Origin of the sequence: Pseudomonas sp. HPB0071 (assembly GCF_000478505.2) — a bacterium.
Lineage (GTDB): Bacteria > Pseudomonadota > Gammaproteobacteria > Pseudomonadales > Pseudomonadaceae > Chryseomonas > Chryseomonas luteola.
Genome location: NZ_KI517367.1, coordinates 168,940 through 223,888 on the forward strand (window position 1 = coordinate 168,940; position 54,949 = coordinate 223,888).

Here is a 54,949-nt window from a genome sequence, read left to right on the forward strand (position 1 = left end):
AAGAACGGCACTGTTCGTGACAGTGCGCCTGTTCCAATGCCGCTCCCCATGGGTGTTCCAGCATTGGGTGGGGCTTTCATGACATCCAGCGGCCTGGCCTTCCTGAGCGGTACGCTAGACCAGTACCTGCGTGCCTACGATGTTCGTAACGGTAAGCAGCTGTGGGAAGGTCGCCTGCCTGCAGGTGGCCAGACAACCCCCATGACCTACACCGGCAAGGATGGACGTCAGTACATCCTGGTTTATGCGGGTGGGCATGGCTCTCTAGGTACTCGTCAGGGCGACTATGTAATCGCCTTTGCACTGCCTCAGAAGTAAAAGCCTGATAGCAGGCGGGGCTTATCTGTAGCCCCGCCTGCCTTCACCCTTCAAGCTGACATCTCTTCAAACTGCCCCGCCTTACGCCCTTCTCTTCCAACTGTCGTTTCGCTGTACCAGACGTCACATTTTCAAAAAAAAATAGATCACTGTACTTTTCTTTGAATTTTTAGCCAGTTCAAGGAAATAAATACGTTTTTTAGTGGTCTATATCGCTGACCGGACAGCCTGCAATCATGGGTTTGATCATTAGATGAACTTTTGGTCTTTTCAAATGCTCATATATGATCGTAATATGATCCTGCTGTGCCCGTGCATTACTGTGAATCGCAACATGGTGTTTAGATACAGATCCAACATCGTTACGACTCCGTTACACTCAGTGCTCAGTCTCGGTCAAGACTTCCCTTTACCGAAACTTAATTTTTGAAAAGGTAAAAAACACCATGGCTAATCGCGAAACCGGTACTGTTAAGTGGTTCAACGATGAGAAAGGTTTTGGCTTCATCACCCCGTCCTCCGGCGGTGCTGATCTGTTCGTTCACTTCCGCCAGATCAAGGCTGCTGGCTTCAAGAGCCTGAAAGAAGGTCAGGCTGTATCTTTCGTGGCTGCCAAAGGCCAGAAAGGTATGGAAGCACAAGAGGTTGAAGTGGTTTAATCCACTTCCCTTGAAAAAGCCCCGTCCATGACGGGGCTTTTTTTATGCCTGAATCAAATGCAAAGGCTTAGTCAAAAAGGGGTTGGCTATCTGCGCTAATACCTGTCATTTTCTGCAGGATCTCATCCGCCGCACGCTCGGCCTCCATAAGGTCCGTAAAGGTACGGTCTGTCGCTACTCGGTGCAGAGCTTCCTCTTCCTTTCCATGCCCTTGTATGGCAATAAAGGCTTCGATGCCTGTTTCGCTTTCTACCGCACTTGCCCAGGCGCGATGATCGCCAAAGATTCGCAATCCCATTAATCTCTCCTCTCGTCTAATCCGTGTTCATAAGATAGACACAGGCCAAAGCCATCCTATCCACAACGAGAGTAGATTGATCGATTCAGAGTAGACTCAGGCAGACCAACCTGATCAGAGGCATCAGTGTTGGCCCGCCCTCGGATGTATCAGCCACAACGAGCCGTCTTGATCACAAGCGCCTCATCAGTGGTAACCGTCAGGCGCTCCGAGTTGAAATCCATCGTCATGGCATCATCCGGACGCACAAGACGTGTAATCCTTGCACCAGAGCGCTCTTGAAGCTGCTTGAAGAGTTCAGGAGTAGCCGTCTTACCTACCGCATATTGTGCAGCATCGGAATTACAACCACTTCCAAGTGCGGATGATGATGCAGTCGCATCACTGCTTCGGGTACGTTCGTTACTGCCAGACTCTGGAGAGCTGCTACAGGCACTTACAAGAACCAAGGAAGAAATTAACGCTGCCAGGGAACTCAACTTCCAAGTCATTACACTGCCTTATCGTTTACATAAAGCTCTACCATACGGACTCGAAGCACCCGGCAACAAGGGCTACTTTGTAAATATGGCTTACCGTCTTCAAGAGGGAGCGTGCGTGCTCCACCGTACCAGAAAGAAACCGACCAGTAGCAAGAAGCCAACAACCAAGGTATTAAGCTCGAAAAGACTTTGAATACCTAGACGGGAAGCAATGCGGCGAGCTATGAAATAGCGCCATGTCATTTGAGGGCCAAACATGGCCATCAGAAGACAGACAAAGAGAATCCCTTGAACTACCCATCGGCATGTATACATGCAGCATTAAACCCTCTCCTAAATTAGGGCGAGATTTTCAGTGCGCCTATCAATGCTCACAATTCACATCAGTCGAAAGTGTGACGTACTTACCTTAGCAAAATGCAAAACCCATGCGTTTACGCCTGGAAGCCATTCAGGCTGCCTTTGTAAGGAATGAATTCATTATTAGCCCGTCAAAAGAGATGGCTTCATCGAATTACACCACTAAGGGAGTACGATCATGAGCAATGCAGGCAACCTGGTTATTACCTATGAAGAGGCAGGAGAACCAAGAGAACTGGCAATAGCCGACGCGCCGGCTGATGTCGATGAAGGCACTGTCCTTTTATACGTACTGAAACAGCATGGAGGCGAAAGTCTGGAACTGGATTTCCCCCCCTATAGTGACGAACTCAACAAGCGTCGTCTGCGTGCACAAAAGCTCAACCTGCTTAACATCGACTGGGCTTATCGCTAGGCATCCGCCTGCCCTGCTAGATGGGCCTTGCTACGCTTGACAGCCTGTCCTGCTTTTTCGAATCATGCACGACTCATTTATAAATCAGTTCGTTATAAATGAGTCGGCAACGTCTGGTTATTTGTTCTCTGCCTCCTCATCAGACTCCAGAGGAACAGGAGCCTCTTTAGGGTTAGGCTGAATCTCAGGGTCGACGTCGATCTGGTCAGGATTTATATGATCAGTTTCAGGCATGTTGGCATCTCCAAGAAGTAAGCAGCAATATTTTGGGCATTCATACCGGGTATTGGTTCTTACCTTTCTCTGCCCTTAAGCGCGTTATAATGAGAATAGAGGCAAGCCAATACGCATCGAGTCATGTCTTTCGTATCGCCTACTGCCGATCAGCATTCATTCGCTTTACCTAGAGAGTCCATATGTTACGCACAGTATTGTTTTTGGCGTTGACTGCATTCATCGCCTGCGCCTTTGGGATGTTACTTCTGGGTAATGCCTACTGGTTTACAACAGGCGGCTGTCCTTCGCATGGCGGTGTTGCTGAAATATGTGATCAAACCAAAGCCAGAATTCAGTTGGGCTTCGGTATTGCAACGATGATTGTGGCCACTATCGCCATGATTGTCTGCATCGTTAGAGACACCAGAAAATAGAGATTCTTAACGGCTTTAACCTGCAAAATAGATATCTTTAACAATTAAAGGCTCAAACAGCGCTTCCTATCGAACTACTGTATAAACTTAATGTCAGTGTGCCATCCTAAATAGTCGTTCTAAGCATACTGACATGCAACCCTCTCGCTACGATGCCGCCCGCTCCAGAATACAAGCTGCCCTGGCACCCTTGGAATGCCATTTCACCAACCGTGATTCTCGCGGTACCTTTGCCTTTAAAGCGATAGATCCTCAGGGAGTTATCCACTTTGAATCCGGGCGTATCCGTACCGCGATCTACTGCAATCCTACTTCCCTACACCACCTTCTGGTCGCCGCCCGTAAAAAACTGCTGGCTCAAAACATTGAGCTGGAGTCCTGGGACGAGCGCCTTACTCTTGAGATGATTGGGCAGTGGGAAAAGGCAGCCAAGCGTACACGTCGCTAATCCTGTCGCTAGCGGGTTACATGACAGTAAGTCGCTAGCAATTACCCTCTCGCCAAATAGCTGTCTATCCATACAGTGAACCATTTCTCATTTTAGTCCTACTGCCTTCCTCAAACCCAACGCTGCCCGTTACCATCCGCGCCGATTTACTTATCGAGCACGGCCATGTTTCGTATTTTTTCTCTGATTTCTTTCTTCTTTTTTATCATTCCGGCTCATGCAGAAGCGCCTCGCACGTTTCGCGAAGCCAAAGTGATAGGCGCCAAAGTCTACAAGCAGCAACCTGTAGATTTTTATTGCGGCTGCCACTACTCCGGCAAGACGGTGGACCTGAAAAGTTGTGGCTATGTGCCCCGCAAAAATGCAACCAGAGCCTCTCGCATCGAGTGGGAGCACATCGTGCCTGCCTGGGTTATCGGCCATCAGCGCCAGTGCTGGCAAAAAGGAGGGAGAAAAAACTGCACTTCAAGCGATCCGGTTTACCAGAAAGCCGAAGCTGATTTGTTCAACCTGGTACCAGTCATTGGTGAAGTGAATGGCGACCGCAGCAATTTTTCGTTCGGCTGGCTGCCACAGAAACCGACCCAGTATGGAGCCTGCCAGATGGTGGTCGACTTCAAGGCCAAAAAAGCCATGCCCCGCCCAGAAATCCGCGGCATGATTGCGCGCACCTACCTATACATGAGCGAACGGTATGACTTGCGCTTATCCAAGCAGGACCAACAGTTGTATTCAGCCTGGAACAAGCAATACCCGGCCGAGCGGTGGGAGCGCCAACGAAACCAGCGCTTGGCGTGCATTATGGGTCACGGCAATAAATACGTTGGAAACGTCGATCTCAAGGCCTGTCGTACCTAAGATCACTGATCATCCTGTAGCGCTGACTGCTAACCAACGCTACAGGACAGGCGACTTGAAAGAGTTCAGGCAGGAGGGGAAGAGGAAAGAATCTGAATAGTCATTGCTACCAGAAGTGTTACGAGACCAAAGAGAAGCAGTACGACCCGCCCCCACCATGTATGGTTATTTTTGACACCCACGATCAGCGCTATTCCCAGAATAGCCAGCGTAGCCGGCAGGTAACGAACCGCCCAGAGCATTACCCAAAAAATCCTTTCCCACACGTAGATCAACACGTCCTGCATTCCTACTTCCCGCGAAGAGTTATTGTCAGGCTTTCATTTTACAGACCGGACACTCATGCACCCAGCCTGAACGCCTACCGATGCCGCGACCATTCATCTGCCATTGCGGCCGCCCTTACCTGCCCACTTCAAGTTTCGCCTGTTACGCCGATATGTCATGTAGCTCAGGCATATTTCCGGCCTTAATGCCCCACTCATCACATAGCGAATTCATGCAGGTAGTCACTCGCGATGATCAGTAAAAAGCCCTTCACGCCCACCGAAAAATTTCTCTACGTTTCCGTCCCGGTCGTTTGGGTCATTTTATTCGGCGCACTTTTCTCATACCTCTAGATGGCTGAGTGCGTGCTCTCGAAACAACCTAAAGGGCACGCTGCTTAACCCGTTAGTCAATGCAATACTTAACCGCCTCGCGAACATCGCTGGGTCGAAGAGGATTGTTAGCCATGCGTTCGTGCAGTGTGATGTGACTGCCACGAGAGCTATCGTCTACATGGATAACCGCAGCAGGAATAGAAGAAACCTTGGATGGCACAATAATTCTTTGCTCGCTAGCTGTTCCTGCCAGCGTTGCAGGCGCCCGACTTTTAGCCAGTCGATCAACCAGGCATTGGGTATAGGCCTGAACGTCCTTACCTGATCTGACATCCATTGAAGGCGGACTTTGCTCCAGATCTTTTACGCTTGCACACCCGGCGAGTAGAAGCACGGCTCCTACACAAAACCATTTCATTACCCACTCCTGGCACCGTGACTCGTCAGTCAGAAGACCTGACGTTATACGTCAATTTGAGAACATTATTGAGCTGTGTTTGAGACGAAATGTTTTAACGACCCAAACAAAAAAGCCGATCCTTTCGGATCGGCTTCTTGCCCCGCCAGCAGTGCGGAAATATTTGGTAGGCACGATTGGACTCGAACCAACGACCCCCACCATGTCAAGGTGGTGCTCTAACCAGCTGAGCTACGTGCCTGCTGTGGGTGCGCATTTTACGGAATCAGACTGGGTCGTCAAGCCTTTTTTCTTCTAAATTACTGAAAAGACGAAAATTTATTGGCATAGCCTGAAATCAGGTAATCCCCCAGTGAGAGAACTGAACCTTAAATGGCTTGGCAACCGGATAGGCTAGATCTTCTCCCTTGCATACCGATAACCTCCGCTCAAACAGCTCCTCAGCCAACTTGATGACTACAGTAACTTTCGCCTACGGAGAAACCTGTTGCCTCTGCCAGAGGCCGCGCAAGTCTGCCATTCCACCATACCCTGGGACGATGGCCTATCACCTCGCGCCCTGCCTTGCGCCCTTCTTCAGCGACTCGCTCAGTCGACCGCGGACTTGTATCTTTCAAAGCCACTACCGGCTCATCTCTACACTTGGCCAACGCATACAAAGTACCTATGCCGTATCGGTCAAGAAGATGCTCGGCAGTGATACAGATGTGGATCAGCGTCATTGTTATCACGAAGCGTACTGAAATCAGGCTCACCAAAGCAGGCGACTGCGGTCGATAGAGGCAGTTGCCCACACTGCAGGCTGAGCGACACAAAAAGGCCGGAATTTTCCGGCCTTTCAATTTAGACGAGACGTCGCGCTGGCCTACGCCGCGGCATGATAAGTACAGCCAATGCCAAGGCGATGGCCTCGATGATCCAGGACAGTAAAAAGGCACAGGCCAGCCCCCAACCGATACATTCAGGCGTCAGGACAACCTGATAACGGTAGCCTTGCCACGTCTCTTCAAGTATTGCTGGGTTAGCCTTGGTAAAGACATGCCAAGCGCGCTCATACCAGCGGCCCTGCAATGCCTGCCATTGCGAATCGAGCATTTGCTCACGGCGCATCAGCATGCCAAAGCTATCGGCATCGCTCTGGAAGACCGGATCATCACTGGCACGATAATGGGCTACCAGACGATCCATATCACCGCCAAAAAACTCGCCTGCCGTTTTGCGATACCCTTCCAACGCCTGATGGGCTTCAAGGCGATGGGCCTCGATACGCTGGCTGTAATCAGTGATAAACCCTGGTATCTGCACACCAACCAGAAGGCCTAGCGCAAACAGGATTAGCCGGATGTAACTACGCAGCATCATAACTCCTTGCGTATTGAATGGCCGGCTTCGCTACAACCGTTTAGACCCGCCCCTGGGTGACGATTTCGCCATCCCACCATAATTTCCACTCACCAGGCTGATGAAGCGCCCAGGTTTCGTTGGCCGTCAAAGGCTCTGTCGCAATCACTGTAACCACATCATCAGGCGTTGTTTCAGCCTTGAAATCTACCGTCAGGTCGGCGTCCTTCAAGTGCGCCGGACCAAACGGGGCCCGTCGCGTAATGTGGGCCAGCTTGGTCGAGCAAAACGTGAACAGCCAGTCACCATCACTCAGCAGGCAGTTGAACACACCAAAGCGGCGAAAGTGATCGCAAGTTCCGACCAGAACAGGCAGGAGCATTTCGACAGGCACCGGATCGGGAAAACGCCGCCTGACCTCATTGAGCAGATAACAGAATGCCGCCTCACTGTCCGTGTCCCCTACTGGCTGGAACAGACCGGGATCCGGTGCGAACTCGTTGAGTTGGCCATTATGGGCAAAACACCAGTAGCGCCCTCCCAGCTCCCGAACGAAAGGGTGTGTATTGGCAAGGTTTACCGAGCCGACGTTGGCATGGCGAATATGCGCGATAACCGTGCGACTCTTGAGCGGATAGCCCTGGATCATGCGAGCCACTTCGGAATCCGCTCCCGGCATGGAATCCTTGAACATGTGCAGTCCGCGTCCTTCGTACAGCGCCACGCCCCAGCCGTCCCGGTGGGGGCCGGTACGTCCTCCTCGCTGCATCAGCCCTGTCAGGCTGAAGGTGATATCGGTAGGAACATTGGCACTCATGCCCAACAATTCACACATATCCTGACCTCATTCGATACGGCACGAGAGATGCTCTAATAGCAGGCCCTCTGCCAGACAATGAGTATGTCCAAGAAACAGTTTCGAATCAGCTGTTTGACGACGATACGGCAATAAAACGGCTACCTGACGGTACTCCCGGCGGCTTCCTATCATTCACTTGTCTTATGAACATACATAGAGATGGACCCAGCCAGACGGAGAACATTCGCCCCAGCCTGCAAACAGACAAGGGCGGCGTGATAGCTACAGGCGCGGCTCGATGCGCGTACGACGCTCTGGGACCCGTGATGGTGGGGATGATGGCGAGGGGTTGTTCGCTGCCGTGGGAGCAGGCTGGTCGGCAGGCGGTGGTGTCTGGTTGGCAGCCTCATCATTGCGTCGGGAGCGTTGAAACAGCCAGCGGATCAGCGCGAAGATGAAATATGCCGCGAATGCGATACACCCATACAGCGCCATTTCCGCCACAGCCCGCCAGGCGCTGTTTCCTACATGGAAGCCGAGATCCATGACGACAATGGCGCTGGAGGGTGCGTAAAAGCTGTGCTCAGGGTCTGCTATCGTCGGAGAGAACAGTATCAGGGCAACAATCAAACGGATGGGTTCTCGCAGCCAACGCCACATCCAGCCGGTCGCTTTGAAACACACCCATAGACAGCCTAGTGCGGCAACACCATAGACAGCCCAGGCAATCAGGTAATCGTGCTCAGTCATTTCGATACATGGCGGGTCTATAAAAAGGATGCCTATGATAGCGACTTTTGCACGGTTGGGCGCCCCTACTCGCGCCCTGCCCATGCACAGACACCTCAAAACCGGTCCACCGACACCTAAGGAGTCACCCATGACACAACCTCCTCTCGCTCAACGTACGCACGGCGCAGATCCCTACGTTTGGCTGGAGAAACGCGATGATCCTGAAGTGCTGGCTTATCTGAAAGCTGAAAATGCTTATCTGGACGAGGTGTTGCAGCCGGAAGCCGCGCTGCGTGAGACACTTTTCCAGGAGATCAAGGGACGCATCCGGGAGACGGACCTGTCACTGCCGGTACCGTACAAAGATTATCTCTACTACCACCGAACCCGCGCCGGTGATGAATATGCGCGCCATTACCGCTGCCCTCGCCCCCGGGACGGCTCGCTGACCATCGATGAGCCCCAGGAGGAATTGCTACTCGACGCCAATGAACTGGCCGGTGGTGGATTTCTGTCAATTGGCCGTTTCACGCTCAGCCCTGATCAGACCAAGCTGGGTTACAGCCTGGACCAGACTGGTGACGAAACCTATCGTCTATTTATAAAAGACCTGGCATCAGGCGACTTGACCGAACTTCCTTTCAATGACTGCGATGGCAGCATGACCTGGGCTGGCGATAGCCAAACCCTGTTTTTCGGAGAGCGTGACGAGGCTCATCGTCCTCACAAGCTCTATCGCTATCGCCTGGGTGACCAAGAGGCGCAAATGGTCTTTCACGAGACGGATGGCCGCTTCTTTATTGGATGCTACCGCTCAAGCTCCGAGCGCAAGCTGATTCTCCTTTCCCACAGCAAGACCACCAGTGAAGCCTGGGTCATGGACGCGGACCGGCCAAGCGAGGCTTTCGTCTGTGTAGCCCCTCGTCAGGAAGGTCATGAGTACTTCCCTGATCATGGAGCTGATGGCTGGATGATTCGAAGCAACCAGGCAGGTATCAACTATGCCCTGTATCAAGCGCCAGATGACATGCCCAGCCGCGAGCACTGGGAGCTGCTGGTTCCACATGATCCCGAGCGCATGCTCGAAGAGGTAAACCTCAATGCCAACGGCTATATCCTGAATCTGCGCGAGTCAGGTCTGCCGGTGCTCGAGGTACGCCCCAAAAACGCACCTGCCTATCGGGTACAGTTACCCGACGAGATTTACAACCTTGGGATGATCGACGTGCTGGAGTTTGACAGCCCGGTCATGCGTTTGCGTTATGAGTCACTCAATCGCCCTGCACAGGTACGCCAACTAGACCTTGCCACCGGCGAACAACAGGTCTTGAAGGAAGTCCCGGTAGAGGGGCCGTTCGACGCCGACGACTATGTCAGTCGACGTTTGTGGGCTACGGCGCCAGATGGCACACAGATCCCGATCAGCCTGGTCATGCGCAAGGATCGGGTGGGCCAGCCTACCCCGTTGTACCTGTATGGTTATGGCGCCTATGGTCACAGCCTCGATCCCTGGTTCTCCCATGCGCGCTTGAGTCTGCTGGACCGTGGCTTCACCTTTGCCATCGCACATGTGCGAGGCGGTGGTGAATTAGGTGAGGCCTGGTATCAGGCGGGCAAGCTGGAAAACAAGCAGAACACGTTCGATGACTTTATTGCCTGCGCCGAACACCTGATCGAGCAGAGCCATACCACCGCCTCGCAGTTGTGCATCAGCGGCGGTAGTGCTGGCGGCCTGTTGATTGGCGCTGTGCTCAATCAGCGGCCTGATCTGTTTGCGGCAGCCATTGCAGAAGTCCCGTTCGTGGATGTGCTTAATACGATGCTCAAGCCCGACCTTCCCCTGACCGTCACCGAGTACGATGAATGGGGCAATCCAGGTGAGGCCGATGTATACGCCCGCATCGCTGCGTATGCGCCTTACGAAAATGTAAAGGCCCAGGCTTATCCAGCCTTGCTGGCCGTAGCAGGCTATCACGACACTCGCGTGCAGTACTGGGAAGCGGCCAAATGGGTAGCCAAGCTCAGAGCCACGCGCACGAATGATGCCTTGCTGCTACTCAAGACCGAGTTTGGCGCAGGTCACGGCGGCATGAGCGGCCGTTATCAGGCGCTACGTGACGTAGCACTTGAGTACGCTTTCCTGCTCAAGGTTCTTGGACTGAGTCACTGATACGCTTCCAGCAGGCAGAGCATCAGACCCTGCCTGCTGGAAACGCTCCGATCTGTTAACCAGCTATCGATCCCACCGGAACAGCTTTGTCTTGGCGCGGTCTTTTTGTAATTGCCTGTCATCAAGGAGCTTGCCATGTTGGGCCGCCGTGCTACCCGGAACAGCCATCTTTCAGACCGCGTGCAAAATGTGGGGGGACTTGAGCGTGTTGCCTCCCTGACAGGGGGTGGCCTGCTATTGATCAAGGGACTACGACAGGGCGGCCTGCTCGGGGTTGCCAGGATGGCGGTCGGGGCGTTGGCACTTTACCGAGGTTATTCAGGGCATTGTGCTGCCAAACAAGCGTTGAGCCATAGTGAGTTTGAACGCCAGCTGATGCGCGACTATCACTGGAAAAATGCCAAGACCGAGTCTTGCTGTGTGGTTATCAATCGACCCAAGGACGAGCTCTATCAGTTTTGGCGCAACTTCAAGAACCTGCCTGCATTCATGGAGCTGATCCAGCGCATCGACATCCTGGACGACAAACGCTCTCACTGGGTGATTCAAGGCCCAACCGGCCCGCTGGAGTGGGATTCAGTCATCACGGAGGACGAGCCTGGCAACTTGATTGGATGGCGCTCCATCGCCGGCGGTGATCTCAATACGATGGGCTGGGTAGCCTTCAATGAGCGTCCTGATGGCAGTACCGAAGTCGAAACCCTGATTGCCTATGATCCGCCAGGCGGCGTACTGGGGCACAGCCTCGCCAAGATCATGAAACGCGATCCGGCGTCACAGGCTTCCCGAGACCTGACTCATCTGAAACGCTTGATGGAAAGTGCGGCCAGCGCCACGCAGACGGTAACCGTTACCGGAAACGCATCGCTGACCGATCCGTCCCCGGTGGGCTGACTCAGCCCGCCCGAAAGATCATATAGTCTTCCCAGTCCTCTTCCGCTACCTGGGTTTCACTCAGCATGCGGCCCGACTGGGAGATTCCGGCATCATGTACGGCGCTTTCGTCTCCCGAGACCAAGGGATGCCAGAGCGGCAGGTCCTTGCCTTCTGACACCAGGCGATAGCCACAGGTGGGCGGCAGCCACTTGAATTCATCAGCCTGTCCTGGGGTGAGCTGAATACAATCAGCCACAAACTGCTTCCGTTCGGCGTAGCGGGTGCACTTGCAGGTTTTCAGGTCCAGTAATTTGCAGGCGATACGCGTGTAATACACGCTGCCATCGTCCTCATCCTCCAGCTTTTGCAGACAGCACAAGCCACAGCCGTCGCATAAGGACTCCCACTCCCCCTGGTCGAGCTGGTCTAGGGTCTTGCGTTTCCAGAAAGGTCGAGTGATATCAGCCATGAACGTAGTCGGTTGCGAAAAGCGCGCAGTCTAGTCCTCATGCACGAATCGGCCAAGCACCGCTCGTGCAGCTTGTCGCCGCAGCCTTCTGGAGGTTAACGTTACAGGGCTTCTCCAGATGCGCAGCTCATGGGCCTGCCTGAGCGTAAAATGTGACGAACCCATGCGCAGGCGAAACAGCATCCGCGGCCAGAATGGCTGAAGTCAGGATGATGGCTTCTGCATGGCGTGCCTCATATCATTTCCTTCAGGCCGAACCAGGGCGACGCGTAACACTTTACCTGCATAGGACGTCACATGACCGCTAGCACTCGTGTTCCGCAGTATGAAGTCGACCCGCAATTCGTCCAACGGTGGTCTCCCCGCGCCTTCAGTGATGCCGCTATAGAAGAAAACCAGTTGATGAGTATCTTCGAGGCCGCTCGCTGGGCGCCCTCGGCCTACAATGCTCAGCCCTGGCGCTTCCTCTATGCTCGCCGTGGCTCTGCGCACTGGGATACCTTTCTCAAGCTGATCAGTGAATATAACCGTAGCTGGGCACAACATGCTGCGGCGTTGGTCATCGTCTTGTCCAAGACCACCTTCGTACCGCCCGGCGGTAGCGATGAGGTTCCGCTGGGTAGCCATAGTTTTGATACCGGCGCAGCCTGGGGCTTCATGTCGCTACAGGCTGGCAAGCTGGGCTTTCATACCCACGGGATGGCAGGTATCGAGTACGACCTAATTCGTCAGGAGCTGAAAGTACCCACCGATCTCAAGATCGAAATGGCAATTGCCATTGGCAAGCTGGGCGACAAGTCGTCTTTGTCTGAGAAATTACAGGCCCGTGAGCTGCCTAGCCCACGTCGGCCAGTCGAAGAGTTGGCTGCCGAAGGCCCTTACACTCTCGGCTAATGCCGCCACAGAGCCGGCTTACGAATAGGCCGGCTCTGCACGCAATCAATACCCTTGCTTGAAATCCACCTGCCCTTTCAATGCCTCTCCATTGCGGTAGCGGCTCAGGTTTTCAAGAAAGAGTCGGGCAATATAAGGGGGCGAAGACACTGCCGCGGTATGGCTGGTAATGATCAGTCCAGGCGCCGACCAGAACGCATGAGTCTTAGGCAGCGGCTCCTCTCGAAAAACATCGAGCACGGCGCCGGCCAGGTATTTCTGCTCCAATGCTGTTACCAGATCGGCATCCACAACGGCAGTGCCACGTCCTGCATTTACGAACAGTGCCGAAGGCTTCAGTTGTTTGAACAGGTCAAGCGTATAGAGATCACGCGTATGCGAAGTGTCAGGTAAAAGGTTGATGAGGTAGTTAGCTTTCGAGGCCTCACGACTCAGGTCCTCAAGACCATGCACGTCAAGAAAGCCGGGCAGTGCGCGCGGGCTTCTGGCAATACCGTAGAGCTCAACTCCAAAAGGCGCTAGAAAGCGTGCTACATCCTGGCCAATGTCACCGGCCCCGACAATCAGAACACGTCGCCCTGCCAGCGAGCCGGGGGTGCAGGCTTCCCAAAGTCGATCCGCCTGTTTTCGAGCGCGCTCCAAGAGACATCGCTCATGGGCAAGCAGATAGCCGAGCACATACTCGCTCATCAGCTGCCCGAACACGCCCACTGCGCGCGTGAGCACATAGTCCTGTGTTAACCCGGAGGCCAGTAGCGGCCGGATGCCCGCCCAGGTGGACTGAACCCATGAGGGCTTGAGCCCCTGATCCAGAAGCTTTGCGACGAGATCTGGCTGCCCTAGCCAGATCTGGCACTCGGCAGCCACGCCTGCCACCTTTTCCGGATCATTACCTCCGACTATTTCCAGAGAGGCGTCCAACCCATGCAACGCGGTGAAATAGTCCTGATAACTGTCTTCCAACAACAAGAAACGCATGATCTGGTCTTTCCTTGACAAGCAATGGTGATGACTGTCGCGTTACATGGGGTCGTTCATACGCAGCAAATGCTCAGGCAGATGCTCAATGTACTCCTCCTGAGGTGGTGGCATCTGCAGGTGATAACCCTGCTTCTCCAAATTTTCCAAAACCTTTGCAGTGTCTTCGCGCTCCAGCTGTCGTTCCGGCGTAAGAACGAATTCAAACGTAAGCTGAGGGGTACCAAAGGCTGCAATCAACCCTTCTGGTACGCGAGCAAGCCCGTCACGCTTGTCGACGTAGAGGTACATTTCGCTTTTGCGCGGGCTTTTGTAAATGGAACAGATTCGTTTCATGGGTACTCCGGATAACATCAGGTTCGCAAGGCAGCTAGGCGATCCAGCAAGGCCTGCCCCATCAACTCGCGGCGCCATCCGCGCAGCGTGTCGGGTAAAACATATTGACCATCCGGCCAGCCACTCTTGATCAAGGCTTCCAGTACTTTCTTTCGCAGCATGAGTTCAGGCGCCATGGTCAGGCGCTCAGCTTCACTCTGGCCAATGAGACGAAGGTCCTTCAGAATCGGCGAGATTTCCGGAGGCAGCGGCTCGGATAACGGCTCAGGCCATTGATCCGGAGACGTCTTGGCGGCCTCGCTGATCAGCTCGATCAGGTGATCGCCGTATTGACGTACAGTACGAGGATGCATGTCATCGATACGGGCCAGCGCGACCTTGTCCTTGGGCTGAAGTCGCGCCAGAGGCCACAGGGAGCGCTCGCGCACAATACGATTGCGAGGCTGGTTACATAACCTTGCCTCCTGCTCGCGCCACGCACAGATGGCCCTTAGCACAGCCAGCTGCTGACGCGACAGGCGCCAGCCCAGCTTGACATCTTTATACGCCTGATAGGGGTCCGACTCCTGCTTAAGGTTGGCTACCAGCTCACGGCCATCTTCCAAGAGCCATCCCCGCTTCGTCTGATCCAGGCGCTCAGACAACGCCAGATACAATTCCGCCAGATGCTCCACGTCAGCCGCGGCATAGCGCTCTTGTAGCTCCGTCAGTGGGCGCTGAAGCCAGTCCGAGCGTGTCTCGTCCTTGGGCAAGGCGATACCTAACAGTTCGTGTACCAGACGCGAATATCCCATCGAATGACCCAACCCCAAATAGGCAGCCGCCAGCTGCGTATCGAATAGCGGCTCGGGGAGGCTTCCGGTCAGCTTGAGCAGAACCTCAAGGTCCTCACTGCAGGCATGAAGGACTTTTGTGACCTGCTTGTCTTCCAACAGCCCAGACAACGGCGCCCAGTCACTGATCGTCAATGGGTCGATCAGAAAAGCGCCCTGCCCGTCGCCGACCTGAAGGAGGCCCGCAATGGGATAGAAGGTATCGACCCGCATGAACTCGGTGTCGAGCACGATGAAGGGCAAGGTGCGCCAGAACGCGCATTGTCGAGCAAGGCTGGCATCGTCTTTGAGCCATTGGATAGCAAGAGCCACGTAAATCCTCCAGTACTGTTACCGGAAGTATATCCATCCTGAAGCATTCAGGCAGATCAAAGGCCCAGATTAAGCCGCTTAATGCTTATCAAGCGTCCCGATTTGCCACATTTGAGGCGCTTCGTTGTCTTAGAACATAGGGCAGGCTGCACGGCATGACCAGACAGGCACCAGCCTGCCGAGGCGACCGCCATCCGAACCTGGCGGCATGAGTCTAACGTGACCAAGCGGAATATGGGCAGGGATGAAAACTTCAAAATCGTCTAAGGGCTTAGGTTTACGTGCGAAACTTAAAGCTAAACTTGAAGTTCAAGGCCTAACGTCAAGAGAAGTCGGGGCTACACGAAAACAACATCAACCGACCAGGCATTCGACTCGAGCGGGTCATTGTCTTAGTGATGAGGTAGCCATGGGAATCGCTGCATGCGAATTGAGTCAGTATGTTATTCGTCCCACCCTGGTCTATCTAGACCGCTATTCCCTGGCAGCAGAGGCCATGCTGCTGGCCACCGCCGCCACGCAGTCTGCGCTAGGCGCCACGCTTGAAACACAGCAATACCACGGTATTTACCGAATTTCCGCCGAACGGCATGCCGCCCTCTGGGATTACTATCTGGCCCGCGACCCTGAGCTGGCCAGCCTTGTCCGAGGCCTCGCCAGTCAACATGCCTTTTTCGGGGCGCCTCATCTGGAGCTGACCGTCAACCTTCGTTATGCCACAGCAATCGCCTGGCTCATGATCGAAGAATCACGCCTGCCCTTACCGGAGCCTGACGACCATCAGGGGCAGGCCCGGTTATGGCGTAAGGTTTTCAATCCTAGAGGCCGTCTTCACGACTTTCACATGGCCTGGCAGCGCTGCAGCGAGACGTGGAACCAGGTAGCCTGAGTATGACCCGGTAGTCTTTTTTGAATAACGGCCAATAGACTGTTAAAACCTTTTTTGAGCGATACGCTCGTCGTGGCTGTTGGTAAAAGGTCACCGTTCTGATAGTTTCCGCCCGCGTCATCTTCTGGAGTTGCGCTAACAATGAAAACAACAGGGTTGAAAACAGCAATTGCGCTGGCTGTCGCCAGTTTTTCTAGCCTTAGCCTTGCCAACGGCATTGCCATCAACGAGCAAAGCGCCAGTGGCATGGGGACTTCCTTTGCCGGTCGTTCGTCCTCTGCATTGGATGCTTCGACCGTTTTTGGTAACCCGGCTGGCATGTCCAAGCTCAAGCGTACTGAAATCAGCGGCGGAGCGGCCGTAATTGATGCCAGTAGCGATTTTAGTAATGTGCGTTCGAATGCGCGTGGCACCAACGAAGGGGATATGGTGCCAACATCCGCCGTTCCGTTCGGCTACGTTGTAACACCACTTAATGATGATTGGCACTTTGGTCTGGGTATCTATGTACCCTACGCGCTGATCAGTGACTATGAAAATAGTTTCCAGGGTCGTTATCACGGATCGTACAGCAAGGTTGAGGTCATTACAGTCCAACCAACGCTGAGCTACAAGATCAATGACCGCGTATCCGTTGGCTTTGGCCCTACGATCAACCGAATAGCAGGCAAGCTGGAAAGCAACTTGTCCCTTGCGCCCTTGGGCGGCGGTGATGCGGAAGTTAAAATCAAGGGCGATGATGTTGCGCTGGGCTACAACATTGGCGTGCTGGCCGATGTAACGGATCAGTTAGCGGTCGGGGTCACCTACCACTCCAAAGTGAAATACAAGTTGGAAGGCCATACCAAGGCCAGTGGCGTGTCCAGTCTATCTCCCGTCGTCAATCGTCTGATCAGCCCGCTGAATGGCAAGTACGATGCCGAGCTGGATATCACTACCCCTGAATCGCTGGATACATCCTTTACTTACAAGCTTGACGATCGCTGGACACTATACGGTGGCGCAACCTGGACCCGCTGGAGCCGTCTGGACAAGCTGGAAGTACAAAACAGTGGAACACCTACAGTACCTACTCTGGGCAATGTCCTTGGCACAGTGGATGAAGAACTCAAATGGCACGACACTTGGTCCTATGCCATCGGCGCTTCCTATCAGCTGAACCCCCAATGGGTACTGCGCACTGGTTTCGCAATCGATCCGTCGCCAACCGACAACGAATACCGCAACGTGCGTATTCCGGTGGGTAATCGCAAGACCGTATCGATTGGTGCAGGCTGGTCTCCTTCGCCTGATCTGACCGTTGATGTTGCCTATGCCTACCTGTGGGAAGACAAGGCCTCAATCAATCGTGAAGCGACTGCTTTGCAGCCGGCCTACAGTGCCAAGGTTGAAAACAGCGCCCATGGCTTGGCCGCTCAGGTCAGCTATCGCTTCTGATAGACACGTATGAAAAACGCCGCCCTTGAGGCGGCGTTTTTATTCAGGTACTCGTCAGGGCTAACGCAACCAGAACACCGCACTCAAGCAACTCGACCAGCGCACCCGCCGTATCGCCAGTAGTCCCGCCCAGGCGTGTCATGAATGCTCGACGAAGCCACAGAAAGAGCAGCACTGCCATCAGCAAAGCGATCAGGCTTTCTCGTATCACGAGCAACATGACGATGACATGGGCGGCCAGTACAAGGCGCAGCAACCGCTTCGGCATGTGATCGACCAGCACCTGACCCAAGCCTCCCGGCCTTGCGTAAGGGGTCACGAGTAGCAGCCCAGGCAGCGCAACTCGCGCAAGCCAGGGAACTAGGAGGACGGCATCCAACTGGTGGTGCTCAAGCAGTACGAAAAGCGCCGCGAACTTGAGCAAGAGCACAATGATCACCGCAACGACCGCCATCGGGCCGGAGCGAGGGTCCTTCATGATTGTCAGGGTGCGTTCACGGTCACCAAAGCCACCGACCCAGGCATCTGCCGTGTCCGCCAGGCCATCCAGATGCAGCGCACCGGTCAGCGCGACCCATACAGCTAGAACAATAGCGGCCTGCAATACCGGAGCCGCTTGCCCGAGCAGGTTGCCAAGCAGCCATAAAATGGTACCCACCAGCACGCCTACCATGGGGTACCACAATAAAGACTCACCGGTTTTCTCGGGTGGAGGCATGCCGGGCAGGCGTACCGGCAGACGAGTCAAGAACTGCAGGGCAATCAGGAAGGGCAGCATGGTGGGTATGTGTCGCTCAAGGCAGACGCCTCAAAAGCATGAAGACTGGCATAAGGAACTTCTACTTGAAGCAGATCCTTGCGAGGTAGTCCCTGCTGCCGTGCCAGTAACAACCGGATAACGCCGCCATGGGTTACCACTAGTGCGCGCGTATCCGCTGTACGTCTGACTATACGCTCCATGGCGCCTAGGACACGCTGTTCGAACGTGGCCACCGGCTCTCCATTGGGCGGCGTAAAACTGTAGGGATCAGCCCAGAACTGGCCTAGGGCATCAGCCTGACCCTCCATCAGTTCGGCAGCGGTACGCCCCTCCCAATCGCCAAAGTCCAACTCGCGCAGGTCAGGCTCAAGTTTGCACTCTACTCCCTGCCTACCTGCCAGCCACTCAGCAAAGGCTCGGCACCGCTCAAGGGGTGAGCTGATAATCAACTCCCATGACGGTAATGCCTGGACCGCGGCCTGCATACTGGACCAGCCCTGCTCCGAAAGCGGATGATCCAGACGCCCCCGAAAACCACCCGGCCCTTGTGTCTCACCATGTCTCAACAGAAACAGGCTCATGCCGGGCGATCCGATACGCTGGCCTCGGCAAAGGTCGCCATTTCGCCATGCAGGCGACACGCCAACTGAAGCAAGGGCACCGCCAATGCTGCACCGCTTCCCTCCCCCAGACGCAGCCCCAGCTCAATCAGCGGCTGAGCGTTGAGTGCTTCAAGCACAAGTGCATGGCCCGGCTCGGCTCCGCTGTGAGCAAACAGCAGCCACTCCCGCCCGGTGGGGCTCATTCGTACGGCGCACAAGGCGGAAACAGAGCTGATGAACCCATCGACCAACGCCGGAACCCCCTCCTGCATGCAGGCAAGGTAAGCGCCGGTCAACGCGGCAATCTCGAAGCCACCCAGACGGCGCAACACCTTTAGCGGGTTACTCAATGACTCCGCATGGCGTAGCAGACCACGCTGGATAACCGCGACCTTCAAGGCGATGCCATCTGCATCGAGTCCGGTTCCCGGCCCCGTCATCGCGAGGGGTGAAGCTTCCAGCAATGCACAAGCCATAGCGCTGGCCGCCGTGGTGTTGCCAATCCCCATCTCACCACCGATAAACAGCTGAGCGCCACTTGCCTTGGCTTTCTGGACGCTGTCTCGTCCTGCCTGCAGAGCTGCCTCGCATTGAGCAACAGTCATGGCCGGCTCGCGAGTAAAGTTGGCCGTACCTGGACCAAGAGGACGATCAATAACGCCTGGCAACGCCTCCATTGGCTCAGCGGTTCCCAGATTAATGACCTCCAGCGGAGCCTTGAGCGAACGCGCCAGAACGCTGATGGCAGCGCCACCGCCAACAAAGTTGCGCAGCATTTCGCCTGTCACCGCCTGAGGATAGGCCGACACCCCTTCCTCCACGACACCGTGATCCCCTGCGAAGACACTGATTGCCACGTGCTCGATAACAGGCCGTTCACGTCCCTGCATCGCCGCCAGATCAATCGCAACCTGCTCCAGCAGCCCGAGTGCGCCACGCGGCTTGGTAAGCTGCGCCTGGCGGGCCGTCGCCAACTGGCGGGCCCGCTCATCCAATGGCTGACAGGGTGCCTGCCACCAGTACTGCGTCATAAAGAAGCTCCTTTGAGCGTCATTGGCAAACCTGCCACGGTCAACACAACACGATCACATTGCTCAGCCAGCGCCTGGTGCAGCCAGCCCGCCTCATCGACATAGCGCCGGGTTAGCTCACCCAGCGGCACTACTCCCATGCCAGTCTCGTTGCTGACCAGAATGATATGGCCTGGTAGTTCGGATAGGGCTTCCAGCAAGGCCGCTCGCTCCCGGGCGAGCATAGTGGCATCCTCTGCCATTAGAAGATTGGTCAGCCAGAGGGTCAGGCAATCCACCAGAAGACAGCGCCCAGCCGAAGCATGAGCTCGCAGCACCGCAGCTAGATAAAGAGGCTCTTCCACCAGTCTCCACTCAACGGGGCGGCGGTCGGCATGCTGGGCAATTCGGGTACGCATTTCGCCGTCCCAGGCCTGGGCCGTCGCAATGTAGATGACATCCAGACCTGAGTCAGTGGCCAATTTTTCTGCAAGGCGACTCTTGCCCGAACGCGCGCCCCCCAGAATCAATTCCTTCATTGGTTTATTCCACATAAAGCACGCAATTTCGCGGTGTCCAGATGCTGGTCGACCAAGTCCGCCAGCCGTTCGAGATCGCGCTCGCGCAAGGCATGGTAGTCAACACGTTCAGGAGTAGTCAGCCCCGCCCAGCGCAACAAGGCGGTGCACGCATCAGGCGACTCGAACAACCCATGCAGGTAGGTTCCCATGATCAGCCCGTCTTCGCTCAGTGCGCCATCGCAGCGACCATCATCCAGGATAATGGCAGGTCGCTCCAAGGCGGCCCCTTCGGTGACTCCCGCATGAATCTCATACCCTGTTACGGCAGACCGGGTAGCCGCCAGGCAGCCCGCGACATTACGGAGTTGTTTTTCAGCGGCCAGCTCGGTGTTCATGTCGAGCACGCCCAAACCTGCGCTGTCACCTGGATCACTTTCCAGCCCGAGCGGGTCACTTACGGTACGGCCCAGCATCTGATAGCCGCCACAAATACCCAGCACGCGTCCTCCATAACGGAGATGCCGTTGGATATCAGTATCCCACCCCTGTTTGCGCATGAAGGCCAGATCGCCTCGCACGCTTTTTGACCCAGGAAGAATGATCAGGTCGCAAGGCGGTAGCGCCTGACCTTGTCTTACAAAGCTGATTTCGACTTGGGGATGCAGCCTTAACGGATCGAAGTCAGTGTGGTTGCTGATGCGTGGAAACACCGGCACCACCACTCGGATAACCTCGCCCCGCTTGGCGATCTGTCGCGTATCGACCGCATCTTCGGCTTCGAGATGCAGGTCGTGCAAGTAAGGCAGAACACCCAGCACCGGCTTGCCCGTCCGCGCTTCCAGCCAGTCCAGGCCCGGCTTGAGCAATGCAATATCGCCACGGAAACGGTTGATAACGAAACCTGCCACACGCTGCTGCTCCGACTCGCTGAGAAGCTCTAGCGTGCCCACGAGATGGGCGAAGACACCGCCCCGGTCGATATCGGCGATCAGGATAACCGGGCAGTCCACGCGCTCGGCAAACCCCATGTTGGCAATATCGCCTTCACGCAGGTTGATTTCTGCGGGCGAGCCTGCTCCTTCCACCATGATCACCTCGTATCGGCCGGCCAGACGCGCATGGGATTCCAGCACCGCCTCGCGAGCGATACGCTTGTAGCCGTGATAGGTCTTGGCATCCATCGTAGCCACTGCACGACCATGAATAATGACCTGTGCGCCGATGTCCGTATTGGGTTTGAGCAACACGGGATTCATATCTGTATGCGGCGCGATTCCACAGGCTTGGGCCTGTACAGCCTGGGCGCGCCCTATCTCACCATGGTCTGCCGTGACGGCACTGTTGAGAGCCATGTTTTGTGGTTTGAACGGTACGACAGCCACTCCCTGGCGTTTGAGCCAGCGGCACAAACCGGCGACCAAGGTGCTCTTGCCGGCATCGGAGGTGGTGCCCTGCACCATCACGGTTGTCATAAGGAATCCTTGTATGCCTGCAAAGCCAGGGTGAGTCGCGTCCACCCGGCTTCATCACAGGGAAGACCAAAGCGGATGCCCGCTATTGAAGGGAAAAACCGCGTGAGAATGGCTCGGCTGGCCAGGAACTCATGAAGCGCCTCAGCATCGGGTCGAGACAACCATTGAAACAGACCGCACCCGCCATCAGGGACCAGCTCGTGAGCGGTCAATACATCAGCCAGGCGCTGCCCTGCCGTCGCAAGCCTCTTGCGCTGCCGGTCATGACCACGCTTATCGAGCAGAATTTCACGTGCCACGGCCCGAGCTGGACCACTGACTGTCCAAGGGCCCAAAACATCGTCCAGTCGTTCCAGCAAGTTCGCTTCAGCCAGCACAAAGCCCAGGCGGACGCCTGCAAGACCGAAGAATTTCCCGAAGGACCGCAGTACGATCAATCCTGGCCGATCCGTCCATGAAGCCAGACTGTAAGCGGGAGAGAGATCCATGAACGCCTCATCCACGACTAGCCAACCACCCCGGTCGGTCAGCTTGGCATGCCAGCGGAGCAGCCGCTCAGGCTCGATAAGCTGTCCGGTAGGATTGTTCGGGTTGACCAGCACCAAGACGTCAAGCGTGCTTAGCGCTGCCTCTACATCGTCGAGTGACAGGGGTACAACATAATGCCCTGCTCGCCCCCAGGCCTGCTCGTGTTCGGCGTAACAGGGTGCCAGTACGCCTATTCGCCCCTCAGGACGAAGTGTGGGAAGAGCCTGGATGGCCGCCTGCGAGCCGGCAGCAGGCAGCACCCGTGGAGCCCTGTAGTAACAAGCAGCAGCCTCCTCCAGGCCGTCGTTTGTCTCGGGCAGACGCGCCCAGGCTGATAACGGTATGTGGGGTATTGGCCAGGGCATAGGCGCAAGCCCTGTCGACAGGTCCAGCCAATCCTCCAACGCGATACCATAACGCTGCGCAGCCTTGCGCAGACGTCCGCCATGCTCAAGCACTGATCACGCCTCCCAGCACGATAACTGCCACCCAGAGCATGACGCCCCGACGGACGAGCAGCAGTGCCATATCGATACTGTGCGCTGTGGGTGCAGGCCCCAATCCCAGAACAGGCCGATCATGTAGCTCGCCGTGATAGCGCGCTGGACCACCCAGTGTCACGCCCAGCGCACCGGCGCCCGCCGCCATGACCGGACCGGCATTGGGACTGTCCCAACGAGGCGCCTGTGTTCGCCAGCAATGCAGAGCGGAGCCAAAGTTACCCAACAGTGCATACGTCAATGCCACCAGACGCGCCGGCACGTAGTTGAGCCCATCATCTATGCGTGCAGCCGCCCAGCCAAAGCGTTCGAAGCGGGTATTGCGATAGCCCCACATGGCATCCAGCGTATTGGCCAAGCGGTATAGAACAACACCCGGGGCGCCTAACAGGACAAACCAGAAGAGAGCCGCAAAAACAGCGTCGCTTCCGTTTTCCAGTACGGATTCCGTACCTGCCCGCGCGACAGCCTCTTCATCCAGCTCACGGGTTTCCCGGCTGACCACATAGCCAACACGCCGCCGCGCCTCCTCCAGGTTATTACGCCGTAGCGCCAGCGCGATGGGCTTGGCATGCTCGCCCAAGCTTTTAAGGCCAAGCGCGAAGTACAGCGCCAGCGCCTCAACCAGCCAGCCTACGTAGGGAATCTGATCGAGTAGCGCTACCAAGACGACCCACGGTAGTACAGCCATGCACCAGGCCGTCAGCCCGTGACTGCGCCAGCCGCCACCGCCTGGATTGAAACGGCGCTCCAGCGCGTTTGCCCACCGACCAAATCCCACCAGAGGATGCCAACGTCGAGGCTCGCCCAGTATCGTATCCAGCAGCACACCTAAAAAGGTGGTCAGGGCCAGAATCATGTCTTTTCAGTCTCCTTGACAGAACCCCAGCGGTTTTCAAACACGAGCTCATCCAACGGGCGAGCCGTTCGCCAACCCTCCTCGACCAGCATGGGCTGATTGTAGAAGGCCTCGACAGGCCCAAGACACAGGATGGCCAGCGGCTTGCTGCCTTCAGGCATCCCCAGCAGTTCAGCCACCGCAGTCGGGTCGAACAGCGAAACCCACCCCATCCCAAGCCCCTCCGCCCGGGCGGACAACCATAGATTCTGGATCGCACAAGACAGCGATGCCACGTCCATTTCAGGCAGCGTACGGCGTCCGAAGATATGGGCTTCTCGCCCCTCCATGAGGGCAGCCACCAGCAGCTCGGCACACTCTTTTATGCCTTCCACCTTGAGCCGCATGAACTCATCGCTACGCTCACCCAGCGCCTCTGCCGTGCAGACACGCTCGGACTCGACCAGCCGGTAAAGCTCGGCACGCAGCTCCTGATCAGTAATGCGCATGAAGCGCCATGGCTGCATGAGGCCTACGCTTGGCGCTTGATGAGCAGCGCTCAACAGCCGCCGCAGCTGATCCTCCGGTACATGGCCGCCACTGAAATGACGCATGTCACGTCGTTCGGCGATAGCACGATAGACGCCGGCCTGCTCGGCGGAAGGAAAGGCGTGAGGATTCATGGTGCTAGCAGGGCAGCCGCCGTTTCGGGGGCGGATGGCATGTAGAAGTGAATGTAGCTGGCAGTCAGGCGGCCCTGTTGGAACACCGACTCCGCCGTGGCCTTGCCATTGGGACAGATACCACGCAACGTTGGAGCCAATGGCGATTCCAAGGATGAGTGATGATACGTATGGCCACGCAAGGTGCCGCTCTCGAAGGCAACGCTTTGCAGCGCCAGTGCAGTAAGACGTGGCTGCAAGGTGGCTTCTCCTTCAAGAAGTCCAACCATCTCGCCCTGCTCGCCTGTCTTGTCAGCCAGGCGCTCCAGCAGATAGAGCATCCCCCCGCATTCGGCCAGAATGGGCTTGCCTGCGGCATGATGCGCCCGAATAGCAGACTGCATGACGGTATTTCCAGACAGCTGTTGAATATGTAATTCAGGATAACCGCCCGGCAAGTAGAGACTGTCTACTTCCGGTAACTGCTGGTCCTGCAACACTGAAAAATGCCGAATCTCAGCGCCCATGGCGCGTAGAAGATCAAGGTTCGCCTGATACAGAAACGACAGTGCCGCGTCGCGTGCCACCCCGATGCGTACATCTGCCAGCAGCGGTTCGACGCTCTTCTTCATAGGGGCCTGAAACAGCACAGGCTCCGGTAGTGAGGTATCGGCACTGGCAGCAATGGCATCGGCCGCAGCGTCCAGACGTGCATCCAGATCCGACAACTCGTCAGCCTGGATCAGCCCAAGATGCCGGCTCGGCAACTCGATACCCGAGTTGCGCGGCAAGGCACCAAACCAGCGCATACCGCTTGGCAAACTGGCCTTGAGCAGCTCGGTCTGCCGGGCGCTGGAGCCACGATTGGCCAGTACGCCAGCAAAGGGCAGATCCGCCTGATAATGTGCAAGACCGTAGGCTAATGCCCCAAAGGTCTGCGCCATGCCGGTCGCCTCAATAATACCCAGTACCGGCACATTGAAGCGACGTGCCAGGTCCGCACTAGACGGCGTGCCGTCAAATAGCCCCATGACGCCTTCGATAAGGATCAGATCAGCTTCGCCTGCCGCTTCCCATAGCAGCCGGCGACTTTCTTCTTCCCCTACCATCCACAAGTCAAGCTGGTACACCGGCGCACCGCTCGCACGGGCCAGGATCATGGGATCGAGAAAGTCCGGGCCGCACTTGAATACACGGACCTTGCGGCCCTGTCTTGTATGCAGACGTGCCAGGGCTGCCGTTACACTGGTCTTGCCCTGGCCGGAGGCCGGCGCAGCAACCAGGAGCGCCGGACACCGACGATGATCATGCAGGTTCAAAATTCGATTCCTTTCTGGGCGCGAATGCCGCTCTGGAAGGCATGCTTGACCAAGCCCATTTCACTGACGGTATCAGCCGCGTCGATCAGCGCCTGCGGTGCACCGCGCCCCGTTACGACAACGTGTTGGGAGACCGGACGCGCCTCGATATCCGCCAGCACGTCTTCAACCTTCAGGTAGCCATGCTTGAATGCGATATTCAGTTCATCAAGCACTACGAGTGCTATTTCAGGATCACTTAATAATGCCTTGGCCACAGCCCAGGCACTGGCAGCGTTTTCGATGTCCCGTTGACGATCCTGGGTCTCCCACGTGAATCCCTGGCCCATCACATGGTAACGGACCTCCTCGGGGAACCGCTGGAAGAACATCTGCTCACCGGTACTGACGCGTCCCTTGATGAACTGTACGACGCCCACTTTCAGTCCATGCCCCAAGGCTCGGGCCACCATGCCAAAGGCAGAGCTGCTCTTGCCCTTGCCGATACCGGTGTGTACCAGCAGCAAGCCTCGCTCATTCTGTGCATTGGCGATCCGCTCGTCCATGACAGCTTTCTTACGGACCATTCGCTCACGGTGGCGCTCATTGCGCGCATCATCGACGGGTAACGAGGTGGGGGTTTCTGGGGTATCGCTCATGACGCTCTCCTTCAGGCAAGGGCTGAGGCGAACGGAAAGATCTGCTCCGCAAGGATACAGATGAGGCAACGACGCACAACGCCATTAGCCCTGTGCGACGATCAATGCCCTCCGCATTGCCGTGTAACGCCTGAGGCCGGTCTCCGGGCTCGTGAGCGGAAAACTCCTCCGCCGCGCCTTCCCAGACAGCTGTCCAGTGGCCTGTGCGACGTTCAACTCACCTACCGTTGCGGGGGCAGCGCCGGCTTGCTACCGGCTTCCCTGTTTCACCTCGTCGACCCATGTCACGAGGCACCTCAAGCAGACGCGCAGGTTACGGGCAAGCCCTGGGAGCGTCAACGAAAGTCATGGCAAATGGGGATAAATCTTTGCGCAGAAAATCCACCGGCGCGACAGATTCATTTCGCTTTATCGTCACCGCGCTATCATATTTGATAGCCATGCTGGCTGAAGCTGGTGATAATGCGCCGCTTTCCATCCAGTCAAACCCTTTGGCTGGCCATGAAGTTATCGAGCTACAGGTCTCCCTATGTCCGAATCTACTGCCAACGATCCCCGTCTTAGCCGCATGAAGCGCCGTATCCGCAAGAAGCTCTATCTGGGCGAGTTCCAGGAACTGGCATTCGAGCTCAAGGCTGATTTCAAGGAATCGCTTGAAGACGAAGCGCTAGAAGCGCTGCTGAGCGATTTCGTCGATTTCGTCGAGTCCCGTAACCTGGACTACATGGGTGGCTTCGGCGAAACCTGGATCGAAGGCACTATCATGGCAAACAAGCGCTACGGCTCGCCCACCGAGGAAGACCGTCAGGCCCTGACCGATTGGCTCAAGGCACGCAAGGAAGTGGCAAGCGCTTCTGCCAGCGAACTCTACGATGCCTGGCACTTTGAAGAGTAACAGGTCATCGTGAAAAGCCCCGGCCAGTGCCGGGGCTTTTTTATTTCTGCTGCGTTCAGGAGGCTGGCCAGTAGATCCGCGTCAAGGGAATCAGAGATTTCAGCTCCAGATCCAGAGACTCGTAATGCACCAGAAGCATGTCGACTAACTGATCCATGTCCATCAGAGCCACCAATTGACCGGCGCGCTCGGCCTCATAGATGGCCTCCTGGCTGAAGCCGCATGTACTGACAAAAATACCCTTGTCGTCAGCCTTCAGACAGTTCAGAAGCTCTCGCAAAGTCTCACCGCCTACGGCACCTTGACGATGCTGAACCTGGACCTTTACATGAGGGGGATGCAGACCCAGGCCATCCAGGGAAGCCTCGATAGCCAGGCTGCCGTTGGACGCAGGAGGCTGTTTGGTGATAAATCCCATGGCGCGTACCAGACCGGATACCAGCTGGATGATCTGCGCCTCGGAAAGACGATCGAGCCGATCAGCAATCAGTTCGCGAGCCTGTGCTTCCATATCCTGTCGAACACTCAGGATAGTGTCGGCCTCCTGCTCGCCCGGCTGAAAATCACCACGGCTGAGTGAGTCGAGCTGCTGCCAAATTTCCTGGCGCAACTGACAGCCCTGCACCGCACTCAATGCATTGCGCGCCTTGACGCTGAGCTGCGCACGGGGAATCTGTGCATACCACCTGACTTGTCTCAGGTTGGGCCACTCCTCGCATTCACGCGGATCATAGCTGTACCCACCTGTAACATGTCCCAGCCAGTACTGACGCGTCCTATGGTCATACACGACTAAGGCATCGCCTACCCTAATGTCGTGGGTTAGCGTCTTGAGCGCCGACGCCCACGTGTCCAACATTGACTCACTATGCTGGGTCGTATACTCGGAAAGCTTGATCTTGATTGCCTTTTCATCCGGATAAGCCCGTAGATCGCCCAGCTTGGGCCAACCCAGCGCAATTATCCCACGGCGCAACGCCTCGTTAAGCGCGCGCCCTTCTACCTCAATCTTCCACGCTTGATTCATAGCGATGCGCTTCCATTAACCTGCAGACGCCTCCTGTTTGAAGGTACCCGCACATTCTGGTGAGAAATCAGTAATCAGGTTTGTAACCAGACCAAAATCCGGGAAGCGATGACGTCTAAAACGCCCGTGATATATTACAAATCGTGAGCCATGAAGTACTGCTAATCGTTGATAGCGACAAGCGGCGGCAGCAGATTACTGCTCAATGATGAGAAACTGTCTGCAAGTTTTTGGATAAAAACATCACATATTTTTCCTTAACCTATGCGAAGGGACATCGGTGTCGTTTTTCATCGATAATGCCGTTTGAACGTTTGAACGAATAACGGCTAACTCAAGACGCCCATGCAAGTGGAATCGCCTAACCACTTACAGCCTCTTAACCGTTAAATCAGGCCAGACAATCGAATTCTCGCTGCCCATTAGCGTCGTAACTTCACACTGACAGCATGCATTTCCCATGACAACGATTCTGCAAATCTCCGATACTCACTTCGGTACCGAACAACAACCCGTACTTGATGCGCTGGAAGATCATGTACGTGAACATGGCGCCGACTTGCTGATTCTTTCAGGAGATATCACACAGCGAGCCCGTGACAAGCAGTTCGAAGCCGGGCTGGCTTACGTGCAGCGTCTTGAGAAATATGGCATTCCAGCTACCCTGGTAATACCAGGCAACCACGACATTCCGCTTTATAACCTCTTTGCCCGCTTCATGACGCCCTATGCCAACTACCAGCGTCATTTTGGAAGCGACCTTGAGCCTACCTATGAAGATGAACATCTTCTGGTCATTGGATTGAACACTACGCACCCCAAGCGGCGCAAGGACGGAGCGGTTACATCCGAGCAGATTCAACGCGTCGTCGACCGCTTGAACAAGACCTCAAAGGAAAAGCTGCGCATCGTTGTAGCACATCAACCCTTTGGCGCCATGGTTCTGAGTGACTTGAGCAATCTGCAGGGCGGCGCAGGAGATGCGCTTACCGCCTGGGCTGACGCCGGCCTAGACTTGGTAATGGGTGGCCATATCCACCTCCCTTATGTTCTTCCTCTAAGCGGCCAGTACCCTGAGCTTTCCCGAGAGATATGGATTGTGCAGGCAGGCACGACGCTCTCCTCTCGCGTACGTGGCAGTGCACCCAACTCCTTCAATCGACTGATCGTAGGCAACGGTGAAACCAAATGCGTTGAGGTAGAGCGCTGGGACTTCATCGACAAGCGCTTTACGGTTGCCGAGCGCTTCAACCTGACCTGGAAGGCAGAAGAGCAGGCACTGGAGACGGATCGCCATGAGGTCCTGGTGCCCGGCGGTCAGCAGTAAGAAGGCTTATGCGTGCATGGCACTGGTCAGGCGCGCTCTTGTCAGAGGTACCTGCCGCAGCCGTAACCCTGTCGCATCGAATACCGCATTGGCAATAGCGGCAGGCACTGCAGCAGACGTTGCTTCACCTGCCCCAACAGAAGGCTGGTCCGGCTGATCGAGCAAGACGATGTCAATCTCTGGTACTTCATGAAAGGCCAGCACGGGATAGGCTCCCCACTCAAGACTGGTCACACCGGTAGGGTTGAACGTCACTTCCTGCTTGAGTGTACGGGCGATCGCCTGAATCACATTCCCCTCAATCTGATTCCTAACACCGTCCGGGTTGATGATGAGCCCGCAATCATGGGCAACCGTCACGCGTCTGACCCTTACTCCGGCTGAGCTGACATCCACATCGGCGACTACGGCCACATAGGCATTTTCATTCTCGTATTGAACGTAACTGATCCCGCGGCCCTGGACGGATTGGCCTTTCCATCGATCAGGACCCTGCTGTCGAGGCGTCCAGCGAGCCTGCCGGGTGGCCGCTTCAAGCACGGCACGGCCGCGAGGATCCTGCAGATAACGCAGTCGAAACGCCAAGGGATCAACCGACACGGCCCAAGCCAGCTCATCCATGAAGGATTCATTGGCAAAGGTGTTTGCTACCGCTCCCAAACCACGCAGTGCAGAGGGCCGTAGCGGCGAACTCAAGGGGTCGATCCAGTGCGTTTCAACCCGACAGTTCACGAGGGTATAACTGGTAGGCGCGTTACGGCCTCCCCCCGCGTTGGGCCCCTGGACGGCCAGTCCCCGGGAGAGCTGTCCGGCCAACAGAGAGGCAGCTCCCGCCTTGGCGCTGGGCCGGGTGACATGGGTAGGCGTCCAGTTCTGGAAGTGCCATGCCACAAGGTCACCGGATTCGTTCATCCCTCCCTGCAGCTGCATCAGCATAGCCGGACCCTTGGGGTTCCAACCGTGCTCGTCAGCCCTGGACCACTGCACACGTACCGGACGACCACAGTGCCTGGACAGCAGCGCAGCATCACCCGCGACATCGTCTGCCCCATTATGTCCATAGCATCCTGAAGCTTGGCTATAAATGACATGCACGGCGTGTTCGTCAATGCCTAGCAGATTGGCCAAAGCCGACCGTAACGGATAAATGCCTTGAGTACCCGACCAAATGGTTGCCGCGCCAGCTCGTACATCGGCAATAGCGCACGAAGGGCCAATCGAGTCGTGGTTTTGAAAAGGCCAGCGGTACTCAGCCGAAATAACCTGGGCGGCTTGTCCCATATGCTCGATGACATCTCCCTGCTCGACCAGCACCTCAGGCTCGCCGGCCACATGGCGTAAGCGGCCGTACAAATCGCCAGGGTTTGGCAACGTGGAGGTATAGCTCCACGTCACTTTGAGCGCACGGGCAGCCTGCATGGCCACCCATTCCTGTTCTGCAACCACACCCACGAAGTTGCCTTCATAGACCAGTTGCGCGCCTGCCGGTAGTTCACTGGCATCAAGGTGCTCGACTTTTAATCCATCCAGACGGCTGGCACCCGTTATCGGAGGACGAATCACCCGCCCATGCACCATACCCGGGACAGTTAGGTCATGAACGTAACGAAACTGACCGAAGACTTTGGCAGGAATATCTACCCGCGGTATGGATTGACCAACGACTCGATAGCTTTCGACTGCTCGAACACTAGCAGTCTTATCTACAGAACGTTCAAAGGCACCCTGCGTCAGCAGGTCGGAATAACGAACATAACGACCTGTTGGATCGCCTCGGTAGACCACACACCCATCCACCGTATCGAGCACCGACGTATCGAGCCCCAGGCGACGTGCACCCTCATTAAAAAGATAATGCCGGGCTGAAGCGGCAGCCTGACGCAATTGGGCACCACCCACCTGAATCGTCTTGCTCCCTGCTGTGATGCCCTGGTTGGGCGTCAACTGTGTATCACCCTGAATCAAACGAGTAGATTCGAACGAGACGCACAATTCATCCGCCACGATCTGGCGCAATGCGGTCTCAACCCCGGTTCCCAGCTCCACCTTGCCGCTATAGATAATGACGCGGCCATCCTGGCGAATAGCCAACCAGGCGTCGAGCTGCCTGGCGTCCAAGGTTTTCTGCATCTGCTCAGCCGAAAGGTCAGGCGTCAATAGCTCGGCAGCCCGAACACCGTTAAAGCTGAACCCTACCACCAGAGCGGATAAACCCTGGAGAAAACAACGGCGCGACACCAGAAAAGTCATAAGCGCTCCTCGCCCTGGCGCATGACGCCTGCGGCACGCTGGATTGCCTTGACGATGCGCGTATGTGTTCCACATCCACACAGATTACCGACAAGCGCCCGTTTGACCTGCTCGTCGGTTGGCGAGGTGTTTTGAGAGAGTAATGCCTGTGCACTCATCAACATGCCTGGAATGCAATACCCACATTGCGCGGCCTGCTCATCGATGAACGCCTGCTGCAGAGGGTGTGGTCGGTCTGGTGTGCCCAGGCCTTCAACGGTCACGATAGCCTGACTTGCCAGTGAGCCGACCGGCACGCAGCAGGAGCGTACAGGGCGACCGTCTGCCAGAACCGTGCAAGCCCCGCACTCACTAAGACCGCATCCGAATTTAGGGCTCATGATGCCCAGCTCGTTGCGCAGCACATACAACAATGGCACCTGCGGATCGACATCGACCTCGTAAGCCGCGCCGTTGACATTCAATTGATGGATTGTCATTGCCCGGCTCCTGCTTCTCGTTGACGGGCTACATCCTGAGCCGAAAACACATGGGTATGGCCACCGAACCGGTGGCCGATATAAGTGGCCAGACTCGCAATCTGATCATCATTCAAGAATGCGCGATAGCCGGGCATAAAAGCCTCATCCTGCATCCCCTTTCGCTCAATCCCTTCAAGCATGACACGAATGAGGTTCGTTCCATCCGGGTCGCGCACAGCCGAGTAATTTGGAAAAGAGCGCGGATAAGGCCCTCCCAGCCCTTGTCCATCGGGATGATGACAGCTCTCGCATAGCGACACGAATAACGCTTCGGCGTCTGTATTGCCCTGCGCTTCCGGCTTCACGCTTATTTCGGCATGCGTCGGTACGGTGCCCGGCTTTGCAGGCACGCTACGCAAATACGCCACCATGGCCCGCAGGTCTTCATCCGTCAAAAACCGCAGGCTACCGCTGACAACCTGTGCCATGGGTCCGCCCGCTACCGCCTCCCCACGCTGATGACCATTTCGCAAGTAATTCATCAGCTTTTCGTCACTCCAGCCACCGATACCACGAAGGTCAGACGTGATATTCCAGGCCGTCCATCCCTGCTGGCGCGCACCGGCATAGTGTAGAGAGCGATCCAGCCCCTGACTCCAGGTACGGGGCGTATGGCACTCCCCACAGTGCCCTAGCGCCTCGCTCAGATAAGCGCCACGGTTGATCTGTTCGTTCGAAGAAACCTCGTTGAAACGGCCTTCACGGAAATTGAGTAGCTTCCAGCCCTTGATGATCCAACGCTGATCGAAAGGAAAACGCAGCTCATTGGCAGGCGGCGTATAGACAACGCTTGGCCGGGACCTTAGATACGCAAGGATGGACAGAACGTCATTACGGGATAATTGGGTGTAAGCCGTATAGGGAAACGCCGGGTACAGATGTGCGCCATCAGGCCGTATGCCTTTATGCATGGCATTGAGAAACTGGTCGTCGTTCCAGGCACCGATACCAGTCGTGTTTTCAGGCGTGATGTTAGTAGAGTAAAGCGTACCGAAGGGCGTGATAAAGGCTACGCCACCGGCGAAGGGCAAGCCGTCCTTACGGGTATGGCAGCTCTGACAGTTTCCCAACTGTGTCAGGTATTCGCCCCGCTTCGCATCAATGCTTGCGCCCTCTCCCGCCCAGACAGGACCATTGAGCGTGGCGAGTAACAACAAAGGCAGGGCTTTACACAAAGCCCGCCCTAAAGGTGGGCCTAACCCCATCGGCTATCGTCCTATTCTTCTATTTTTCACCTGCCCCGATGCAATGGGACGACAGCTGCGATTCGACTCGCCAAGATAAAGGCCACAAGCGGTGTGTGCAAGCCAAATGGACCAAAACGGATTCAGCAAGCCTGGCGGTCATTATCAAAACCTCAGACTTGTCACCTGCCCAAAATTTACGTACTGCTTACACAAGCCAAACACTTCTTGCAGTTCAACTGGGTAGGATGCCTTTCCATGATTGCGCATACAACATGGGAGCACATATGCATCTTTTTTCTCTCAGCAAAACAGTTGTTGGCCTCGCAGCTATAGGCATAGCCAGTCTTGCTACGGCAGAGCCGCTTCACGGGCCTGGTCCCGGGTCAGACTGGCGTGCTCCACACAATGCCGGTCCGGCCTTCAACCCAGGCCCCCGACATGGGCACGGGCTACCAGACTTTGCGCGGGAGGTCTGGATAGGCAGTGCACTCTACTTTTTGGCTGCAGGTACTTACTATGCATGGAATGCCGATCAACAGCGCTATATCGTTGTAACACCACCTGTTCCTACAACAGTCAGTACACAAAGTTATGACGTCATCGCCTACCCGGCTCGCGGCCAGACGCCCGATCAGCAGGCTCGGGATCGATATGAATGCCATAGCTGGGCAGTCACTCAAAGTGGCTTTGATCCAGCCACCGCAACGGCAGCACCGCCAAGCGCAACTACGGATTATTATCGTCGCGCATTGACAGCCTGTCTGGCTGGACGTGGTTATAGCGTCAATTAAAAGAAGGGAAACAAACTATTCTAGCTAACCCGCCCAAGCGTTACCGTTTGGGTACAAAGCCGTCCGGCTTTCGTGACAGCCACTCCACGAATGTTCGTATCCGCTCATCCTCCATGAGGCGCTCACGGCTGTTGTAGGTGAGTGCTAACGCTTTCTCGTCAAACGTGGCATGAATGTGGTTATGGCACGGACGACATACCCACAGCGTTGCCGTAATACGCTCTATGCGATCAAAGCGCTTTTGCACGTAGGGCTTGTCATGCAGAGACTTGGGAATCAGATGATGCCGAGTGAGCGGAGCCTTTCGTCCGCAAAGTTCGCAGGCGTCAGGCTGAGGCGGCAGTCGAATCGCGTCTGGCATGAACGGGAAGGAAAATGTGTGTTTCCATCAGATTCAACCGATCCACCTGGAGTTCAAAGCGCCTCTGGTATCAGAGGCGCCCGCCAGCGGCACTGCTGGCCAGGTTAGGTGTAACCAGTACACGTTTGGCATCCAGATAGGACTTCTGCCAGTAACGGGTACTAAGGCTGTCTAGTCTTACCGTTCCGCCAGTACTGGGCGCGTGTACGAAGCGCCCTTCACCCACATAGATTCCCGCATGACTGACCTGCTTACCTCCAGCCGTTGCAAAGAAGACCAGGTCACCGGGCTGCAAGGCCGATTGAGAGATAGAAGGCGCGTTGAGAGTGATCATTTCCCGCGTGGAGCGCGGCAAGCGAATCCCCATGACGTCGCGGTATACGAAATTGATCAGGCCACTGCAATCAAAACCGCTGTCGGGCGTGTTTCCTCCGTAACGGTAAGGCGTCCCAACCAGCCCTATTGCGCGAAACAGAACGTCATCGGCAGCCTGTGAATGGGTATCAAGCTGAACCCTGGAAACAGGCGTTGGCGCAGGAGGCGGAGAAGGCGGCGGAGTGCCGGCACAGGCGGCCAGCAGAATGGTCAGAGCAGTCAGTGCGATACGAGCCAAAGCAGGCATAGGACAATCCATTCACTCTTGCATTCCACCTTGATCGCGCAGCGTTGAACGCGCTACGCGATCAACGCCTTGTTAGCGCAATATGCGCTTTCCTTCGAGGAAGCTGACCTTCCAATAATGGTCTTCAAGACTGTCTACACGAACACCGCCACTGCGATGGCTCGAGGAATGAATGAACTTCCCCTCGCCCATGTAAATGGCTGCATGACTGACACGACCGCGGCCGTTGTGATTGAACAGCAGAATGTCGCCTGGCTGCAGGTCGTTCTTGCTGACAACAGGTACATCAAGATTGATGATCTGGCGGGTTGAGCGTGGCAACTGGATACCGGCTTCCTCACGGAAGACATAATTGACGAAGCCACTGCAGTCAAAACCCTTGAGCGAGCTTCCGCCAGTGCGATAAGGCGTACCGACAAGCTCTTCGGCGCGGGTCAGGATGCTATCGGCCAGAGTCGGCATCGGCTGCGTGGAGCCAACCTCATGCTCCCAGCTCAAAGGCTGACGGGAGGCATGACCACCCCCACGGGTAGCTTTGCTGGAAAGCCAATGAATTGGCTGAGCCGATTGCTTGCTTTCAACAGCGGCCGATTGTTCCCGGGTCGGCTTTGAAAGCTGTGCCTGTTCAGGCTTTTGTTGTTGTGGAGCGTTGGCGCAAGCCGCCAACAAAGCAATAAAACTTAGGGGCACGAGGGGTGCTAAGCGAGTCCGTAGCATGGGCACGACCGTGTCGAAATTCAAAAGTTGCGACACTTTGCCGTTTACCCAACGAACAGGCAAGAATTTTTTAATCGGACATGTGACTTAAAATAATCGATAAAACGTCTACGGCCCTTTTTTGGAGCCTGACTGTCACCGATGCACTCAAATCAGTCATGGTTGGATTGATCTCGGCAACAAAACCCCCGTTGTTGAGGGTCTGCAAGGCTGGCTCGATGACATACGGGAAACTGGCGGTAGTGCCTATGAGGAGCACAACGTCATAACCGGTAGCATTCTGCTGCATCAGAGTAGATACCGCTCTGGCAGGTAAGGCCTCCTCAAACAGCACGACGGGCGGTCGTAAAACACCCCCGCAACGGTCACACCGTGGCGGCAGGGAATGACCAATTTTATCAGCAACAGGGATATTGCCTGCCTCGCAGGCCGAGCAAAACAGTGGCCCCATCTCACCATGGATCTCTATGACTCTGTCCATGGGCGACCCGGCTCGCCGGTGAAAACCATCGATATTCTGGGTCAGCACCCAACACTCAGACTTGCGCCGCTGTAACTCGGCTATGGCCTCGTGACCTGCATTGGGTTGAGCGCTAAGACAAGCCCTGCCCAACTCCGCCAGATACTTCCAGCAGACATCCGGACGGTGTCGAAACATCGTACCGGAGAGCGCAGCCTCGATAGGAATACCCTCTTCGGTTTTTCCGTTATACAGCCCATTGAGACCACGATAGGTAGGCAGACCAGAGTCTGCCGAAAGCCCAGCACCTGTTATCACAAGAATCCGCTGAGCGCTTTCAAGCGCCTGGGCCACCTGCCGTATCGTGTCCATCAATGATTTACCGTATGCGCGAGCATGACCGAAAGCTGACACAACGGCCGCTTGCTTTCCGCCTGCCATTGATTGAAGGCGGCCTGCATGGCAGCCCGATCACGCTGACTGGTCGGCTCCTTGTCGATAACGTTTTGAGCCTTGAGCGCAGCCACAACGTCCTGCGTGGCAACGAAAGTGTCCTTGCCCGCCATTCTCAAAAAACGCGGTGCCGAAAGCCCTCCCATCTGGCTACCTCGCCGAGATAAAAGCTGCCAGAGTCCCACAATATCCTCTGAGGGCCAATTCGCCAGAAATTGGCCAAAGTCACCCTGTTCCCGTTGGATATCCAGGATGAACTGCGCATTACGGGGAACGCTTTTCAGCTTCCCCAGATGCCGGATTAGACGCGTGTCCTGCATGAGCCGCTCCAGCCATTCGCCGCCCATCAGGACGACCTTTTCTGGATCAAAGCCAAAGAAAACCTCTTCGAACGCAGGCCACTTGGCGTCTACCAGGCTGTGCTTGAGACCCGCACGAAATATTCGCCGCGTCATCAAGGACAAATAGCGGTCAGCAGTCACTTGGGCGAGCGCTTCGGCTGATGCGGGCTGGGGTAATACCGCTTCAAGGGCTTTGGAAGAGCCGAAGCGGTTCAGGCAAAACTCATGGAGCCAGGCATAGTCACGCATTGGAGAACACAATACCTCAGAGATTCATAACATCCAGAAAACGCGGTGTAGCGTCCTCATCGATGCGCAGGTTCACAAAATCGAACAAATTACGGTCGGCCAGCTGCGAAGGAACTACATTTTGCAGAGCCCTGAACATAATTTCGGTGCGCCCTGGGGTCTTGCGATCCCACTCCTGAAGCATCTCCTTGACTACCTTGCGCTGCAGGTTTTCTTGGGAGCCGCACAGGTTGCATGGAATGATCGGGAACTGCTTGAGCTCTGCGTAGGCTTCGATGTCCTTTTCGCTGCAATACGCGAGCGGACGGATTACGACATTGCGTCCATCGTCTGCCAAAAGTTTAGGCGGCATTGCCTTGAGGGTTCCGCCATGGAACAAATTAAGGAAAAAGGTCTCTACTATGTCGTCCCTGTGATGGCCAAGCGCCATCTTGGTCGCTCCAATTTCGTCGGCATAGGTATAAAGCGTTCCGCGGCGCAGACGCGAGCAAAGCGAGCATGTCGTTTTGCCTTCGGGAATCTTTTCCTTGACGATCGAATAGGTGTCCTTTTCGATGATGTGGTAAGCCACACCGATGGATTCGAGATAGGCCGGCAGTACGTGCTCGGGAAAGCCTGGTTGCTTCTGGTCCATATTGACCGCAACGATCTCGAATTTGATAGGCGCGACCTTTTGCAGGTACAGCAACACATCAAGCATGGTATAGCTGTCTTTACCACCAGACAGGCAGACCATGACCTTGTCGCCATCTTCGATCATGTTGAAATCGGCGATGGCTTCGCCAGCCAGACGTCGCAAACGTTTCTGGAGCTTGTTCTGATTGACAGAAAGGGTGCTCATGGATGAATCCAAATCAGGAAATGCACGAAAAGGACTATTTTACGCGTAAAGCACGGTTTCCCCTACCCTGCTCTGTACAACCCGCTTATCGGTATGGGCTATGACTGCTTTTCAACCAGCCCCGAATGAAACGCTCATTCATCAATTGCATGCATTGCTCAAGGCGGCCCCTGCAGGGTTATCGGAATACGATGTGATCCAGCGCCTGAGAGCGGACCGGTCACCCTTTGTGCCTCAAGAGCCGCTGCTGGATAAACTGGTACTGTTCCGCACGCACTTCGTCTTGTTCAATGCCTTGTATACCCTGCGCGATCGATTATGGGCCAATGCCAGTGCGCACCTTGAGATCCATGCCCTGCGCATTCAGCTACAGGATTATCGCCGAGCAAAACCCGGCCTGATCGTAGCGGATCCTTTGCGCAGCTATTATCTGGATCTCGAACAGCTCGACACGACCACGCTGGAAGACGTAGAGGCGCTGCTAGAGAGCTTCTGGACTCGCCAGAATGATGAAGGTGGCATCAAGTCTGCCTTTGCGTTGCTGGATCTGGACGAGTCTGCTTCATACTCAGCCATTCGCCATCGGTACCGACAGCTGGTTAGCCGTAACCATCCGGATCGTGGAGGCTGTACCGCAACTCTGCAGTCACTCAATGGGGCAATGGAAGCGCTCAGGCGACATCATTTGCGTAATGAGAGCATCAATCAGTAATTAGCTGTCCGGGCTGCTTGCCGGTAAGCGGCTCGCTTAGGCAGTCGATGCGCTTTGACGCATAATAGGCTCGATACGGAGAAAGCGAATGCCTCAAGCCTTACTCGCTCGTGTCGAAGACTGCTATCAGCTGGCCGAGCAATTTTTCAAAAAACCGTTTATTCGCCCCGACGTGAGCCTTCGCCTACGAGGACAGAAAGCCGGGGTTGCCCATCTGCAGGAGAACCGCCTGCGCTTTAACGAGGTGCTCTACAGGCAGAATCAGGAGCATTTTTTAAAGCATACCGTTGCCCACGAAGTGGCCCATCTGGTAGCTCACCAACTATTTGGCAGTCGAATAAGTCCGCACGGCAAAGAGTGGCAACTCATCATGCAGGGGGTATACGGTCTGCCACCAAGCAGATGCCATACCTATGCAATCGAGCGTCCGGCACGGAAGGTCTACCTCTATCGGTGCGGCTGTTCGGAAAGCCCTTTTTCCTTTACCTCACGCCGACATGGACTGGTCAAGAAAGGGTATCGCTACTCCTGCCGTCGCTGTCAGAGTCCGCTGACTTACACAGGGCAAACACGGCTCGACAATGAATGACGAACAAGCAATAAAAAGCCCCGTCTAGACGGGGCTTTTTATTGGGAGAGATCAAGCCACCTTGTGGGCTTCTTCTTCCTCTATACGCGTCGGGCCATTGGCCAGCTCACGGTGCAGTTGGCCCTCATCCAGCTGGTTACACCATTTGGCAACCACAATGGAGGCGACACCATTACCTACCAGGTTGGTCAGTGCACGAGCTTCGGACATGAAGCGATCGATACCTAGAATCAGGGCCAAACCCGCAACAGGCAAGTGACCTACCGCGGACAAGGTTGCAGCCAGGACGATGAAACCACTACCCGTTACACCTGCCGCACCCTTGGAGGAGATCAGCAGCACGAGCAACAGCGTGATCTGATGCGTGATATCCATGTGGGTATTGGTTGCCTGAGCAATAAACACAGCCGCCATAGTCAGGTAGATGGATGTGCCATCCAGGTTGAACGAGTAACCGGTTGGAATTACCAGGCCAACCACTGACTTCTGAGCGCCCAGTTTCTCCATCTTGGTTAACATGCGTGGCAGTGCAGACTCGGAGGAAGACGTACCCAGCACGATCAGCAGTTCTTCACGGATGTACTTGATGAACTTGAGAATGCTGAAACCGTGGGCACGGCAAATGGCGCCTAGCACGATAAGCACGAACAACACGCAGGTTATGTAGAAGCACAGCATCAACTGGCCGAGCTGAACCAGCGAGCCCACACCGTATTTGCCAATCGTGAAGGCCATGGCACCAAAGGCACCGATTGGAGCCAGCTTCATGATGACATTGATGATATTGAAGAATACGTGAGAGATGCGATCGATGAAGTTGAAGATCAGCTCGCCTTTCTCTCCCAGACGATGCAGGGCATAGCCGAACAAGACAGCAAAGAACAGCACCTGAAGAATTTCACCCTGGGCGAACGCATTAACCACCGTCGACGGGATGATGTTCATCAGGAACTCAATGGTGCTCTGCTTTTCACCAGCAGCCGCGTAAGCAGCGATACCCTTGGTATCCAGAGTGGCAGGGTCAACGTTCATGCCAGCGCCCGGCTGGACAACGTTTACAACAATCAGACCAATGATCAGGGCAATGGTCGACACGATTTCAAAATACAGCAGCGCATAACCGCCGGTCTTGCCGACAGCCTTCATGCTCTGCATGCCGGCAATCCCTGTTACAACGGTACAAAAGATGATCGGCGCGATCACCATCTTGATCAGCTTGACGAAACCATCACCTAGCGGCTTCAGGGCAGCACCGGTATCCGGGTAAAAGTGACCAATCAAGATACCGATAGCAATAGCCACCAGAACCTGAACATACAAGGACTTATACAACGGGGGTTTTGCAGCAAGAGGCACTGCGGTTGCTTCAATTTTAGCTGTCATGGGAGTAATTCCATGGTGCTTACGCTCACATCCTTGCGATACGTCAAGCCAATCGCGTTCTGCCCCTCATCCAGGGAGCTTTTGTTGTGGATTAAGGCCATGCCTTGATCTTGCCATATACAATGCAAGCCATGTGCCATCCCAAAATAAAAGACAAAATTCCATATTTTTCATAGCGTTAGCTACTGAGAAGTATGAATAACGAGGTTCAAGAGGCGGATATTCGCCCAAGGTGGCGGTTTTCCCCCGGTGGTATTTGGGGGAAAACCGCCGCAGCAGAGGTTGGCATTGCCGATAAAAAACTGATCATGCAACACCTGTCTGATGCCAATGACTGACTGTAGCGTCGCTTGGCGGATGAGATGCAGCGCGGCAGAATGCTTTCATGACTACTCTCTATCCTGGCGATATTCTTCCAACCTTGTACTGGCCGTTTTCAGTTGAGCGACTGGGCGTGGCTCTATACTCCACGCGCTTTATCCCTACCCTGTTAACCGCCGCGGATTTCGACTGCCTTGACATGGCGCTGCCCCCGTCACTGCTAAAGGCCGTGCCGAAGCGGCAGACCGAATTTCTGGCTGGACGATTGTGCGCACGAGCATCGTTAGCTGAAACAACAGGAGCCGTGCAAACGCCACACGTAGGGAAAGATCATGCACCTATGTGGCCGAGAGGCTTCTGCGGCTCCATTACTCACAGTCACGGCTGGGCAGGAGCAGCAACTGCGGCAACCAGGCACTGGCAAAGTATCGGACTGGACGCCGAGACGCTGCTGGCTCCAGGACGTGCAGCGAGGCTGGCCAGTGAAGTGCTGACGCCCCGTGAACATGAAAGCCCTGATGCTGAAACCGCCTTTTATGTCACTGCAGTCTTTTCGCTCAAGGAGAGTCTCTTCAAGGCGCTTTATCCGCTGACTGGCGTTCGCTTTTATTTCCAGGATGCCGAGCTGGTCGAATGGGATCCATCCGGCTATGCCCGGTTACGTCTCGCCAAGACGCTTTCACCCTGCTGGCAAAAGGGGCGGGAGCTTGAGGCCGTGCATGTGCTTGAAGAGCAGCGCTTTCTGAGCATGATCAGAGTGCCTGCTGGAATCTAATAAAAAGCGGAGTCTAAGCTCCGCTTTTCGTCACGACTTGCCCTTCACATCATCATGCTGCGGGCATCGGCTACAGGTGCCGGTGGAATGGGATCGGGTACAGTGGGCTCGCCAGGCTCGATGGGTTGCGATGGCGGAGAAATAGGCTCAGTCGGAACACCAGGCTCAATAGGCTGGTCTCCACCCATCCATACTGGAATGAAGGCCAGAATGGTTTCGTCCTCTTCCACCTGTCGTACTACTTGGATACTCAAGGTCATAGCTTGCTCTCCTACTCGACCGGTTTTACCGGATTCATCCGGGCTGTAATGGATAGAACCTAATACGGCCAAGAAATTCATAATTTCCGGTAAGTGGTCGCTTTTGACTGTTTAAAGAGCCCGCACGCTTTGAACGCTTCAGAGCTTCCTTAAAGAGCATGCCTAAACGGTATGTCGGGCTCATGACAGCCTAATGATGATGTCTTTTCAGCGCGTGGTTTTTTGCAAATACCTCTTTACCCATTGCCTCGATCTGGCGCTCGATTAACCTCTCGAAAGGCGCAAGCAGCGCATCGAAACGCTTGGGCATCTCTAATATGTTCAAGGCCGTGACAATCGCCTCGATGGTCGAGACAGCCCCAGCGGCAGGAGCTTTTCGAAGGCGATAACGCGAAGAAAGACCGGCAGGTAAGCTGACTCGTGGTAACGCTGCCACGCACGGATTAAGGTACAGCAGCTTGCGTGCCTTTCGCCATGTGCCGTCAGGTATGACAAGCATAGTCTTGCCAGAATGCTCAGCTTTGGCCTTTATATGCTCAAGGCTTTCAGCCTGCTCGTCAGGAAACAACAACCAGGGCGTATACCCTTCCCAACGGGCTTCGAGCCCTTCGAACTGCTCACCAACAAGCAACTCGCTGTTTACCAAACCTAGTGCGGCCAGGCGCGCCGTGTTCAGCGCATGCTGGGTTTCGTCAGGGTGCTGCAGGATCAACAGGCGAGTCGCACTGGAAAGCCTGGGAACAAGCGCGCACAAGCAATGGCTTTCAGGACGCTGGCATGCAGCACAACGTGGGCGTGACATATAACCTCTAGGTAGACCAATAGCAGGTAACAGCCATCAGTCTACCTCAAGCGTTGCCTAGCGATTAAAGCGCTCTGCCAGATCACGCAGATAGACTGCCATCTGCTCAAGCTCACCACTGAGCACAGCACCTTGCTGTGACTGTTGAGTGCTGTGATCGGACAACTCGGCAATGCGGGTGATCTGCTGATTGATGTCCTCTGCCACATGGCTCTGCTCTTCTACCGCCGTAGCCATCTGCTGGCTCATGGCCGTGATTCGCATGACCGCCTGGCTGATTCCCTCCAGTGCCTCGCGTACAGCTGCCGTGTGTTCTTCACTCTGCCGTGAGGCCTCTTCGCCCTTGGCTGCTGTAGCAACGGCGCGCTGCGCGCCTGAACGCAGGTTCTCGATGATCTGGTGAATCTGCTGGGTAGAATCACGCGTACGTGAAGCCAGCGAGCGCACCTCGTCTGCGACCACGGCAAATCCGCGACCAGCCTCGCCTGCCCTTGCCGCTTCAATCGCAGCATTAAGCGCCAGTAGATTGGTCTGCTCGGCAATCGAAGTAATCACATCGGCAACACTGCCGATCGACTGGGTGGAATCGGCAAGCTCACCCACTGCCTGTCCAATTTCACTCACGGCGCCAGCCAGCTGCCTCATGGAGGCTAAACTCTCATCCGCCACGTCACGACCATGCAGGGCCAGCGACTCCGCCTCGCCAGCAGCCTGAGCCGTCTGGTTAACGTTTTGCGAAACCTCCTGAATGGTGGCAGACATTTCATTGATTGCGGTGGCTGACTGGTCGGTCTCATGGCGCTGACGATCAAGCAACTCGGCTTGAGCACGTGCAAGACGCGACGACTCTGCTGCCTTGCTCTGCACGTTGTTGCCGGTATCCACCAGGCGAGTCAGTGCCGTTTGCAAACGTGACTCCTGGCTTTGCAAGGCGAGGTCCATCTGGCCTGCCGCACCAAACTGGTTACTGTACGTAGGCGCAACGATGGCGCTGGTAAACATCTTCGGATTGGCCTCGAAGATCTTTTCAATAGCCCAGCGCTGACGCTTGAACTGCCAGAAGGTAATGCCTAGTGCACTGGCAATGATCACACCCGCCTGGGCAAGGTCGTTGAAATAGAAATGACCGCCAAAGATAACCGCACCGCTGAAAAGCGTAGGCCATGCAATTTTGACAGAATGCTTGATGGCTTCTGTTACCGGTACTGCACGCTTGCCTTCACGCAGCCGTGCATACATGACATCGGCCCGCCGGATCTGATCCGCGGTAGGCAACACACGTACGGACTCATAGCCCACCATCTGGCCATTTTCCCAGATAGGGGTGACGTATGCATTCACCCAATAATAGTCGCCGTTCTTGCAGCGGTTCTTGACGATACCCATCCAGGCCTTGCCTTGTTTAAGGGTATCCCACATATGGCCAAATACACCCTCAGGCATATCTGGATGACGAACCAGATTATGTGGACTGCCAATAAGCTCTTCTCGTGTAAAACCACTTATTGCGACAAAAGCGTCATTGCAATAAGTAATTTGTCCCTTGAGATTCGTCGTTGAGATAAGACGCTCACTTTCCCTGAATGTACGAGCCTGTTGTGTCACTGGCAGGTTTTTGCGCATGGCGGAGAAGCCTTCTTGATTTTCCAAATAAGCGGACGCCCACTCAAATGATGGCAAATAGCATTCATGTTAGTTGTCATCATTTTTTAACGTCGATTACTTATCGGCACGCCGCATATGAGCTTTAAGAATTCTTTGAAAAGTCTGTATTAGACTTTCGCGATTACGGCCTCGGCGAAATATGAGCGAAAATGGCGCTTGATAGCCAAACATTGCTGGCTGTAAAGCACGTAATCGCCCTTGATTAACCCACGCATGAACATAATGCTCAGGTAGATAACCTATATAAGCTCCTGAAAGAATTAATATTAACTGAGCCTCCATACTTTCAACTGTTGCCGCACTTTCCTTGAACCCATGCCGAGCCAGTTCGGCCTGACTCCAATAGCCTCTTCGGACCATTCTTTGTTGAGTAATAAGTTCTTCGGGAAGATGTCTTTCCTTGAATAAAGGATGGCGGTCGCTGCAATACAACCAATGTTGTTCACGATAAAGTGGCTGGTACGTTACCCCATTCATTCGCGCAGAAAACGCACCGATGGCTAAGTCCAAACGGTTTTCAAGAATGGCCAGTTGAAGGTCATAAGGACTCATGACCGTCAGATGAATGTGGACTGAGGGGTATTCACCTGTATAAGCACCGATAACATCCGCCAATGACAAGGCAGGCTCATTGGCTAACGAGTCCAGCATCCCCAGCTTGAGCGTACCGCTCAGCTCGCCCTTGAGCGCGGCTGCATATCGCTCAAAGCCTTCGATCTCTCCCAGGATTCTCAACGTCTCCTGATAAAACATCTCACCCTTGCTGGTCAGCCCAAACCCGCCGCGCCCACGATGACACAAGGTGATGCCCAATTGGCTTTCCAACTGGCTCATATAGGTACTGATGGCTGACGTTGACAGATTCAGTTCACGCTGTGCCGCTGCAAAGCCCTGGCTCTGGACAACAGTCGCGAAAATTCTGAGTAGACGAATATCGTGCAGCGCATTGGCCATGGACAGGATCCGTTGTCTTATTTTTTTCAGCCTATCCGATAGTTTAGAAATCTCTGAACTGATTTTTTGTACGTGCCGATTTTTCAAGCGCTGTTTCCTTCACACAATCGGGCCATCGTTTCGCAGGCAGGAGATCGATTGTGGAGAAAAAACTTCATCAACCGCTGGGTGGTAACGAGATGCCACGCTTTGGGGGCATCGCGACCATGCTGCGCTTGCCTCACCTCGAGTCGCCTGCCGGGCTGGACGCCGCCTTCGTTGGTGTGCCATTGGATATTGGAACATCACTGCGCTCCGGCACCCGCTTTGGTCCACGCGAAATTCGGGCCGAATCCGTCATGATCCGCCCCTACAACATGGCAACCGGCGCCGCACCATTCGATTCGCTCTCGGTGGCCGACATTGGCGATGTAGCCATCAATACCTTCAACCTTCTCGATGCCGTACGGATTATTGAAGAGGCCTATGACGGCATTCTTGAGCACAATGTCATTCCGCTCACCCTTGGAGGTGACCATACGATCACCCTGCCTATTCTCAGAGCCATGAAGAAGAAATATGGCAAGGTTGGGCTGGTTCATGTCGACGCCCATGCCGATGTGAACGACCACATGTTTGGCGAGAAGATTGCTCATGGCACTACTTTTCGCCGAGCAGTCGAAGAAGGCCTGCTGGACTGCAATCGCGTCGCGCAGATCGGACTACGTGCCCAGGGTTATACGGCAGACGATTTCAACTGGAGCCGTGAGCAGGGATTTCGCGTCGTGCAGGCGGAAGAATGCTGGCACACATCGCTCTCTCCTCTGATGTCGGAAGTCCGGGCAAAAGTGCAAGGCGGCCCTGTTTACCTATCGTTTGACATCGACGGTATTGACCCCGCCTGGGCTCCAGGAACCGGCACCCCTGAAATAGGTGGACTGACCACCATTCAGGCGCTGGAAATTATCCGCGGCTGCCACGGGCTTGATCTAGTGGGAGGCGATCTTGTGGAGGTATCTCCCCCATACGACACTACAGGCAACACCTCTTTACTGGGCGCCAATCTGCTTTATGAAATGCTGTGTGTACTGCCTGGGGTGGTACGCCGATAGCCGCTGTAACGATAAATAAATCCGAGGAGTCCGCAAAGACTCCCGTTTGAGGCAGGTCCAGAACTTGCCTCAGGCAATTAGCCTTCCGGCCTTGCCGTACTGCCGAACACCAACCCGCGGGCCCAGCGCCTACGGGGATAACAAAAGAAGCCATCGCTCAGTGCAGTGGCCTATAACCGTGTCGAGGCGACCATGGATAACCCTAACGGTATCACCCGTATCGAAACCTTTGGCGTCGAAAAAATCCCGGACGCCGAGCGCAATGCTACTCCTTTCGATTTGTTTCGCATGATTTTTGGTGGAGCGAATACCTTCGCTACTGCCGTGCTGGGCAGTTTTCCTATTCTTTTTGGCTTGTCTTTCGAGGCAGGCGTCTGGGCGATTCTTCTGGGCGTCATGACCGGCGCGGTTATCCTTGCGCCCATGGGCTTATTTGGCCCTATAAACGGCACGAACAATGCCGTCTCGTCCGGGGCTCATTTCGGTGTACATGGTCGCATTGTAGGCTCGTTCCTTTCCCTGCTGACCGCTATCGCGTTCTTTTCACTTTCCGTATGGAGTTCAGGCGATGCCCTGATCGGAGGTGCCAAGCGCCTGATCGGTCTTCCTGAAACAGACCTGACGCTCGGACTGGCCTACGGGGTATTTGCCATACTGGTTTTGACGGTCTGCCTGTATGGCTTCCGCTTCCTGCTCTGGGTAAACAAGGTCGCGGTCGTTAGCGCCAGCGTGTTGTTCATGCTGGGAATCGCAGCCTTTGCAGGGCCGTTCGACGCAAGCTATGCCGGCACGCTCAATCCCGGCACAGAAGGCTTTTGGGCAGCGTTCATAGGCTCGGCGCTGGTTGCCATGAGTAACCCGGTCTCCTTCGGCGCCTTCCTGGGTGACTGGGCACGCTATATTCCTCGCCAGACATCTAAACTGCACATCATGCTGGCCGTGGTGCTTTCCCAGGTCGCAACGCTGATTCCTTTCCTGTTCGGTCTGGCCACGGCCAGCATCGTGGCCGTAAAAGCCCCTCAGTATATTGCTGAGAATAACTATGTGGGCGGCTTATTAGCCATCTCCCCCAGCTGGTTCTTTTTGCCCGTCTGCCTGATTGCCACCATTGGTGGAATGTCTACCGGCACCACCTCCCTTTACGGTACAGGGCTGGACATGTCCAGCGTCTTCCCTCGTGTATTGACGCGAGTACGTGCCACGCTCCTCATTGGTGTTGCGGCCATTGTATTCATCTTTATCGGCCGCTTCGCCGCCAATCTGGTTCAGAGCGTGTCGACATTTGCAGTGCTGATCATTACCTGCACCAGCCCCTGGATGATCATCATGATCATCGGATTGATCAATCGGCGCGGTTTTTACTGCCCTGACGATCTGCAGGTCTTTACTCGCGGCGAACGTGGCAGACGCTACTGGTTCCACCACGGCTGGAACTGGCGGGGCCTGGGTGCCTGGATTCCCAGCGCAGTGGTTGGGTTGCTATTCGTCAACCTGCCCGGTCAGTTCGTAGGCCCCTTAGGCGAGGTGGCAGGCGGAATCGATATCAGCCTGCCCATCACGCTAGGCATGGCCGCCCTGCTCTATAGCCTGCTGCTCCGGCTTTTTCCAGAGCCGATCGAAGTCTATGGCCCTGCCCGGCTCAACGCATCTGCAACACGCGGCAGCCCTGCACTGATCAGCTCCAACGCCAGCCTATCCTGATTTCTGGAGTGACACCTATGAACATTGTCAGCCGAGATCAGTGGTTCGAGGTAAAGCGTGGCGCCGATGGGATCAGTCTGATCCACGAACCTTACATTCGGCCCTTTTACCGCTGCAACCTCTGGCACATTCAAGGACGAAACCGTGATGTTTTGATCGATAGCGGCTCGGGTGTCGTCAGCCTGCGGGAGCAACTTCCCTGGCTGACCGAGCGTCCCTTGACGGCCGTGGCAAGCCATACGCATTTCGATCATATCGCTGGGCATCATGAGTTCGATGAGCGTCTGGCGCACCCTGCTGAAGCCGATATTCTCGCCCATCCCACCCGCGAGAATACCCTGGCGGCCGGCTACGTCACGGACGCCATGTTCGAGGCACACCCTGACTGCCCGCTGTGCTATGCCGAATACCGCGTCAAAGCTGCTCCAGCGACTCGCCTGATCGAGGAAGGCGACATTCTTGACCTCGGCGATCGCCACCTGGAGATCCTGCATACACCCGGGCATTCGCCTGGCGGCATCAGCCTATGGGAAGCCGCCACCGCAACGCTATTCAGCGGCGACATTATTTACGACGGGCCGCTGGTCGAGGATGCCTACCACTCGAATCTGGAAGCCTATGCCTTAAGTCTGGAGCGGCTTCGACAGATGCCTATCCGCACGGTACACGGCGGGCATTTCCCCAGTTTTTCCGGTGAACGCCTGCGGTACCTGATCGACGGCTGGCTCAAGGCACATGCCTGAAGCCTCTCGTTGCCCGGTTCCTTATTCAACTGATTCTAAAGGAGGCCTTCATGGCCCTGGATATCCTTGTGGTCCTCGCCTATGTAGCTGCCATGCTTTTACTAGGTTGGATCGGCATGCGCCGCGCCAAATCCCATGATGAGTTTCTAGTGGCGGGTCGCAACCTCGGCCCCACATTTTACATGGGCACTATGGCGGCTACTGTATTGGGCGGCGCCAGCACGGTAGGTACAGTGCGCCTGGGCTATGTACACGGTATCTCCGGGTTCTGGCTGTGTGCGGCGCTGGGGCTTGGCATCATTATCCTGAATCTGTTTTTGGCCAAACCGCTCCTTAAACTTCGCATCTTTACCGTGACTCAGGTACTGGAACGGCGTTACAACACAACCGCACGCCAAGCCAGCGCCGTCATCATGGTGGCCTATGCACTTATGCTGGCAGCGACCTCGACCATTGCCATCGGTACAGTCATGCAGGTGCTTTTTGGCATTCCCTTCTGGCTGGCCATCGTGATCGGCGGCGGCGTGGTAGTGGTGTATTCCGCAATTGGAGGGATGTGGTCCCTGACACTGACGGATATCGTCCAGTTCGTCATAAAGACCGTAGGTCTGATGTTCATCCTCCTGCCGATCTGCCTGTACAGGATTGGCGGCTGGGATGAACTCGTTGCCAAGCTGCCTGCCTCCAGCTTCAGCTTTACCGCCATTGGCTGGAGCACGATCGTGACGTACTTCGTCATCTATTTCTTTGGCGTCCTGATCGGACAGGATATCTGGCAGCGGGTATTTACTGCCCGAAATGAGCGCGTCGCCCGCTATGCAGGTACTACCGCAGGCGTCTATTGCGTGTTGTACGGACTAGGTGGAGCCCTGATTGGCATGACAGCCAAGGTGCTCTTACCGGATCTGGACAATGCCAACAATGCCTTTGCCGCAATCGTTCAGGCAGCCCTGCCGGATGGCATCCGGGGCCTGGTGATCGCTGCCGCTCTGGCTGCCATGATGTCTACCGCCAGCGCGGCCCTGCTGGCTGCTTCCACAGTTTTAACGGAAGACCTGATCCCGGTATTGCGTCAGGGAAGGCCGCTGACCAATCTCTCGCTCAACCGTCTGTTTACCTTGCTCGTCGGGCTCATCGTATTAGGTATTGCCCTAGCAGTAGACGATGTACTCAACGCGCTGACGTGCGCCTATAACCTGCTGGTTGGCGGCATGTTGATTCCCCTGATCGGCGCCATCTATTGGAAGCGAGCAACCACACCTGCCGCGATCACCAGCATGTTGTTGGGCTGTCTGACGGCACTGATCTTCATGTTCAAGGATGGCCTGGAAGCCAACACGCCCATTTATTTCAGTCTGGCGGTCAGTCTGAGCAGCTTCGTATTGCTGAGCCTTCTGGCTCGCTCCGCTCAACATGCCCTGGCAACAACCGCGCCTGAGGAGATCTAGCATGGTTACCTGCGGCCAATTTCTGGTTCGACAACTTGAAGCCTGGGGCGTGGATACGGTATTTGGCATTCCCGGTGTTCATACCGTTGAGCTTTACCGAGGCTTACCAGACAGCAGCATTCGCCATATTACGCCTCGCCATGAGCAAGGTGCAGGCTTCATGGCGGACGGTTACGCTCGCGCCAGCGGCAAGCCCGGAGTCTGCTTTGTCATTACCGGCCCCGGCGTAACTAATATCCTGACTGCCATGGCTCAAGCCTATGCAGACTCCATCCCCATGCTGGTCATTTCAAGCGTAACTACGCGGGCTCGCCTGGGGCGGAACGGTGGCTATCTGCATGAGCTGACCGATCAGCGCGCCATGACCGCCGGGGTGACAGCCTTCAGTCATACGCTGCTGGATGTCGACCAGCTGCCTGCGGTCCTGACCCAAGCCTTTGCGGTATTCGAAAGCCAAAGGCCTCGACCTGTACACATTGAGCTTCCCCTCGACGTCATTACCGCGCCCGCCGATCACTTGTCCCTTGTATGCAAACCCTGCTTCAGCCGCCCGGCACCTGATCCGCAGCAGCTCGACCTGGCCGCCAAGCGACTCGGAAACGCCAAACGTCCATTGGTACTACTGGGAGGCGGCTGTATTGCCGCAGCCAGCGAAGCCAGGATTCTTGTCGATAGACTCGCAGCGCCTGCCGCTACCACTATTAATGCCAAAGGAGTACTGCCTGACCACCATCCACTGGGATTGGGGTGCAACCAGTCATTGCCCGCTGTCAGGCAACTGGCAAAAGAGGCGGATGTCATTCTGGCTATCGGGACAGAACTGGGCGAGACGGATTATGACGTGGTTTTCGATGGTGGATTCGAACTGAGTGGTGACCTGATCCGAATCGATATAGACCCTGATCAACTTACCCGTAACTACCAGCCCTGGCTGGGTATTGTCTCGGATGCAAGGACGGCTATCCAAGAGCTTCTGAACAGATTGCCTCCTGACATTTTTCAGGCAACCGGTAGCGGTCGCGAGCGTGTGACCAAGGCCCGGCGTGAGCTAGCCGACACACTGGCACCACTCAGCCACTTCCGTACACTGTTCGATACGCTTAGCCGCGCCTGTCCCGATGCCTGTTATGTAGGTGATTCAACACAGCCGGTTTATGCCGGTAACCATATCGTCGAGCTGCGCTCGCCACGTCGCTGGTTCAATGCGTCTACGGGCTACGGCACCTTGGGCTATGCCTTGCCAGCCGCCATTGGAGCCAAGCTGACCTGTCCAGATCGGCCGGTTATCTGCCTGATCGGTGACGGCGGTATCCAATTTACCCTGCCGGAGCTGGCCAGCGCCGTAGAGGCGCGTGTCGGAATCATCGTTCTCTTGTGGAATAACCAGGGATACGGTGAGATCAAGCGATACATGAAGCAGCGCGCCATTACACCGCTGGGTGTAGACATTTATACACCCGACTTTATAACGCTAGCTCAAGGCTTTGGCTGCGCAGCCGCAAAAGCCTCTGATCATCAACATCTGGAACAACTACTCCTCGATGCGCCACCCGATAGGCCCTTCCTGATAGAAATTACCGAGGCCCCTCCTTTCGCTCCAGACTAATAGAAGGCTTGCCCTGCAAGCCTCACCCACGTGCGAGGTAACGCATCCCCTCTTCCAAGCCTTCAAGGGTCAATGGGTACATATGCCCCTCAACCAATTCCTGGATGATCTGAATAGAGGATGTGTACTCCCAAACCCGCTGCGGATAGGGATTAAGCCAGATGATCTTTCGAAATTTGGCCTTGAATCGCTCCATCCAGACTGAGCCTGCTTCTTCATTCCAGTGCTCCACACTACCGCCGGGCTGAAGTACCTCGTAGGGCGCCATGGACGCATCGCCAACAAATACCACTTTGTAGTCCTCGCCATAGCGATGCAATAGATCAAGCGTAGACGTCAGCTCGCTCATCCGGCGCTGGTTGTCCTTCCAGACTGATTCATAGATGAAGTTATGGAAGTAGAAATATTCCAAATGCTTGAATTCAGTGCGGCAGGCTGAAAACAGTTCCTCACAGACCTGCACATGCATGTCCATCGACCCGCCGATATCCAGCAACAGCAAAAGCTTGACCGCATTGTGACGCTCGGGCCGCATCTGGATATTCAGCAGTCCAGCATCGCGGGCGGTATGATCGATAGTGCCTTCGATATCAAACTCTTCCGCTGCCCCCTCCCGGGCAAACTTACGTAGACGCCGAAGAGCAACATTGATATTCCGGCGCCCGAGCTCCGCCTGATCGTCCAGGTTACGGTACTCACGTTGCTCCCAGACCTTGACGGCCTTTCCCTGCCTTTCACCTGCCTCGCCGACACGAATGCCTTCAGGGTTATACCCCCCTGAGCCGAAGGGGCTGGTGCCGCCCGTACCAATCCACTTGTTGCCACCAGCATGCTTACTTTTTTGCTCAGCCAAACGCTGCTTGAAGGTCTCAATGAGCTTGTCCAGACCACCCAATGACTGAATCTGCGCACGCTCCTCGGGCGTTAATGAGCGCTCAAAGGCTTTACGCAACCACTCATCCGGGATCAATACTTTCAGCGCCTCGTCGAGTGATTGAAGCCCGTCAAAATACGCTGAAAATGCCCTGTCGAAGCGATCAAAATGACGTTCGTCTTTGACCAGGATAGTACGTACCAGAAAGTAAAAGGCGTCCATGTCTGCAAACACGACACCTGTCAGTAGCGCTTCATGCAGATCCAGCAACTCCCGCAGGGAAACGGGAATTCGAGCAGAACGCAACTCATGAAAAAGACTCAGCAGCATCGGCTATTCCCGGCTGGAGAACGATCAGCCATGACGCACCGGCGCTTGATACCACGACGGCTGGGCCTCGGTAAAAATCTCATCGACAGGCAAGGCACCAAGCGCGGAATCCAATGATCCTAGCGCCAATCCCAGCGTATCCCGGCCATCCCGCAAGAACTGTAGATTCGACCCGCACCGCCGGCAGAACGTACGAACCACCTCTGGAGACGAACGGTAGGCTGCAACATCTGCTTCACCGGTCGTAAAACGAAAGCTTTTCTTAGACACAGTCGTATACGTAGCAAAGGCCGCACCATGGGCCTTGCGGCACATCGAGCAGTGGCAGTGGATGGCTTTTTCAAGCGAAGTATCGACCTCATAAGTCACCGCACCGCATAGACAGCTACCCTTGAGCATAGGACCTCCTTGATTATCGATAGCCGTTTCGCCGCGTCATGAAAGCCAGGCGCTCAAGCAGCTGAACATCCTGCTCGTTTTTGACCAAGGCCCCGGCAAGCGGCGGAATAGCCTTGCGAGGGTCTCGTTCACGCAGAACCGACTCACCGACATCATCGGCCATCAACAGCTTCAACCAATCGACCAGCTCTGACGTGGAAGGCTTTTTCTTGAGTCCAGGCACCTGACGGATATCAAAGAACACCTCCAGCGCCTCATTGACCAGCGTCTGGCTGATATTCGGAAAATGCACCTCCACAATACGCTTTAACGTATCGCGGTCAGGAAACGCAATGTAATGGAAGAAGCAGCGCCGCAGAAAGGCATCAGGTAGCTCCTTCTCGTTATTGGACGTAATGATAATGATGGGACGATGCCGGGCACGAACCGTTTCGCCTGTTTCATATACATAGAACTCCATGCGATCCAGCTCTTGCAGCAGATCGTTTGGAAACTCAATGTCCGCCTTGTCGATCTCGTCAATCAACAGAACGACCCGCTCCTGCGCATCAAATGCCTCCCAAAGCTTGCCTTTCTTGATGTAGTTGGCAACGTCATGAACCTTGTCGACACCCAACTGGGAATCGCGCAGCCGGCTGACGGCATCATATTCGTACAGCCCTTGATGCGCTTTCGTAGTGGACTTGATATGCCAGGTGATCAATTGTGTACCAAGAGCCTGCGCCAGCTGCTCAGCCAACAGCGTCTTGCCAGTACCAGGCTCCCCTTTTATCAGCAGCGGACGCTGCAAGGTGATGGCTGCGTTTACAGCCAATTGGAGATCAGCGGTT

At 55.4% G+C, this 54,949-nt stretch carries 61 protein-coding genes, 1 tRNA gene, 2 pseudogenes and 1 riboswitch (2 of these 65 running past the window's edge); of the genes and pseudogenes, 23 read left to right on the forward strand and 41 right to left on the reverse strand.

The window, feature by feature from the left end:
• Positions 1-318, forward strand: the 3' end of a protein-coding gene (locus tag HMPREF1487_RS00885; RefSeq protein WP_010794705.1) for a membrane-bound PQQ-dependent dehydrogenase, glucose/quinate/shikimate family. It extends 2,118 nt beyond the left edge of the window; 318 of the gene's 2,436 nt are visible here — the last part of the coding sequence; the start codon falls outside the window, past its left edge; its stop codon occupies positions 316-318.
• A gap of 446 nt (positions 319-764) precedes the next feature.
• Entirely contained in the window at positions 765-977 is a 213-nt protein-coding gene (locus HMPREF1487_RS00890; protein WP_010794706.1) for a cold-shock protein, read from the forward strand.
• A 67-nt stretch (positions 978-1,044) separates the two neighbouring features.
• Here the strand turns inward: HMPREF1487_RS00890 and HMPREF1487_RS00895 are convergent, their stop codons facing one another.
• Complete coding sequence (locus HMPREF1487_RS00895; RefSeq protein ID WP_010794707.1) at positions 1,045-1,275, reverse strand: hypothetical protein; 231 nt, start codon at positions 1,273-1,275, stop codon at positions 1,045-1,047.
• Between the two features lie 149 nt (positions 1,276-1,424).
• Positions 1,425-1,766, reverse strand: coding sequence for an I78 family peptidase inhibitor (locus tag HMPREF1487_RS00900; protein ID WP_010794708.1), 342 nt, complete (start codon positions 1,764-1,766; stop codon positions 1,425-1,427).
• Between the two features lie 529 nt (positions 1,767-2,295).
• On the opposite strand from HMPREF1487_RS00900, the gene HMPREF1487_RS00905 reads away from it, so the two are divergent.
• The 4 genes from HMPREF1487_RS00905 (at position 2,296) to HMPREF1487_RS00920 (ending at position 4,488) form a co-directional block, all read left to right on the forward strand.
• Positions 2,296-2,532: a hypothetical protein gene (locus HMPREF1487_RS00905; RefSeq protein ID WP_010794710.1), complete on the forward strand. Its 237-nt coding sequence runs from the start codon at positions 2,296-2,298 to the stop codon at positions 2,530-2,532.
• Positions 2,533-2,948: 416 nt separating this feature from the next.
• Positions 2,949-3,182 carry a hypothetical protein gene (locus HMPREF1487_RS00910; RefSeq protein WP_010794712.1) on the forward strand — a complete coding sequence of 78 codons (234 nt, stop codon included), beginning with the start codon at positions 2,949-2,951 and terminating at the stop codon, positions 3,180-3,182.
• 133 nt (positions 3,183-3,315) lie between these two features.
• The gene (locus HMPREF1487_RS00915; protein ID WP_010794713.1) at positions 3,316-3,630 is read left to right on the forward strand and encodes a hypothetical protein; all 315 of its coding nucleotides are present in this window, start codon (positions 3,316-3,318) and stop codon (positions 3,628-3,630) included.
• A 165-nt stretch (positions 3,631-3,795) separates the two neighbouring features.
• Complete coding sequence (locus HMPREF1487_RS00920) at positions 3,796-4,488, forward strand: endonuclease (protein ID WP_010794714.1); 693 nt, start codon at positions 3,796-3,798, stop codon at positions 4,486-4,488.
• Positions 4,489-4,553: 65 nt separating this feature from the next.
• Here the strand turns inward: HMPREF1487_RS00920 and HMPREF1487_RS00925 are convergent, their stop codons facing one another.
• The 6 genes from HMPREF1487_RS00925 to HMPREF1487_RS00950 all read right to left on the reverse strand — a co-directional run bounded on the left by HMPREF1487_RS00925 (position 4,554) and on the right by HMPREF1487_RS00950 (position 8,398).
• A complete protein-coding gene (locus HMPREF1487_RS00925; RefSeq protein ID WP_010794715.1) occupies positions 4,554-4,775 on the reverse strand; it encodes a hypothetical protein in 222 nt (73 codons plus the stop codon).
• Between the two features lie 385 nt (positions 4,776-5,160).
• Positions 5,161-5,508 carry a hypothetical protein gene (locus HMPREF1487_RS00930; RefSeq protein ID WP_010794716.1) on the reverse strand — a complete coding sequence of 116 codons (348 nt, stop codon included), beginning with the start codon at positions 5,506-5,508 and terminating at the stop codon, positions 5,161-5,163.
• A gap of 164 nt (positions 5,509-5,672) precedes the next feature.
• Positions 5,673-5,749, reverse strand: a tRNA-Val gene (locus tag HMPREF1487_RS00935).
• A gap of 602 nt (positions 5,750-6,351) precedes the next feature.
• Positions 6,352-6,867, reverse strand: a complete 516-nt coding sequence (locus HMPREF1487_RS00940; RefSeq protein ID WP_010794717.1) for a DUF2937 family protein — start codon at positions 6,865-6,867, stop codon at positions 6,352-6,354.
• A gap of 43 nt (positions 6,868-6,910) precedes the next feature.
• On the reverse strand, positions 6,911-7,684 hold the full coding sequence (locus HMPREF1487_RS00945) for a class II glutamine amidotransferase (protein ID WP_010794718.1): 774 nt from the start codon (positions 7,682-7,684) through the stop codon (positions 6,911-6,913).
• A 246-nt stretch (positions 7,685-7,930) separates the two neighbouring features.
• On the reverse strand, positions 7,931-8,398 hold the full coding sequence (locus HMPREF1487_RS00950; RefSeq protein WP_026004109.1) for a hypothetical protein: 468 nt from the start codon (positions 8,396-8,398) through the stop codon (positions 7,931-7,933).
• Between the two features lie 130 nt (positions 8,399-8,528).
• Between HMPREF1487_RS00950 and HMPREF1487_RS00955 the strand changes: the two genes are divergently transcribed.
• Together HMPREF1487_RS00955 and HMPREF1487_RS00960 are read left to right on the forward strand one after the other, a co-directional pair.
• Complete coding sequence (locus HMPREF1487_RS00955) at positions 8,529-10,550, forward strand: S9 family peptidase (protein WP_010794720.1); 2,022 nt, start codon at positions 8,529-8,531, stop codon at positions 10,548-10,550.
• Between the two features lie 135 nt (positions 10,551-10,685).
• Entirely contained in the window at positions 10,686-11,444 is a 759-nt protein-coding gene (locus HMPREF1487_RS00960) for an SRPBCC family protein (protein ID WP_010794721.1), read from the forward strand.
• A 1-nt stretch (position 11,445) separates the two neighbouring features.
• On the opposite strand, the gene HMPREF1487_RS00965 is transcribed toward HMPREF1487_RS00960, so the two are convergent.
• The gene (locus HMPREF1487_RS00965) at positions 11,446-11,895 is read right to left on the reverse strand and encodes a YcgN family cysteine cluster protein (protein WP_010794722.1); all 450 of its coding nucleotides are present in this window, start codon (positions 11,893-11,895) and stop codon (positions 11,446-11,448) included.
• A 297-nt stretch (positions 11,896-12,192) separates the two neighbouring features.
• Here HMPREF1487_RS00965 and HMPREF1487_RS00970 point away from each other — a divergent pair, with 297 nt between their 5' ends.
• Positions 12,193-12,789 (forward strand): nitroreductase family protein, encoded by a 597-nt coding sequence (locus HMPREF1487_RS00970; protein ID WP_010794723.1) that lies wholly within the window; start codon positions 12,193-12,195, stop codon positions 12,787-12,789.
• A gap of 45 nt (positions 12,790-12,834) precedes the next feature.
• Here the strand turns inward: HMPREF1487_RS00970 and HMPREF1487_RS00975 are convergent, their stop codons facing one another.
• Genes HMPREF1487_RS00975 through rnd form a run of 3 tightly spaced genes read right to left on the reverse strand, consistent with a single transcriptional unit; the run spans position 12,835 to position 15,248 of the window.
• Entirely contained in the window at positions 12,835-13,767 is a 933-nt protein-coding gene (locus tag HMPREF1487_RS00975; RefSeq protein ID WP_010794724.1) for a D-2-hydroxyacid dehydrogenase, read from the reverse strand.
• A gap of 42 nt (positions 13,768-13,809) precedes the next feature.
• Positions 13,810-14,103, reverse strand: coding sequence for a YcgL domain-containing protein (locus HMPREF1487_RS00980; protein WP_010794725.1), 294 nt, complete (start codon positions 14,101-14,103; stop codon positions 13,810-13,812).
• Between the two features lie 17 nt (positions 14,104-14,120).
• Complete coding sequence (rnd, locus tag HMPREF1487_RS00985; protein ID WP_010794726.1) at positions 14,121-15,248, reverse strand: ribonuclease D; 1,128 nt, start codon at positions 15,246-15,248, stop codon at positions 14,121-14,123.
• Between the two features lie 409 nt (positions 15,249-15,657).
• On the opposite strand from rnd, the gene HMPREF1487_RS00990 reads away from it, so the two are divergent.
• Both HMPREF1487_RS00990 and HMPREF1487_RS00995 read left to right on the forward strand, forming a co-directional pair.
• Complete coding sequence (locus tag HMPREF1487_RS00990) at positions 15,658-16,137, forward strand: hypothetical protein (protein WP_010794727.1); 480 nt, start codon at positions 15,658-15,660, stop codon at positions 16,135-16,137.
• Positions 16,138-16,278: 141 nt separating this feature from the next.
• A complete protein-coding gene (locus HMPREF1487_RS00995) occupies positions 16,279-17,574 on the forward strand; it encodes an outer membrane protein transport protein (protein ID WP_010794728.1) in 1,296 nt (431 codons plus the stop codon).
• A gap of 43 nt (positions 17,575-17,617) precedes the next feature.
• On the opposite strand, the gene HMPREF1487_RS01000 is transcribed toward HMPREF1487_RS00995, so the two are convergent.
• The 10 genes from HMPREF1487_RS01000 to cobO are packed head-to-tail and all read right to left on the reverse strand — an operon-like array spanning position 17,618 to position 26,424.
• The gene (locus HMPREF1487_RS01000; protein ID WP_010794729.1) at positions 17,618-18,352 is read right to left on the reverse strand and encodes an adenosylcobinamide-GDP ribazoletransferase; all 735 of its coding nucleotides are present in this window, start codon (positions 18,350-18,352) and stop codon (positions 17,618-17,620) included.
• Complete coding sequence (gene cobC, locus HMPREF1487_RS01005; RefSeq protein WP_010794730.1) at positions 18,337-18,915, reverse strand: alpha-ribazole phosphatase; 579 nt, start codon at positions 18,913-18,915, stop codon at positions 18,337-18,339. The genes HMPREF1487_RS01000 and cobC overlap by 16 nt, the downstream gene beginning before the upstream one ends.
• Positions 18,912-19,967 (reverse strand): nicotinate-nucleotide--dimethylbenzimidazole phosphoribosyltransferase, encoded by a 1,056-nt coding sequence (gene cobT, locus HMPREF1487_RS01010; protein ID WP_010794731.1) that lies wholly within the window; start codon positions 19,965-19,967, stop codon positions 18,912-18,914. The genes cobC and cobT overlap by 4 nt, the downstream gene beginning before the upstream one ends.
• The gene (gene cobU / locus HMPREF1487_RS01015; protein WP_010794732.1) at positions 19,964-20,485 is read right to left on the reverse strand and encodes a bifunctional adenosylcobinamide kinase/adenosylcobinamide-phosphate guanylyltransferase; all 522 of its coding nucleotides are present in this window, start codon (positions 20,483-20,485) and stop codon (positions 19,964-19,966) included. Before cobU ends, cobT begins: the two co-directional genes overlap by 4 nt.
• Positions 20,482-21,939 carry a cobyric acid synthase gene (locus tag HMPREF1487_RS01020; protein WP_010794733.1) on the reverse strand — a complete coding sequence of 486 codons (1,458 nt, stop codon included), beginning with the start codon at positions 21,937-21,939 and terminating at the stop codon, positions 20,482-20,484. The genes cobU and HMPREF1487_RS01020 overlap by 4 nt, the downstream gene beginning before the upstream one ends.
• The gene (gene cobD, locus HMPREF1487_RS01025; RefSeq protein WP_010794734.1) at positions 21,936-22,925 is read right to left on the reverse strand and encodes a threonine-phosphate decarboxylase CobD; all 990 of its coding nucleotides are present in this window, start codon (positions 22,923-22,925) and stop codon (positions 21,936-21,938) included. Before cobD ends, HMPREF1487_RS01020 begins: the two co-directional genes overlap by 4 nt.
• Entirely contained in the window at positions 22,918-23,826 is a 909-nt protein-coding gene (cbiB, locus tag HMPREF1487_RS01030) for an adenosylcobinamide-phosphate synthase CbiB (protein WP_010794735.1), read from the reverse strand. Before cbiB ends, cobD begins: the two co-directional genes overlap by 8 nt.
• Positions 23,823-24,488 carry a 5,6-dimethylbenzimidazole synthase gene (gene bluB / locus HMPREF1487_RS01035; RefSeq protein WP_010794736.1) on the reverse strand — a complete coding sequence of 222 codons (666 nt, stop codon included), beginning with the start codon at positions 24,486-24,488 and terminating at the stop codon, positions 23,823-23,825. Before bluB ends, cbiB begins: the two co-directional genes overlap by 4 nt.
• Entirely contained in the window at positions 24,485-25,786 is a 1,302-nt protein-coding gene (locus tag HMPREF1487_RS01040; RefSeq protein WP_010794737.1) for a cobyrinic acid a,c-diamide synthase CobB, read from the reverse strand. Before HMPREF1487_RS01040 ends, bluB begins: the two co-directional genes overlap by 4 nt.
• Positions 25,783-26,424, reverse strand: a complete 642-nt coding sequence (cobO, locus tag HMPREF1487_RS01045; protein ID WP_010794738.1) for a cob(I)yrinic acid a,c-diamide adenosyltransferase — start codon at positions 26,422-26,424, stop codon at positions 25,783-25,785. The genes HMPREF1487_RS01040 and cobO overlap by 4 nt, the downstream gene beginning before the upstream one ends.
• Positions 26,425-26,540: 116 nt before the next feature.
• Positions 26,541-26,738: riboswitch (cobalamin riboswitch) on the reverse strand.
• Positions 26,739-26,953: 215 nt separating this feature from the next.
• Between cobO and HMPREF1487_RS01050 the strand changes: the two genes are divergently transcribed.
• Positions 26,954-27,319, forward strand: coding sequence for a YggL 50S ribosome-binding family protein (locus HMPREF1487_RS01050; RefSeq protein WP_010794739.1), 366 nt, complete (start codon positions 26,954-26,956; stop codon positions 27,317-27,319).
• A gap of 55 nt (positions 27,320-27,374) precedes the next feature.
• Here the strand turns inward: HMPREF1487_RS01050 and HMPREF1487_RS01055 are convergent, their stop codons facing one another.
• Positions 27,375-28,346: a restriction endonuclease gene (locus HMPREF1487_RS01055; RefSeq protein ID WP_010794740.1), complete on the reverse strand. Its 972-nt coding sequence runs from the start codon at positions 28,344-28,346 to the stop codon at positions 27,375-27,377.
• Between the two features lie 460 nt (positions 28,347-28,806).
• On the opposite strand from HMPREF1487_RS01055, the gene HMPREF1487_RS01060 reads away from it, so the two are divergent.
• A complete protein-coding gene (locus tag HMPREF1487_RS01060) occupies positions 28,807-29,673 on the forward strand; it encodes a metallophosphoesterase family protein (protein WP_010794741.1) in 867 nt (288 codons plus the stop codon).
• A gap of 6 nt (positions 29,674-29,679) precedes the next feature.
• On the opposite strand, the gene HMPREF1487_RS01065 is transcribed toward HMPREF1487_RS01060, so the two are convergent.
• From HMPREF1487_RS01065 to HMPREF1487_RS01075, 3 genes are read right to left on the reverse strand one after another with little or no spacing between them, the layout of a single operon-like run.
• Complete coding sequence (locus HMPREF1487_RS01065) at positions 29,680-31,923, reverse strand: xanthine dehydrogenase family protein molybdopterin-binding subunit (RefSeq protein WP_010794742.1); 2,244 nt, start codon at positions 31,921-31,923, stop codon at positions 29,680-29,682.
• Complete coding sequence (locus HMPREF1487_RS01070) at positions 31,920-32,402, reverse strand: (2Fe-2S)-binding protein (RefSeq protein ID WP_010794743.1); 483 nt, start codon at positions 32,400-32,402, stop codon at positions 31,920-31,922. Before HMPREF1487_RS01070 ends, HMPREF1487_RS01065 begins: the two co-directional genes overlap by 4 nt.
• Positions 32,399-33,601, reverse strand: a complete 1,203-nt coding sequence (locus HMPREF1487_RS01075) for a c-type cytochrome (RefSeq protein ID WP_230382247.1) — start codon at positions 33,599-33,601, stop codon at positions 32,399-32,401. The genes HMPREF1487_RS01070 and HMPREF1487_RS01075 overlap by 4 nt, the downstream gene beginning before the upstream one ends.
• Positions 33,602-33,915: 314 nt before the next feature.
• Here HMPREF1487_RS01075 and HMPREF1487_RS01080 point away from each other — a divergent pair, with 314 nt between their 5' ends.
• Entirely contained in the window at positions 33,916-34,422 is a 507-nt protein-coding gene (locus HMPREF1487_RS01080) for a hypothetical protein (RefSeq protein WP_112297836.1), read from the forward strand.
• A gap of 40 nt (positions 34,423-34,462) precedes the next feature.
• Here HMPREF1487_RS01080 and HMPREF1487_RS01085 read toward each other — a convergent pair whose 3' ends face one another.
• The 6 genes from HMPREF1487_RS01085 to ttcA all read right to left on the reverse strand — a co-directional run bounded on the left by HMPREF1487_RS01085 (position 34,463) and on the right by ttcA (position 38,466).
• Complete coding sequence (locus tag HMPREF1487_RS01085; protein WP_010794746.1) at positions 34,463-34,783, reverse strand: hypothetical protein; 321 nt, start codon at positions 34,781-34,783, stop codon at positions 34,463-34,465.
• A 70-nt stretch (positions 34,784-34,853) separates the two neighbouring features.
• A complete protein-coding gene (locus HMPREF1487_RS01090) occupies positions 34,854-35,405 on the reverse strand; it encodes a C40 family peptidase (RefSeq protein ID WP_010794747.1) in 552 nt (183 codons plus the stop codon).
• Positions 35,406-35,477: 72 nt separating this feature from the next.
• Complete coding sequence (locus HMPREF1487_RS01095; RefSeq protein ID WP_371106361.1) at positions 35,478-36,095, reverse strand: C40 family peptidase; 618 nt, start codon at positions 36,093-36,095, stop codon at positions 35,478-35,480.
• Positions 36,096-36,192: 97 nt separating this feature from the next.
• Positions 36,193-36,954, reverse strand: a complete 762-nt coding sequence (locus tag HMPREF1487_RS01100; RefSeq protein ID WP_010794749.1) for an NAD-dependent protein deacylase — start codon at positions 36,952-36,954, stop codon at positions 36,193-36,195.
• Entirely contained in the window at positions 36,954-37,625 is a 672-nt protein-coding gene (locus HMPREF1487_RS01105) for a DNA-3-methyladenine glycosylase I (protein ID WP_010794750.1), read from the reverse strand. The genes HMPREF1487_RS01100 and HMPREF1487_RS01105 overlap by 1 nt, the downstream gene beginning before the upstream one ends.
• A gap of 16 nt (positions 37,626-37,641) precedes the next feature.
• Positions 37,642-38,466, reverse strand: a complete 825-nt coding sequence (gene ttcA, locus HMPREF1487_RS01110) for a tRNA 2-thiocytidine(32) synthetase TtcA (RefSeq protein ID WP_010794751.1) — start codon at positions 38,464-38,466, stop codon at positions 37,642-37,644.
• A gap of 100 nt (positions 38,467-38,566) precedes the next feature.
• On the opposite strand from ttcA, the gene HMPREF1487_RS01115 reads away from it, so the two are divergent.
• Together HMPREF1487_RS01115 and HMPREF1487_RS01120 are read left to right on the forward strand one after the other, a co-directional pair.
• Positions 38,567-39,178 (forward strand): DNA-J related domain-containing protein, encoded by a 612-nt coding sequence (locus HMPREF1487_RS01115; RefSeq protein ID WP_010794752.1) that lies wholly within the window; start codon positions 38,567-38,569, stop codon positions 39,176-39,178.
• 88 nt (positions 39,179-39,266) lie between these two features.
• Entirely contained in the window at positions 39,267-39,767 is a 501-nt protein-coding gene (locus HMPREF1487_RS01120) for a SprT family zinc-dependent metalloprotease (protein WP_010794753.1), read from the forward strand.
• Between the two features lie 51 nt (positions 39,768-39,818).
• Here HMPREF1487_RS01120 and HMPREF1487_RS01125 read toward each other — a convergent pair whose 3' ends face one another.
• Positions 39,819-41,150, reverse strand: coding sequence for a dicarboxylate/amino acid:cation symporter (locus HMPREF1487_RS01125; RefSeq protein ID WP_010794754.1), 1,332 nt, complete (start codon positions 41,148-41,150; stop codon positions 39,819-39,821).
• Positions 41,151-41,344: 194 nt separating this feature from the next.
• Here HMPREF1487_RS01125 and HMPREF1487_RS27200 point away from each other — a divergent pair, with 194 nt between their 5' ends.
• On the forward strand, positions 41,345-41,488 hold the full coding sequence (locus HMPREF1487_RS27200) for a hypothetical protein (protein ID WP_156913088.1): 144 nt from the start codon (positions 41,345-41,347) through the stop codon (positions 41,486-41,488).
• A 47-nt stretch (positions 41,489-41,535) separates the two neighbouring features.
• Positions 41,536-42,246, forward strand: coding sequence for a 4'-phosphopantetheinyl transferase family protein (locus HMPREF1487_RS01130; protein WP_010794755.1), 711 nt, complete (start codon positions 41,536-41,538; stop codon positions 42,244-42,246).
• Between the two features lie 44 nt (positions 42,247-42,290).
• On the opposite strand, the gene HMPREF1487_RS01135 is transcribed toward HMPREF1487_RS01130, so the two are convergent.
• The 5 genes and pseudogenes from HMPREF1487_RS01135 to HMPREF1487_RS01150 form a co-directional block, all read right to left on the reverse strand.
• Positions 42,291-42,506 carry a hypothetical protein gene (locus HMPREF1487_RS01135; RefSeq protein WP_010794756.1) on the reverse strand — a complete coding sequence of 72 codons (216 nt, stop codon included), beginning with the start codon at positions 42,504-42,506 and terminating at the stop codon, positions 42,291-42,293.
• Between the two features lie 190 nt (positions 42,507-42,696).
• Positions 42,697-43,308 carry a tRNA-uridine aminocarboxypropyltransferase gene (locus HMPREF1487_RS01140; protein ID WP_010794757.1) on the reverse strand — a complete coding sequence of 204 codons (612 nt, stop codon included), beginning with the start codon at positions 43,306-43,308 and terminating at the stop codon, positions 42,697-42,699.
• Between the two features lie 57 nt (positions 43,309-43,365).
• A pseudogene (locus HMPREF1487_RS28260) lies at positions 43,366-44,316 on the reverse strand (methyl-accepting chemotaxis protein); the annotation flags it as partial.
• A 333-nt stretch (positions 44,317-44,649) separates the two neighbouring features.
• A pseudogene (locus tag HMPREF1487_RS28265) lies at positions 44,650-44,931 on the reverse strand (PAS domain-containing protein); the annotation flags it as partial.
• Between the two features lie 96 nt (positions 44,932-45,027).
• Complete coding sequence (locus HMPREF1487_RS01150) at positions 45,028-45,927, reverse strand: LysR family transcriptional regulator (protein ID WP_010794759.1); 900 nt, start codon at positions 45,925-45,927, stop codon at positions 45,028-45,030.
• A gap of 140 nt (positions 45,928-46,067) precedes the next feature.
• Here HMPREF1487_RS01150 and speB point away from each other — a divergent pair, with 140 nt between their 5' ends.
• From speB to HMPREF1487_RS01175, 5 genes are all read left to right on the forward strand, one after another.
• Positions 46,068-47,018, forward strand: coding sequence for an agmatinase (gene speB, locus HMPREF1487_RS01155; RefSeq protein WP_010794760.1), 951 nt, complete (start codon positions 46,068-46,070; stop codon positions 47,016-47,018).
• A 192-nt stretch (positions 47,019-47,210) separates the two neighbouring features.
• Complete coding sequence (locus HMPREF1487_RS01160) at positions 47,211-48,719, forward strand: purine-cytosine permease family protein (RefSeq protein ID WP_010794761.1); 1,509 nt, start codon at positions 47,211-47,213, stop codon at positions 48,717-48,719.
• Positions 48,720-48,736: 17 nt separating this feature from the next.
• Complete coding sequence (locus HMPREF1487_RS01165; RefSeq protein WP_010794762.1) at positions 48,737-49,462, forward strand: MBL fold metallo-hydrolase; 726 nt, start codon at positions 48,737-48,739, stop codon at positions 49,460-49,462.
• A 50-nt stretch (positions 49,463-49,512) separates the two neighbouring features.
• Positions 49,513-50,910, forward strand: coding sequence for a sodium:solute symporter family protein (locus tag HMPREF1487_RS01170; RefSeq protein ID WP_010794763.1), 1,398 nt, complete (start codon positions 49,513-49,515; stop codon positions 50,908-50,910).
• A gap of 1 nt (position 50,911) precedes the next feature.
• A complete protein-coding gene (locus HMPREF1487_RS01175; protein ID WP_010794764.1) occupies positions 50,912-52,516 on the forward strand; it encodes a 5-guanidino-2-oxopentanoate decarboxylase in 1,605 nt (534 codons plus the stop codon).
• 22 nt (positions 52,517-52,538) lie between these two features.
• Here the strand turns inward: HMPREF1487_RS01175 and HMPREF1487_RS01180 are convergent, their stop codons facing one another.
• The 3 genes in view from HMPREF1487_RS01180 to HMPREF1487_RS01190 are tightly spaced (at most 24 nt apart) and all read right to left on the reverse strand, a layout consistent with a single transcriptional unit that may run on beyond the window.
• Positions 52,539-53,720 carry a vWA domain-containing protein gene (locus tag HMPREF1487_RS01180; protein WP_010794765.1) on the reverse strand — a complete coding sequence of 394 codons (1,182 nt, stop codon included), beginning with the start codon at positions 53,718-53,720 and terminating at the stop codon, positions 52,539-52,541.
• Between the two features lie 24 nt (positions 53,721-53,744).
• Entirely contained in the window at positions 53,745-54,119 is a 375-nt protein-coding gene (locus HMPREF1487_RS01185) for a GFA family protein (protein WP_010794766.1), read from the reverse strand.
• 13 nt (positions 54,120-54,132) lie between these two features.
• Positions 54,133-54,949, reverse strand: partial view of an AAA family ATPase gene (locus HMPREF1487_RS01190; RefSeq protein WP_010794767.1) — the 3' portion only. The gene runs 32 nt beyond the window's last position; the window shows 817 of its 849 coding nt (coding positions 33-849); its start codon lies off the right edge, out of view; the stop codon is at positions 54,133-54,135.

Coding starts and splice junctions, on each gene's coding strand:
- cobC (WP_010794730.1), bottom strand. CDS start 18,915: ATGAGCCTGTTTCTGTTGAGACATGGTGAGACACAAGGGCCGGGTGGT.
- HMPREF1487_RS00910 (WP_010794712.1), top strand. CDS start 2,949: ATGTTACGCACAGTATTGTTTTTGGCGTTGACTGCATTCATCGCCTGC.
- HMPREF1487_RS01175 (WP_010794764.1), top strand. CDS start 50,912: ATGGTTACCTGCGGCCAATTTCTGGTTCGACAACTTGAAGCCTGGGGC.
- HMPREF1487_RS00955 (WP_010794720.1), top strand. CDS start 8,529: ATGACACAACCTCCTCTCGCTCAACGTACGCACGGCGCAGATCCCTAC.
- HMPREF1487_RS01070 (WP_010794743.1), bottom strand. CDS start 32,402: ATGACAATCCATCAATTGAATGTCAACGGCGCGGCTTACGAGGTCGAT.
- HMPREF1487_RS00945 (WP_010794718.1), bottom strand. CDS start 7,684: ATGTGTGAATTGTTGGGCATGAGTGCCAATGTTCCTACCGATATCACC.
- HMPREF1487_RS01130 (WP_010794755.1), top strand. CDS start 41,536: ATGACTACTCTCTATCCTGGCGATATTCTTCCAACCTTGTACTGGCCG.
- HMPREF1487_RS01060 (WP_010794741.1), top strand. CDS start 28,807: ATGACAACGATTCTGCAAATCTCCGATACTCACTTCGGTACCGAACAA.
- HMPREF1487_RS00965 (WP_010794722.1), bottom strand. CDS start 11,895: ATGGCTGATATCACTCGACCTTTCTGGAAACGCAAGACCCTAGACCAG.
- HMPREF1487_RS01100 (WP_010794749.1), bottom strand. CDS start 36,954: ATGGACACGATACGGCAGGTGGCCCAGGCGCTTGAAAGCGCTCAGCGG.
- HMPREF1487_RS00990 (WP_010794727.1), top strand. CDS start 15,658: ATGGGAATCGCTGCATGCGAATTGAGTCAGTATGTTATTCGTCCCACC.
- HMPREF1487_RS01065 (WP_010794742.1), bottom strand. CDS start 31,923: ATGACTTTTCTGGTGTCGCGCCGTTGTTTTCTCCAGGGTTTATCCGCT.
- HMPREF1487_RS01185 (WP_010794766.1), bottom strand. CDS start 54,119: ATGCTCAAGGGTAGCTGTCTATGCGGTGCGGTGACTTATGAGGTCGAT.
- HMPREF1487_RS01150 (WP_010794759.1), bottom strand. CDS start 45,927: ATGGCCAATGCGCTGCACGATATTCGTCTACTCAGAATTTTCGCGACT.
- HMPREF1487_RS01050 (WP_010794739.1), top strand. CDS start 26,954: ATGTCCGAATCTACTGCCAACGATCCCCGTCTTAGCCGCATGAAGCGC.
- HMPREF1487_RS01170 (WP_010794763.1), top strand. CDS start 49,513: ATGGCCCTGGATATCCTTGTGGTCCTCGCCTATGTAGCTGCCATGCTT.
- bluB (WP_010794736.1), bottom strand. CDS start 24,488: ATGAATCCTCACGCCTTTCCTTCCGCCGAGCAGGCCGGCGTCTATCGT.
- HMPREF1487_RS01115 (WP_010794752.1), top strand. CDS start 38,567: ATGACTGCTTTTCAACCAGCCCCGAATGAAACGCTCATTCATCAATTG.
- cobO (WP_010794738.1), bottom strand. CDS start 26,424: ATGAGCGATACCCCAGAAACCCCCACCTCGTTACCCGTCGATGATGCG.
- HMPREF1487_RS00900 (WP_010794708.1), bottom strand. CDS start 1,766: ATGACTTGGAAGTTGAGTTCCCTGGCAGCGTTAATTTCTTCCTTGGTT.
- HMPREF1487_RS01080 (WP_112297836.1), top strand. CDS start 33,916: ATGCATCTTTTTTCTCTCAGCAAAACAGTTGTTGGCCTCGCAGCTATA.
- HMPREF1487_RS27200 (WP_156913088.1), top strand. CDS start 41,345: ATGAATAACGAGGTTCAAGAGGCGGATATTCGCCCAAGGTGGCGGTTT.
- HMPREF1487_RS01085 (WP_010794746.1), bottom strand. CDS start 34,783: ATGCCAGACGCGATTCGACTGCCGCCTCAGCCTGACGCCTGCGAACTT.
- HMPREF1487_RS01120 (WP_010794753.1), top strand. CDS start 39,267: ATGCCTCAAGCCTTACTCGCTCGTGTCGAAGACTGCTATCAGCTGGCC.
- HMPREF1487_RS01135 (WP_010794756.1), bottom strand. CDS start 42,506: ATGACCTTGAGTATCCAAGTAGTACGACAGGTGGAAGAGGACGAAACC.
- HMPREF1487_RS01000 (WP_010794729.1), bottom strand. CDS start 18,352: ATGCTGCCCTTCCTGATTGCCCTGCAGTTCTTGACTCGTCTGCCGGTA.
- HMPREF1487_RS00895 (WP_010794707.1), bottom strand. CDS start 1,275: ATGGGATTGCGAATCTTTGGCGATCATCGCGCCTGGGCAAGTGCGGTA.
- HMPREF1487_RS00960 (WP_010794721.1), top strand. CDS start 10,686: ATGTTGGGCCGCCGTGCTACCCGGAACAGCCATCTTTCAGACCGCGTG.
- HMPREF1487_RS00890 (WP_010794706.1), top strand. CDS start 765: ATGGCTAATCGCGAAACCGGTACTGTTAAGTGGTTCAACGATGAGAAA.
- HMPREF1487_RS00970 (WP_010794723.1), top strand. CDS start 12,193: ATGACCGCTAGCACTCGTGTTCCGCAGTATGAAGTCGACCCGCAATTC.
- HMPREF1487_RS01090 (WP_010794747.1), bottom strand. CDS start 35,405: ATGCCTGCTTTGGCTCGTATCGCACTGACTGCTCTGACCATTCTGCTG.
- HMPREF1487_RS00995 (WP_010794728.1), top strand. CDS start 16,279: ATGAAAACAACAGGGTTGAAAACAGCAATTGCGCTGGCTGTCGCCAGT.
- HMPREF1487_RS00905 (WP_010794710.1), top strand. CDS start 2,296: ATGAGCAATGCAGGCAACCTGGTTATTACCTATGAAGAGGCAGGAGAA.
- HMPREF1487_RS00915 (WP_010794713.1), top strand. CDS start 3,316: ATGCAACCCTCTCGCTACGATGCCGCCCGCTCCAGAATACAAGCTGCC.
- HMPREF1487_RS00925 (WP_010794715.1), bottom strand. CDS start 4,775: ATGCAGGACGTGTTGATCTACGTGTGGGAAAGGATTTTTTGGGTAATG.
- HMPREF1487_RS00920 (WP_010794714.1), top strand. CDS start 3,796: ATGTTTCGTATTTTTTCTCTGATTTCTTTCTTCTTTTTTATCATTCCG.
- cobT (WP_010794731.1), bottom strand. CDS start 19,967: ATGACGCAGTACTGGTGGCAGGCACCCTGTCAGCCATTGGATGAGCGG.
- HMPREF1487_RS01055 (WP_010794740.1), bottom strand. CDS start 28,346: ATGAATCAAGCGTGGAAGATTGAGGTAGAAGGGCGCGCGCTTAACGAG.
- HMPREF1487_RS01140 (WP_010794757.1), bottom strand. CDS start 43,308: ATGTCACGCCCACGTTGTGCTGCATGCCAGCGTCCTGAAAGCCATTGC.
- HMPREF1487_RS00975 (WP_010794724.1), bottom strand. CDS start 13,767: ATGCGTTTCTTGTTGTTGGAAGACAGTTATCAGGACTATTTCACCGCG.
- HMPREF1487_RS01020 (WP_010794733.1), bottom strand. CDS start 21,939: ATGACAACCGTGATGGTGCAGGGCACCACCTCCGATGCCGGCAAGAGC.
- cobU (WP_010794732.1), bottom strand. CDS start 20,485: ATGAAGGAATTGATTCTGGGGGGCGCGCGTTCGGGCAAGAGTCGCCTT.
- ttcA (WP_010794751.1), bottom strand. CDS start 38,466: ATGAGCACCCTTTCTGTCAATCAGAACAAGCTCCAGAAACGTTTGCGA.
- HMPREF1487_RS01165 (WP_010794762.1), top strand. CDS start 48,737: ATGAACATTGTCAGCCGAGATCAGTGGTTCGAGGTAAAGCGTGGCGCC.
- HMPREF1487_RS01160 (WP_010794761.1), top strand. CDS start 47,211: ATGGATAACCCTAACGGTATCACCCGTATCGAAACCTTTGGCGTCGAA.
- HMPREF1487_RS01180 (WP_010794765.1), bottom strand. CDS start 53,720: ATGCTGCTGAGTCTTTTTCATGAGTTGCGTTCTGCTCGAATTCCCGTT.
- cbiB (WP_010794735.1), bottom strand. CDS start 23,826: ATGATTCTGGCCCTGACCACCTTTTTAGGTGTGCTGCTGGATACGATA.
- HMPREF1487_RS00950 (WP_026004109.1), bottom strand. CDS start 8,398: ATGACTGAGCACGATTACCTGATTGCCTGGGCTGTCTATGGTGTTGCC.
- HMPREF1487_RS00980 (WP_010794725.1), bottom strand. CDS start 14,103: ATGAAACGAATCTGTTCCATTTACAAAAGCCCGCGCAAAAGCGAAATG.
- HMPREF1487_RS00930 (WP_010794716.1), bottom strand. CDS start 5,508: ATGAAATGGTTTTGTGTAGGAGCCGTGCTTCTACTCGCCGGGTGTGCA.
- HMPREF1487_RS01105 (WP_010794750.1), bottom strand. CDS start 37,625: ATGCGTGACTATGCCTGGCTCCATGAGTTTTGCCTGAACCGCTTCGGC.
- HMPREF1487_RS00940 (WP_010794717.1), bottom strand. CDS start 6,867: ATGCTGCGTAGTTACATCCGGCTAATCCTGTTTGCGCTAGGCCTTCTG.
- HMPREF1487_RS01125 (WP_010794754.1), bottom strand. CDS start 41,150: ATGACAGCTAAAATTGAAGCAACCGCAGTGCCTCTTGCTGCAAAACCC.